This window comes from Stenotrophomonas sp. PAMC25021, assembly GCF_004795795.1.
Taxonomy (GTDB): domain Bacteria; phylum Pseudomonadota; class Gammaproteobacteria; order Xanthomonadales; family Xanthomonadaceae; genus Stenotrophomonas; species Stenotrophomonas muris.
Genome location: NZ_CP039255.1, coordinates 1294831 through 1352038, shown reverse-complemented (window position 1 = coordinate 1352038; position 57208 = coordinate 1294831). Strand labels below are relative to the sequence as shown.

Genomic DNA, 57208 nt, shown 5'->3' with positions numbered 1-57208 from the left:
ACGGAATCAACAGGATCATGATGAACAACTGGAACCACCAGAACTCACCGCGGCTGGCGCGGCCATTGAACTGTGCATAGCGGACAAGCGGAATCATCATCTTGTGCATCCGGGCACTCCCTGAAAGAAGTGCGCACTATTGGTGCTCCTGTGATGATGAGCCATCGGAATCGTTGCAATTGCGTGCAGCGTGCAACTGAACTGAGCGCTACCCCGCACTTCTCCTTGTTGGGTGCTTACGCTGCTCGCAACTGCACATCCACATACTCGGCCAGCCCACGGCAGGCCAGCAGCAGCCCTTCGCGCGCGCCGTCACCCATCTGCTGGCCGATATCCCCGTCCACGCGGACGCGTTCAGTGGCGTGCAGCAGTTCCAGCAGGAAACTCAGCCCCGCATTGGCGCGGTCGATGCGCGCCAATGCCAGCCGCTGACCAGGCGTACGGTTGTGGCCGGGCCACGGCTGGCCGTCGGCGGCATCGCCCTGGCGGATGTACTGCAGGCAGGCCTGCAGGGTGATGGCGCCAGGGCTGTTACCGGTCTGCAGCGCAACGAAGGTGTCTTCCAGCGTGCGGGCCAGGTCATCGGGCAGGCGCGTGGCGGCCTCGCCCAGGGTGGCGAACAGGTGCGGGTAAGGGGAAGCGGTCATGGCGGCGTCCTTGTGCAAGCGGCAAGGGGCCACCCTGCTTAACAGCGAGGGTGGCGGACGGTGCGTGGTTCCAATACCGGTGGCTAACGTCGTCAAACGCCGGCGGGCACGAGGCCCCCACGCACCGCCCGCCATAGGTGCGCGGACAGAATGCCTGCCGACGCCACCCAACAAGGAAAGGGCGACGCCGGCAGGCAAGCGTAAACGACATTAACCGAACGGGATTGGAAGCCCGTGCCACCCATTGTCGGTGGCGCTACATGATTTGCATGAAGCGCCAGTGCCGCCAATGAGAATTGTTGGAAATTTCGAAAGCGTTGCAATCGTGCGGCGCACGCCACAGCGTGGCGATCGCGACATTCGTGTAGAGCCGAGCCGACGCTCGGCTCATCACAATCTCATCGAGAAGCAGCCGAGCATGGCTCGGCTCTACAGAAAGTAGAACGCGCTTCTACCTCACCACTTGTACGACATGCTCAGGTTCGCCGTCGCTTCGCGGTACCCATGGTCACCGCGCATCACGCCGAAGCCACCCCAGGCACTCAGCCCGGAACGGAAGTCCACGCGCGCACCGGCATTCAACTCGTAGCGGTTGCGCGGCACGCTGGCCTTCAGGGCTTCATCGTCGAACGCCATGCCGTTGCTGGCGCCATCGCGGTACCAGTTGGCCACCACATACGGGCTGACCGACGCGCCGGCGGCACTGCGGCCTTCGCCCTGAAGGCGCAGGCCCACGCGGCCGGACAGACCGCTGTCGCCCAGGCTGCGCACCACCGTGCCGTTGGCTTCCTCGTGGCGATCGGTGTTGGCGTCGGTGTAGACCAGCTGCAGTTCCGGCTGCAGGCTCAGCGCGGTGCTGCCGATCTGGCCGATGCCGAAGCGGTAGCCGGCTTCCAGCGAGCTCTGCCAGATGTCCGAGTCGTAGCGTTCCTCGGCCAGGCCTTCGCCCTGCACGCGGTTGCGGAAGTGGCCGCGCTGCACGCTGGCATCCACATACAGTGCATCGTTGCTCCAATTGCCGTACACGCCCAGCGCGCCGCCGTTGAGCTTGCCGCGTGCGCTGTAGCCGGTCAGCTGTGAACGTGAAGTGGCGTCGGACTTGGCCAGCGTACCCATCACGCCCACGCGGCCCTGGCCGTTGTCGAACACGCCGATGTCCGCACCCAGCTGCAGGCGCGAGCGGTCCACGCGCAGTTCCAGCTGGTCTTCCACCGCCGACAGCTTGCTCTGTGTAGCGTCCACGCGGGCCCAGCCACGCACGCCATCAATGGCGGAGGTGTTGCCGCCCTGGCGGTCGCGCCAGCCATGGCGCAGCAGCTGGTCCATCGCGAATTGGTTGGCCAGGTACGCGCCGGCTTCCGGGCGCAACACCGGCGTGGGGTCGATCGGATCGACCGGATCGACCGGATCGACCGGATCCACCGGGTCCACCGGGTCCACCGGGTCCACCGGATCGACCGGCTTACACTCCGGCAGCGTCGGGTCGATCACACACGGATCCGGCGCCCCGGCAAGTTCCGAGCGCAGGTACCAGCCGCCGTTGGTCGCGTCCTTGAACAGGAAGTACTCGTACTGCCCACCCACCGCGCGGCCCTGCAGGTCGAACTGCGCATTGGACGCACCGCCCACACGGATCAGCTTGATGCCCTTGTCGGTCTTGGCGCCTGCGCCGCCGGCATTGAGCACACGCACGTTGGCCTGGCCGTTGGCGTCGCCCTTGATGATCAGCGTGTCGGTGGCCGAACTGTCGTCGCCCAGCTGGGTGTTGAACAGCAGGGTGCCACCGGCCCCGTCGAAGGTATCCACGGTGAGCGTGTTGAACGTACTGCCATTGCCCAGCGCCACCGTACCGGTGCTACCCAGCGCGAGATGACCGACAGTGCTGTCGCCGGACATCAGCCAGGTGCTGTCGCCGTCGATGCTGGCCGAGGTGACGTTGAAGAAGCGGCCGTCGATCTGTGCCTTGTTGCGCAGTTCCACGTTGATCATGCCGTTGGGGACCGTTGTCGTGTCCAGCACCACATCGCCAGCGATGCGCGAGTCATCGACAGTGAAATCGACTGTGGTGCGGCCAGCTGCGACAGCGGTCCGCCCTTTCAGTTGGATGAGAATTCCATCCCCTCCATGCAGTTGGCTGCCGTTGGCAACGGCGACATCGATGTGAGCATCACTGGCACGGCCATGGACCCAGATGGCTGCCGCGCTCTTGGCCGACAGGGTTGAACGGTCCAAATGCACCTCGAAGTTCTGTCCGTTTGCGACTGGCGAGATGACAACACCATGATTCTCGGCATCGATACGGGAGCGGTTGTGCAGCACGAGACTGCCATGGGTCATGAGTGCCCCCACGCCGTCCGAGAGAGGATTGCCACTGCTCGTGGGCAGGGCATCAACCCTGACGGTACTTGCGTCGAGCAGGATGCGCCCACTGCCAACGCTCATCCCGGAAAAACCCAGGCCTACGGACTGCCTGTCACCAGGTTGCTGGCCTGCACCGGGCGAGACCACAACGTGAGAGCCGGAAAGCGTAACCTGCGCTTGATCGTGTACTCGCAGGTTCCCCACAAAAGTACTGTCACGCGCGTCCAGCAGCGAATTTCCATCCAGCTTTACGGCATGTTCGGAGTAGTCGCCCGATGGCTTGCGCGAGACCGTCGAAGCAACCAGCGTTACGCGTGAGTCATCGGCCAGAATGGTCTGGGCCGCTCCTCCGTTCACGGTCAGCAGCGAGCCGTTCTTCAACGTCCACGCTTCGACCGGATCCCCAGCACCGACCTCCGCAGTCTGGCCATCGAGATCGCCGGCCAAAACGACCCCGGCGGGAAGGGACGCCAGCGCCAGCAACAGGCTGCGGAACAGCGGGCGCGGCGTCAGAGGATGGGATGCGGTGGCGGTGCGCTTCATGGGGGAATCCTTGTGTCGGAGAAGGGGGAGAGACGCGACACGACGCAACCGCATTCAGACGAAGTGCCGTATATCCTTCATCTCTGTGATGGTGGCGTGAAGGGTGGGCAATTGCGAAGTCATGTGTCTCTACTGGCGCCAGTCTCTGTGCGCAGCCCGGCCGAACCCATGCAAAAAGTTGTAAAGCACACTGAACACCGGTAGCGCCTTCAGCTTTCAGCCAGCACTGCGACAGCCTGTCGCAGGTGAGTTGCAAGTGATTCGATGGAGGCAGTGAACGGAGATGACGAGCATGGCGCCTCCTTTCAGGAGCAACCCCATGCACACACCCACCCCACGCCACCATGCGCTGGCCGCCGCCCTCGCCATTGCACTGCTTGCAAGCATTCCCGCCTCGGCCCAGCAGATCGTGGCCGACGGCGACGACCAGATGCCCGCCGAAGGCGATTACCACACCACTGAGCCGGTGCTGCCGGGCGACCCGTCGGGGCATGCCTTCTACGCAGTCAACGGCGGCCGCATTCTTCCGACAGGGCCGGTCAACCTCTCCACCGAAGGACGCGGAGCGCACGCTGCGCACGCCGAAGGTACCGGCAGCCTGATCTCGTTGCAGGGCGCATCGGTGAGCACCACCGGCATCTCCGCAGCAGGCGCGTCAGTTGCTACGGGCGCCCGGCTGGAGGCCGCCGATGTAGTGATCGAGACACGCGGCAACAGCGCCCACGGGGTACAGGTGCAGGGGGCGGATGCCGTGCTGAGAAACGTGCAGGTCCGCAGCACTGGCGGCGATGCGCTGCGGTTGATGGGGGGCACGCTGCAGGTTCAGGGCGCTCAGTTGCAGGTGAACCGCTACGGTACTTACGGTCTGTATGCGAATGCGGGCACAGCAACGCTGGATGGGGTCCACATCGACATGGCGGGTGACGCGGGCAATGGTGTCCTGGCGACCGGCACGGCCGAGGTCGTCCTGCAGGACGCGAGCATTGGACGCGTGGGTCATTCGGGTGTGGCCGCAACGGCGCATCGCGGCGCGCGCCTGGTGATGAAGGGTGTGGACATCGACATGCGCGGTGACGCCGCCGTCGGTCTGGCGATGGGAGGCAGCGTAAACGTTTCCGACAGCCGCATCAGCGTGCAGGGCGCCCATGGTCGTGCCGTCGATCAGTCAGGTGGTGCGCTGGACGTGCAGAGCAGCGAGCTGTCCGGCAATACGGGACTGAGGCTGATGGACAATGGCAGCGTGAACCTGCGTGACAGCAGTATCCGCAGCGAGCTGGTCGCATTGGATATCAATGGCCGAGGCAACGTCGTGACAGTGGAGCGCAGCTCGCTTGCAACGTCTGCAGGTACCGCCATCTGGATGCCGAACGATTCCACGCTGGTGCTGAGTGAGTCTTCAGTGGTGGCCCAGGGAGACGGTGGGCTCGGCCTTGATGCACGAGGCGGCAGCGCGCAGCTTTTCAGTACCAACCTGCGTACAGCGGGGCACTCTGCCCATGGTCTGTATGCGCAGGGCGGCGCGGGGCGGCAGCCCGGGATCGAGGCGGTCGATACCCAGGTGCTGACCGAAGGTGATGGGTCTGCTGCGGCGATTGCGCGCACCGGCGGGACCGTCACGCTGGTCGACAGCCGCTTGCAGACCGTCGGCCGATCCTCGCACGGTGTCATTGCCGGTGGTGCTGGGCAGATCGCTTTGAACAACACCCATGTACGCACCGAAGGCGAGGGCGCGTGGGCGGCGGTGATCAATGACAACGGTCGGATGCGTATCGACGGCGGCTCGCTGGTGAGCGTCCAGCATGGTGGCGTATGGCTGCGTAGCAGCCGCGACCCGGGCCTGACCCTGTCCAATGGTGCGGTGGTATCGGGCGGCAATGGCATCGCCTTGGCACTGGATGCCGCAGTGGCCGGGCGCTTCGATGTGGTGCTGGAGGGCCGCTCGCGGATGGACGGTGACATCGCCATCACCCCGGAGGACGAGGACGCTGGGCTGCCGCCACAGTCGGACGTGCATGTACGGCTGGCCGATGGTTCGCTGTGGCAGGGTTCGTCGGATCTGGTGCAGACGATGGCGATCGAGAACGGCAGCCAGTGGACGCTGACCGGTGATGCCACGGTGGGCGAGTTGCAGGTACTCAACAGTGGCGTGGCCTTGTCCGATGGCAGCGGCCGTTTCAATACGCTCACCGTGGACGGCGACCTGCACAGCGCAGGGGCGACGTTCCTGTTCCAGGGCACGCTGGCCGGCGATGACAGCGCGATGGACCGCCTGCACGTGCGCGGCGACAGCTCCGGCGACGCGCTGATCGCGGTGAAGAACATCGGTGGCGTAGGCGCACCTACCGTGGATGGCATCGCGCTGATCGAGATCGACGGTGCATCGCTGGCGAGTTACACGCTGAGCGGCCGCGCGGTGGGCGGATCGTACGAGTACTTCCTGTTCCAGGGCGGCCTGGCCGATCCTTCCGATGGCAACTGGTACCTGCGTTCGCAGTGGTTCGATATCTGCCAGGACAACCCGGCCGCACCGGGGTGCGTGGTCGATCCGGGCCCGGATCCGGATCCGGATCCAACCGATCCGACTGATCCGATCGATCCGATCGATCCGATCGATCCGGGCGATCCGGGCGATCCGGGCGATCCGATCCTGCCGCCACCGGTGCTGCGCCCGGAAGCGGGGGCATACCTGGCCAACCAGTCGGCGGCGATCAACCTGTTCGCGCACCGCATGCACGAGCGTAATGGCGCGCGTTCGATGGACGGCGAGCGCCAGGCCTGGGCACGCGTAGGCCGCAACCAGGCTGATTTCAGTGCGGTCGGTGGCCAGTTGTCGGTGGACGGCACTGCCTCAGTGCTGCAGATCGGCACTGACCTGCTGCAGCGTGGCAACGCGGTTGCCGGTGTGATGCTGGGCAGCGGCCGCGCCGACAGCAGCGCAGTGTCCGATCTGACCGGCTACAGCGCCAAGGGCCGGGTGCGTGGCAGCGCCGTGGGTGTGTACGGCACCTGGATGCAGGATGCAGACAGTACGCGGGGCGCATATGTGGATGCGGCCCTGCAGTACGGCCGCTTCGACAACCGGGTGCAGGGCATCGGCCTGGCGCCGGAGCACTACGACTCGCGCATGGCCACTGCGTCGCTGGAGGCCGGCTACACCTTCAAGATGTGGCAGGGCACCGCCAGCGCACTGTACGTGCAGCCGCAGCTGCAGCTGAGCCATGTCGATTTCCGCGCCGATCGGCACGTGGAGAGCAACGGTACGGTGGTCGACCACGCCGACGCCGGTGGCCTGAGCGGGCGCCTGGGCGTGCGTGTGTTCGGCCATGGCACGGCCGCCGGCAACATCGTGCAGCCCTACCTGGGGGTGAACTGGCTGCGTGGCAGCGGCACCAGCACGTTGCAGTTCAACGGCGACACGCTGGCTGCGGACGTGCCGCGCAACCGCTATGAAGTGCAGGCCGGGGCCGAGCTGAGGCTGGGCCAGCGTTGGGGTGCGTGGGGTGGCATGAGCGTGCAGCGCGGCGATCATGGCTACCGCAACGTAGGCGGCCAGCTGGGCCTGCGCATGGCCTGGTAAGCGCGCCTGCGGCGGGGTCGGATCCCATTGCCAAGGCAATGGGCTCTGACCCCCCAGTTGCTGCTGTGGAGCCGAGCCTATGCTCGGCTCACTGCGATCTGGACGAAGGGCAGCCGAGCATGGCTCGGCTCTACAACCGCGCCGATCCGGGACTGGACCTGAACGTTGTCCACGTCTGTCGCGATTGTCCATTGAATGACTGCGCAAACGGTGGCGATGCTGCCGCCCTGTCTTCTGCCGGTTGCCCGCGTGTCCTCTCCCGAACGTTCCCACAACGCCGCCATCGATGGCCTGCGTGCACTGGCGGTGCTGGCCGTCGTCCTTTTCCACACCAACGCGACGTGGCTGCCCGGCGGCTTCACCGGTGTGGACCTGTTCTTCGTGGTATCCGGCTTCGTGATCAGCCAGTCGCTGGCCTCGCGCGCCCAAGCATCGCTGGGTGCGATGCTGCTCGATTTCTACCGGCGTCGCGTGCTGCGCCTGTTGCCGGCGCTGCTGGTGATGCTGATGGCCACTTTCGTACTGTCGGCACTGTTCATTCCCCGCGCGTGGCGCAATGAGCAGTTCGACCAGACCGGCTGGGCCGCGCTGGTCGGTTTCAGCAACATCGTGCTGGCCGGCCAGCAGGACGATTACTTCTCGCCCGGCGCTGAACTCAATCCGTTCCTGCATACCTGGACGCTGGGTGTGGAAGAGCAGTTCTACCTGGTCTTCCCGCTGTTGTTCTTCGTGTGGCTGCGCGGGCGTGAGCGCTGGCCGGGGGCGCGTTGGCTGTTGCCGGCGCTCACCATGCTGTCGCTGGCGTGGGCGGGCTGGCAGGCGCGATCGGCGCCGGCGTCGGCGTTCTATCTGCTGCCGGCGCGGTTCTGGGAGCTGGCCGCAGGTGCGCTGCTCTACCAGTGGATGCATAAACGTACGCCACGCCAGGGCAGCGACGCGGCTGCCGCGGCGGGCCTGGCGCTGCTGGCCGCGGGTGTGCTGATCGCCCCGCAGCTGGCGATGCCGGTACCGGGCGTGCTGGCCACCGTGGCCGGTACCCTGCTGCTGTTGGCGGGCGTGTCGACAGCGGGGACATCGCGCATCGCCCGTGCGCTGGGCTGCGCACCGCTGGCCTACCTGGGTCGGCTGTCCTATTCGCTGTACCTGTGGCATTGGCCGCTGCTGGTACTGCTGCGCTGGACGTATGGCCTGCATGGCGTCGCGCCGTGGCTGTATCCGGTGCTGCTGCTGGCGGTGTCGGCCGCGTCCTACCACTTCATCGAGCGCCCGCTGCGCAGTGCGGCGCCGCTGCTGCGGCTGGCACCGGCCAAGGTGCTGGCGATGGCGTTTCCGCTGGTGGCGCTGTGCGGTGCCGGCGCCTGGGCCACGGTCGAGTACCACGAGCAGGTCTCGCTCAGCGTCACCCGCAACGGCTACGCATGGCAGGCGCGTCGCTACCCGGCGTGGCGCCCGCTGGAACCGGTGAGTGCGCCGGCGCTTGAAGGGCGGCGCCTGTTCGTGGCCGGCGACTCGCATGCGGCGGCGTATCGCACCATGACCAGCATGGTCGCGCGGCAGACCGGCATGGAGGTGCGCCAGCAGGATCGCGGCGGCTGCAGCTTCGTCAACCTGCTGCGGGCCAGCCCGGCCGACTGCCAGGACTTCATTGAAGACACGCTGTCGACCATCGAACGCGAGGCGCGCCCGGGTGACATCGTGCTGCTGACGGCCTTGCGCATGCCGGAACTGCGTGGGTTCGACTGGCAGCGGCAGGATGCACAGCAGATCTATCAACAGCTGCTGGCCGAGCGCACGCCCGCGCATGCACAGGCTGCACGCGACGAAGCCGAACGCGTGCTGGGGCGTTTGCAGAAGCTGGGCGTACAGGTGGTGATCGACGCACCGCTGCCGCTGTTCAAGGCCGGTGCGTACCGCTGTTCAGACTGGTTCAACCGCCGCAATCCGGCGTGTGCCGGCGGTCTGAGCATGCCGCGTGCGGATCTGGAAATGCTGCGGGCGCCGCAGATGGCACTGCTGGATGACCTGGCGGCACGTTACCCGTCAATGACCGTGTGGGATCCGCTGCCGCTGCTGTGTGGGCCGCAGGCCTGTTCGGCGGTGGAAGACGGCGAACCATTGTTCTTCGACAATGATCACCTGAGCGGGCATGGCAACCGCGTGCTGCTGCCCAGTTTCCGGCAGACCCTGATCGATATCGCAGCCGACAAGACGGTGTAGAGCCGAGCCCACGCTCGGCTTGCGCGCACAGCGCGGGCGTCATCGCGATCTGGTCGAAGAGCAGCCGAGCGTGGGCTCGGCTCTACAGGAGCGCGAAGGAGTGCGCGCAGTCTATGCCGGCGGCAGCACCTTGCCCGGGTTGAGGATGCCGTCCGGGTCCAGCGCGGCCTTGATCGCGCGCATCGTTGCCAGTGTTTCCGGGGTGAAGGCCTGCGCCATGAAATCGCGCTTGGCCAGGCCGATGCCGTGTTCGCCCGACAACGTGCCGCCCAATGCCAGCGTCAGCTCGAAGATCCTTGGCAGCGCGGCATGCGCGCGCGTGTTCTCGTCGGCATCGTCCGGGTGGTAGAGGATGTTGACGTGCAGGTTGCCGTTGCCGGCATGGCCGAAGGTGACGATGGTCAGCGTGTAGTCACGTGCCAGCGCCTGCACGCCGGCCACCAGCTCCGGAATGCGCGACACCGGGACCACTACATCTTCATTGATCTTGCCCGGCGCCACACTGCGCAGCGCAGGCGACAGCGCCTTGCGCGCCGCCCACAGCTGGTCGCGTGCGCGGCCTTCCATCGCCACGTCCAGTTCGATCATGCCGTCGCCTTCGGCGGCGCTGGCCAGGGCCTGCAGCAGATAGGGCAGGGTGTCGTGGTCACCATCGGCCTCGACCAGCAGCATCGCACCGGCCTCTGGCACGTCAGCACCATTGAGCCGCAGCAGCTCCAGGCTGCGCGCGTCCATGAATTCCAGGCGGGTGGGTACCACCGGCTGCGACATCAACCGCGACACGGCGGCCGCAGCAGCATCGGCATCGCGGTACAGCACGCGCAGCCCGGCCTGGCTGACCGGCAACGGGGTCAGCTTCAGCGTGGCTTCCACGATCAGTGCCAGCGTGCCTTCGCTGCCCACCAGCAGATGGGTGAGGTCGTAGCCGGTGGCGTCCTTGGTGTAGGCACCACCGCAGCGGATCAGCTCGCCGGTGCCGGTCACCGCCACCAGGCCCAGCACGTTGTCGCGGCTGGTGCCGTACTTCACCGCGCGCGGGCCGCCGGCATTGCAAGCGAGGTTGCCGCCGATGCTGCAGATCTCGGCGCTGGAAGGATCCGGCGCCCAGAACAGGCCATGCGGGGCCAGTGCCTGCTGCAGGGTGCCATTGAGCACGCCGGGCTGCACGACCGCGCAGCGATCACCGGCGCGGATCTCGATGATGCGGTCCATGCGGGTGAACGACAGCACGATGCTGCCCGGCTGCGGGACGGCCGCACCGGTAGTTCCGGTGCCGGCGCCGCGCGCGACCAGCGCCACGCCATGCGCGCGACAGGCATGTACCAGTGCCTGAACCTGTTCGACGTCGGCGGGCAGCGCCACGGCTGCCGGACGCTGGCGGCGCCATGAATTGTCCTGCGCGTTGGCCTCCAGCGCGCTGTCATCCATGCGCCAGCCCTCCGCGCCCAGCAGGGTGGACAGTTCGGCGACCAGGGCAGCAGGCAGGGCAGGACTCATGACGGATCTCGAGAGGCAGCAGGAGCGGGTTGGATCAGTTTCCAGGCGACAACGGCGCCGGCCAGTGGCAGCCACACCCAGCGCAGTTCGGAGAGCAGGGTAGCCACGCCGCGTGCGCTGAAGAACTGTGGGGCGAAGGGTGAAACGCGGATCGGTCGCCACGGTGCGAAGAAGCGGTGTTCGCTCCACGGCCAGGCCAGTGCGACGCCGAGGCCGCCGGAGGTCATCGCATCCAGCAGTGGATGGCTGGCGGCGCAGACGAAGACGAATACAGCGGCTTGTACGGTCGATGCCACCGTTGGCCCTGCCTTGGTAGGTGCCAACCTTGGTTGGCACGAAACCGCCGACCAAGGTCGGCGACTACCGGGGCTGTGCTGCTCCGACCAAGGTCGGCGACTACCGGGGCTGTGTGGTGCCGACCAAGGTCGGCCGCTACCAAAGAATGCGAACGCCGCCGCCAATGCCGCCAGCACGCCGGCAAACAGCAGCGAATGGCTGGCACCGCGATGGCCGAAGGCATCCGCATAGGGAATGTGCAGCGCAAAGGCCAGTACATCGGCATCGGGCAGCATCGCGGCGATCACGCCTGCAACCAGCAGGCGCGGCGGGATGCGGCCACGATCAGCGGCGCACCACAGCGCCAGCGGCACGGCGGCATGGGTGATGATCGAAGGCATCAGTCACGCACCATGGTAGTGCCGGCCAGGCTGCGCTCTGGCGGGGGCCAACCTTGGTTGGCACAGACGCGCCGACCAAGGTCGGCTTCTACCAAGGCGGACAGTACACATCAGCAATCATCCAGCCGGAATGCGTCACGCAGCCAATGCAGCTGCGGCGGTTCGCCACTGGCTTCCACCACGTCGAAGCGGCAGGGCGCATTGGCCAGCGCGGGGTGGTCCTGCAGGTACAGCTGCGCGGCATGCGCCAGGCGCCGGCATTTGCGCGCATCGACTGAAGCGGCACCGCCACCGTACTCTGATCGCGCGCGATAGCGCACCTCCACGAACACCACGATGCCGGCATCGTCCATCACCAGGTCCAGTTCACCGCCGCGATAACGCACGTTGCGCGCGCGCGGCTGCAGTCCGGCCTGTTGCAGATGCTGCTCGGCGGCGGCTTCCACCGCCGAGCCACGTTGGCTGCGCTCAGCGACCACCGACGATCGGCATCGGCCGGCCGCCATTGAAGGTCGACCATGCCGGCTGGCGCAGGATGTTCCCGTTGCTGTCCAGGAACAGGGTGCCGGTGGCACCGTCCAGGCCGCCTTCGTTGGACAGCTTGTCCAGATAGGCGGTGATCTTCCAGGCGTCGGCGCCGAAGGCGAACAGGCGGCCGGCCGCACCGCGTGCGCTCGGCAGGGTGCTGGCCACCTGGCTGGCCGAGGGCAGGCCGGACACGCTGCGCACGTTCCAGGCTTCATTCGGGTAGACGATGCCGTCCAGGGCCACGTCTTCTTCCACCTTGCCGCTGCCGACGGTCAGCTGCGAGGTGCCGACGCGGGTGGCGCCACCGGCACCGGCCAGCGCCAGCTGCGGCGCCAGCAGGCGGGCCTGCGGTGCACGCACGGCGAGGAACACCGCATCGACCTGGCCGGCATTGCGCACCTGCGCGCCGACATCGCCAACGGCATCGCTGACGTTGAAGGTGGCCACCACCTGCCCACCGCGCTGTGCGAAGCGCTGCGCGAAGGCGGCGGCGGAACGGCGGCCGGTGTCGTCATTGCTGCTGATCACCAGTGCGCGGTTGCGTTCGCGGCCACGCAGGTATTCGGCGGCGACGATGCCGTCGTCTTCCGGTGCCAGCGAGAAACCGGCGCTGCCGGCCGGCGGTGCGTCCTTGCCACGGTTCAGGGCCAGCACCGGCACCTGCAGCTGCTGGCGGCCGTACACGGCGTCCACTTCGTCGCGGCCCAGCGGTCCGACCACGAAGTCGGCACCGGAGGCGACCGCCTTGTCATAGGCGGCGAGGGCACCGGCCGGGGTGCCGGCGGTGTCGAAGAAGTTGATGTCCGGGCGGCGGCGGCTTTCACCGTAGTAGGCGCTCAACAGGCCATCGCGCACCGGCTGCGCGGCGGTGGCCAGGCGGCCGCTGAGCGGCAGCAGCACGGCCAGCTTGGCCGGCGGGCGGTAACCGTCGCTCATCGCCGGCGGGCGCTTGCTGGTGTCGAACTGGGCCGCGCCATCGCGGTCGAACGGGCGCGGCAGCGGCAGGCCGCGCGCGATCAGCGCACGGCCGGCGAAGTTGTACAGCGGGTCGTTGGCCGGCAGCGCGGCGGCACGGCTGCGCAGGGTGGCGTCGTCGAGGGTGCCGAGCAGGCCGGCGATGGCGGCCTGGTTCTCGCTGCGCGCGCTGCCGGTCAGGCCGGCATGGGCACGGGCGCGCTCGTTGGCGGCACCGAAGGCATCGCCGGTGCCCTGCAGGGCCTGGGCGCGGGCCAGCAGCCAGCGGGTGCGCAGGCCGACCGCAACGCTGTCGGCATGATCCTTCAGCAGGGCCAGCGCCTGCGCCGGCTGCTTGTCGGCCAGCGCCAGCTCGGCACCGGTCAGCTGGTAGCGCTGCAGGCTGGCGCCGGACAGCTGGCGGGCGGTGAGCTGGCCCAGCAGGCTGCGCGCGCGGGCACTGTCACCGGCCAGATGCCAGGCCCAGGCCGCATCGGCCAGTGCGTTGCTGCGGGCACCGCCACGCAGCGTGGCGGCCAGGCCTTCCAGCTGCAGTGCGGCGTCGCGCGGCTTGCCCTGTTCGATCAGCGCCAGCGCCTGGCCCTGGGCCGGCGAATCGGGGGTGCTGGTCAGGCTGGTGGTGGCACAACCGGCCAGCAGCATCAGCGACAACGACAGGGCGGAGAACCGTGCGGCGGGCTTGTTCATGATCGGGTCCATGCGATGAGGGCAGCGGCCTTGGCCGGGTACACGCTACGATTCTACCCTTGCCCCGTGAGTACCGCTGAAATGAGTGTCCCAACCCTGTACGTCGTCGCCACCCCGATCGGCAACCTGGCCGATCTGAGCCCGCGCGCGCAGGAGGTGCTGCGTTCGGTGGCGGCCATCTGTGCCGAGGACACCCGCCGCAGTGGCCAGCTGCTGTCCCATTTCGGCATCCAGCAACCACTGGTGGCCCTGCACGAACACAATGAAGAGGCCCTGGCGCAGCGCCTGGTCTCGCGCCTGCAGGCCGGCGAGTCGCTGGCGCTGGTCAGCGATGCCGGTACCCCGCTGGTCAGTGACCCCGGGTTCCGCCTGGTGCGTGCCGCGCGCGCGGCGGGCATCAAGGTCAGCCCGGTACCCGGTGCCTGTGCCGCCATCGCCGCGCTGAGCGTGGCCGGCCTGCCCAGCGACCGTTTCAGTTTCGAGGGCTTCCTGCCGGCCAAGGCCAGCGGCCGCCGCGACCGCCTGCAGGCGCTGGCCGGCGAAGTGCGCACGATGGTGTTCTACGAATCCTCGCACCGCATCGCCGAATCGCTGGCCGACATGGCGGCGATCTTCGGTGGCGAACGCCCGGCGGTGCTGGCCCGCGAGCTGACCAAGCTGTTCGAGACCGTGCTCGATGGTGACCTGGCGGGCCTGCTGGCGAAGGTCGAGGCCGACGACAACCAGCGCAAGGGCGAGTTCGTGGTGATGGTGCAGGGCGCGGGTGATGACGAACAAGCGCAGCTGGCACATGGCCGCCGCGTCTACGCGAAGCTGAGCGAGCACCTGCCACCGTCCACCGCCGCCAAACTGGCCGCGGAACTGACCGGCGCGCCGCGCAAGGCGTTGTACGGTAGTTGATGGATTGCTGCAGCCACGCATGGCGTGGCGCTACTGCAGTAGATCCACGCCATGCGTGGATGGATGAACCGGACGCCGCGATCAGCACGGCAGGAAGGACCTGCGTACGCTAGAATATGCGCTGGCGGAGCCGGCCAGACAGTCGCGTCATCCCTTCGGGGGTGCCGAGGAAAGTCCGGGCTCCATAGGGCAAGGTGCCAGGTAACGCCTGGGCGGCGCAAGCCGACGGAAAGTGCAACAGAAAGATACCGCCTACGTCTTCTTCGGAAGGCCGGTAAGGGTGAAATGGTGCGGTAAGAGCGCACCGCGAGTCTGGCAACAGACCGGCACGGCAAACCCCACCTGGAGCAAGACCAAATAGGGATCCTTTGGCGCGGCCCGCGTTGGATCCGGGTAGGTTGCTTGAGCGTTGCGGTGACGTAACGCCTAGAGGAATGACTGTCCACGACAGAACCCGGCTTATCGGCCGGCTCCGCCTCCTTCTTCTTCCACGCATGGCGTGGAGCTACCGTGATTGCGGGGTCGGATCCCTTTCCGGAGGAAAGGGATCCGACCCCATGCTGTCCTCAGCCCGGCGTGCGGTACTGCCCGGCGGAAATGAACTGCGAGAAGCGCTCGCACCACACCACCACCGTGGTGTAGTCGTCCACGTCCACGTTCGCGGGCACATCCACCAGGAAGCGGTTGAAGGTCTTCACCTCGCCGATGCGCTGGGCCTGCGCCTTGATCTTCAGGAAGTCGGCCTTGTTGTCGACGAAGTCGCGGACCAGGTAGACCTTGTAGTTCGGGCCCGGTCCCATCTTGCCGTCGAAGGCAACCTGGGTGGCGCTGACGCTGACCTTGCCTTCGGCCCAGTGCACCGCGTCGCTGCCTTTGAGGTCGCGACGGAAGGTGGTGCGATAGGTGGCGTCGTTCATCGCGGCCTGCACCTGCGTGACCGGCGGGTCATCGGGGGCGATCAGGATCGGCAGCAGATAGATGCCCAGGCCGAAGCCCAGGCCGAGAGCAAGCAGGTGGGTGGCGAACAGGATGAGAATGCGACGCATGGGGCCTCCTTGGGGTTGCGGTCGATGGCGCGGCGAGGTGCCGGGCGCGATCACCCTGGGAGGTCAGGGGCGACATTTATAGACACAGTGCCGATTGCGAAAAGGGCACAGTCGGATGGCTGTGATGCTGAAACCCCTGTGGCACGGACGGATCGTGGTCGCGGCTGGAAGCTGAATGACGTTTCAGGCCCGCTGCGATGACGACTGCCGTCGCGTGGATCGCGACAGCACGCTGCGGGTAGTGCCGGCCGCTGGCCGGCGACTTCATGCTGCATCCGAAGATCCAGAGGTTGCCGGCCAGCGGCCGGCACTACCCCCCCCCGCCAAGAGCATCCGGCCAAGGGCCGTCATGACCGGGTCAGAAAATGACGTGGCTCTGGCCGCTGGGAGCGCCCTGCGGGCCGAAGCGGCGTTCGTGGATCTCGCCATGGCCGTCGGCGTCGATCAGCAGCACGGTGCTGGCGCGGGTGCCGTAGTCATCGCCACGGATGAAGGCCGGGCTCAGCCAGCGCTCGCGTTCCAGGCCGATGCCGGTGTCGGGCAGGTCGCTGTCGGCAGGGCGGTGTTCGTCGGCCAGGGCATTCCAGAGTGGGGTCAGGTCCGGGGTCAGATCCCTTTCGCTGTGCGAAAGGGATCTGACCCCGTCTTTCTGAAGCCAGGCTTCAAGGGCCGCCATCAGCCGCCGGGTCTTCGGCCAGGGCGCGTCCAGCGCGCCGTTGGACATGCCGTGCACGCCCGGGCCGAGGGTCTGCCGTTCGGCGGGATGGTTGCCGAGGTACTCCAGGCTGTCGCTATCGGCCAGCAACAGATTGAACGGGGCATAGGCGCCAGCCACGGTCGCCAATCGGTCGATATGCACGGCGGCCGGGTCGCGGCCGCGCAGGAAGTCGGCCACCAGCGCGCCCCGCGACGGGCCGGTCTGGGCCGCCAGCGGGTCGCGGACGTTGGTGACCACCGCCATCCGGCCCGAGGCGCCAACCCCGGCCCAGCCACCGCCGGAGCGCAGATCGCGCCCGCCGATGACGGACGTCTCATCCTGCCAGGGGGCCAGCGCCGCCGTCGGGCGGGCGTGGAACTCATCACGGTTGCCGGTCATCACCAGCCGCCAGCGCGGGTGGTGCATCCAGCCAAGAGCGAGCAGGCACATGGCCTCATTGTGCACGGTTTGCGCAGTCCGGCGCCGTTTCCGGCCCGTTCCGGATGAATGCGCGGCCGATGTTTCACGCCCTCTCCACGCCCCTGAACTTCCGTTCAACCTCAAAAATTGAGACGGATCAGCAACTTGTGGATAAGCCTTGAACAATTCTCTAAAGGTTGTTGCAAGCCATTGATGCGGCTGGCGATTTCCCCGCTGAAAAGTTGTTGACAACCCTCGGCCCGCTGCTAAGGTGGGCATCAGAGGGAAATCCGGGTGTTTTGTGGGTTTTCGTGGTTCAATGTTTCACCGGGCGAAGGACAAGGTGCAGGCGTCGTGTTCCAGGGCGAGACGGCCATCACAGTTGACGACAAAGGGCGCATGGCGGTTCCCACCGCTTACCGCGACCTCGTCGCGCGCGCCAGCAACAACCGTCTCGTGCTGACCTACAACCCGTTCGAAGCCGGCTGCCTGTGGCTGTATGCAGAGTCGGAATGGGAGCGGGTCCGCGACGATGTGATGTCCAAGCCCAACACCCAGCGCGTCGTGCGCCTGTTGCAGCAGAAGCTGGTCGGCTCGGCCGCCCATCTGGAACTGGACGGCAACGGTCGCATCAGCATCCCCGCCAGCCACCGCGGTGCGGTGGGCATTGAGAAGAAGGCGGTATTGCTCGGTATGGGCGACAAGTTCGAATTGTGGAGCGAGCAGGCGCATCGGGCCCTGATCCAGCAGACGTTGTCTGACGAGGATCTGGGTGATGGGTTGCTCGACCTGAAGTTGTGAGCCGGGGTGCCCGGATGCGCCCAGAAGCGCAGGCCGGTCACCTTCCGGTGTCGCAGTCGCCGGCGGTGCACCTGCCGGTCCTGTACACCCAGGTCCTTGAAGGCCTGAGGGTGATCGAAAACGGACGTTATCTGGATGGCACGTTCGGTCGTGGCGGTCATGCGCGTGGCGTGCTCACCCAGCTCGGTCCCGAGGGGCGCCTGCTGGTCATGGACAAGGATCCGGAAGCCATCGCCGTTGCCGAGCGCGATTTCGCGCCGGACCCGCGCGTGTCCATTTTCCGGGGCAGCTTCGCCCAGCTGCTGCAGTGGAACGCGACGGCCGAAGGCCTGGACGGCGTGCTGTTCGACCTCGGCGTGTCGTCGCCGCAGCTGGACGTGGCCGAACGTGGCTTCAGCTTCGGCAAGGACGGCCCGCTGGACATGCGCATGGATCCGGACAGCGGTGAAAGCGCCGCGCAGTGGATCAACCGCGTCGAAGAGCGCGAGATCGCTGATGTGCTGTGGACCTACGGCGAAGAGCGCCAGAGCCGGCGCATCGCCCGCGCCATCGTGGCCCGCCGCGAGAAGCAGCCGTTCTCCCGCACCGCCGAACTGGCCGAGCTGATCGCCTCGGTGATGCCGCGTGGGAAGGACAAGATCCACCCGGCCACGCGCAGCTTCCAGGCCATCCGCATCCACATCAACCGCGAGCTGGCCGATCTGGAAGCCGGGCTCGATGCGGCGGTGGAACGGCTCAAGCCCGGTGGCCGCCTGGCGGTGATCAGCTTCCACTCGCTGGAAGACCGCATCGTCAAGCAGTACATGAACCGCCTGGCCAAGGCGCCGCCGGCCAACCGCCGGCTGCCCGAGGCGGTTGCGTTCGTGCCGACGCTGGACCTGATCGGCGGCGCCATCAAGGCCACGGACGAAGAGCTGGCCGCCAACCCGCGTGCCCGCAGCGCCGTGCTGCGCGTGGCACAGAAGCGGGGGGGCGATGCATGAGCCGGCTGCTGCTGATCATCCTGCTGGCCTGCACCGTCGCCTCGGCGATCGGCGTGGTGTTCGTGCGCCACCGCCACCGACAGACCTTCATCGAGCTGTCGCGTGCCGAGCGCAAGCGCGATGACATCAACCTTGAGTTCGGCCGCCTGCAGCTGGAACAGGCCACCCTGGCCGAAGCCAACCGCGTGGACCGCATTGCCCGCGAGAAGCTGGGCATGAAGTTCCCCGAGGCCGCTGACATCGTGGTGGTGCGCCCATGAGCAAGACCGGCCGCAACCGCCCGCGCAACGCCTTCAACCTGCGCCAGCGCCTGCGCTGGGTCGCGCTGGCGCTTGGCCTGTGCTCGGTGTCGCTGGTGGGTCGCGCGGCCTACGTGCAGATCATCAACAGCGATTTCTACCAGCGCCAGGGCGAGGCCCGCTACCTGCGCGAGCTGCCGATCAAGACCTCGCGCGGCATGATCACCGACCGCAACGGCGAGCCGCTGGCGGTGTCCACCCCGGTCGCCTCGATCTGGGTCAACCCGCAGGACCTGCTGCGTTCGCCCGAGCGCATCCCGGAGCTGGCCCAGGCGGTCGGCATGTCGGTGGATGAGCTGAGCAGCCGCCTGTCGCAGAAGTCGGACAAGGAATTCATGTACCTGCGCCGCCGGATCAATCCGGACGAGGCAGAGAAGGTGGTCGCGCTGAAGATTCCGGGCGTGGCCGCGCAGCGCGAGTTCCGCCGCTTCTACCCACAGGGCGAAGCGATGGCGCACGTGCTGGGCTTCACCAACATCGACGACCGCGGCCAGGAAGGCCTGGAACTGGCGTTCGACGAATGGCTGCGCGGCAAGGCCGGTGCCAAGCGGGTGATCCGCAACCGCAAGGGCGAGACCGTCGAAAGCGATCTGCTGCGCGCCGCCGAGCCGGGCAAGGACCTGACCCTCAGCATCGACCGCCGCATCCAGTACCTGGCCTTCAAGGAACTGCGCAACGCGCTGGTGGCCAACAAGGCGGCCGGTGGTTCGATGGTGATCATGGACGTGACCACCGGCGAGATCCTGGCCATGGTCAACCTGCCGACCTACAACCCGAACTCGCTGACCGGCGCGATCCCCGATACGCGCCGCAACCGCGCGGTGACCGACCTGGTCGAGCCGGGTTCGACGATGAAGCCGCTGACCATCGCCACCGCGCTGCAGGCCGGTGCGGTGACCAAGGACACCATCATCGACACCAACCCGGGCTACATGACCCTGGGCCGCTTCACCATCCGCGACGTGCCGCGCAACAACGGTGTGCTCAACGTGACCGGCGTGATCACCCGCAGTTCGAACGTGGGTGCGGCCAAGGTTGCGGCGAAGATGCCGGACCAGACCTTCTACGACGGCGTGCGCCGCTTCGGCTATGGCTCGGCGCCGCACAGCGGTTTCCCGGGTGAATCGGCCGGCGTGGTGATGCGTCCGGCACGCTGGTCGGGTACCACCAAGACCACCATGTCCTATGGCTACGGCCTGTCGGTCACGCCGCTGCAGATTGCCACCGCGTACTCGGCGCTGGCCAACGGCGGGCGCCTGATCGCGCCGACCTTCGTCAAGGGCCAGCGCAATGAAGGCCAGCAGATCATCGACGAGAACGTCGCCCGGCAGGTGGTGGCGATGATGGAAACGGTAGTCACCCAGGGCGGCGCCAAGCAGGCGGCGGTGCTGGGTTACCGCGTGGCCGGCAAGACCGGCACCGCGCGCAAGGCCGGCCCGGGCGGTTATGAGCGCGGCCATTACAACGCGCTGTTCGCCGGCGTGGTGCCGGCCACCAACCCGCGTTTCGCCACCGTCATCGTCATCAACGACCCGCAGGCCGGCAAGTTCTACGGCGGCCTGGTGTCGGCGCCGGTCTACCACAACGTGATGGAAGGCACCCTGCGCCTGATGGACGTGCCGCTGGACGACCTGCAGTCGTGGCTGGCCGCACAGCAGTCGGGCAAGGTCGGCCATTCGGCGTCGATCCTGCCTGCGCCGCCGGCCGAGACCGCGCTGCCGGTCGATGCCGCCGCTGAATTCGACGCTGCGCTGCCAAGCGCGCAAGCCCAGACGCCGCCCGCTACGGGAGGCACGCAATGAGTCCTTCGATGTTGCTTTCGCAGTTGCTTCCGGACGTGGCCCTGGCGGGTCATGATCCCGTTCTGACCGGCCTGGTGCTGGACAGCCGTGCCGTGCGCCCCGGTAACGCCTTCGTCGCCATCGCCGGTTTCGGCGCGCATGGCCTGGGCTTTGTCGAGCAGGCGCGCGCTGCCGGTGCCAGTGCCATCCTGTTCGAACCGCCGGCACCGGCCGATCTGCCGGCCCCGGCCGATGCGATCGCCGTGCCGGGCCTGCGCGCGCGCATGGGCGCGATGGCCGACCAGTTCCATGGCGCGCCATCGCGGGCGATGGCGATGGTCGGCGTGACCGGCACCAACGGCAAGACCTCCACCGTGCAGCTGCTGGCCCAGGCCTGGCATCTGCTCGGAACGCCCAGTGGCAGTATCGGCACGCTGGGCGCCGGACTTTATGGTGCGGTCGAGCCGACCGGCTTCACCACGCCGCTGGTGCTGCAGATGCATGCGTTGCTGGCCCAGCTGCGCGACGCCGGTGCGCGCGCGGTGGCGATGGAAGTCAGCTCGCATGCGCTGGACCAGGGCCGCGTGGACGCCGTGCACTACGACGTGGCGGTGTTCACCAACCTCACCCGCGACCATCTGGACTACCACGGTGACATGGCCAGCTACGGCGCGGCCAAGGCGCGGCTGTTCCATCGCCCGGGCCTGAAGGCCGCGGTGATCAATCTGGACGATGCCTTCGGCCGGCAGCTGTTCGCGGGCCTGCCGGCCGGCGTGCAGGCGATCGGGCTGAGCTCGCGTGGTGCCACCGACGCCAGCGTGCGCGCCGAGGCGCTGCAGCTTGACGGTCGTGGCATCGCCTTCGAGCTGGTCATCGACGGCCAGCGCGCGGCGGTGCAGTCGCCGCTGCTGGGCCGCTTCAACGTGGACAACCTGCTGGCCGTGGCCGGTACCCTGCACGCGCAGGGCCAGCCGCTGCCGCGTATCGCCGAAGTGCTGTCGGCGCTGCAGCCGATCCGCGGCCGCATGAACCGCTTGGGCGGTGAAGACGGCCTGCCGACGGTGGTGGTCGACTACGCGCACACCCCGGATGCGCTGGAACAGGCGCTGGACAGCCTCCACGGGCACCTGCAGGGCACGCTGTTCTGCGTGTTCGGCTGCGGCGGCGAGCGCGACACCGGCAAGCGCCCGCAGATGGCGGCGATCGCCGAGCGCCTGGCCAACCAGGTCATCGTCACCGACGACAACCCGCGCGGCGAAGATGGCGATGTGATCGTGGCTGACATCCTGGCCGGCTTCCAGAACGCCGATGCCGTGACCGTGCAGCGCAGCCGCGCGCGTGCGATCGGCCTGGCGGTGAAGCGTGCCGGTGCCGGCGACATCATCCTGATCGCCGGCAAGGGCCACGAGCCGTACCAGGAAGTGAATGGCGTGCGCCATGACTTCGACGACACCGAAGTGGCCGCCGCTGCACTGGCGGCCAAGGCCGGTGTGCTCAGCGCGCAGGCCGGGGAGGGCGCCGCATGAAGCGCACCCTGCTTTCGCTGATCGCACATTGGGCCGGCGGCGAGATCCACGGCGACGACGTGGCCATCGATGCGGTCAGCAATGACACCCGCAATCTCGGTCCGGGCAGTCTGTATGTGGCGCTGCGCGGCGAGCGTTTCGACGGCCATGACTTCGCGGCCGACGCGCAGGCGCGCGGTGCCAGTGCGCTGCTGGTCGAGCGCCTGCTGCCGGTCGAACTGCCGCAGGTGCTGGTGGCCGACAGCGAACTGGCGCTGGCGAAGATCGCCACCGGCATGCAGCGTGACCGTGGCACCGAGGTGTTCGCGATCACCGGCAGCAATGGCAAGACCAGCGTGAAGAGCCTGCTGCTGTCGATCCTGCAGCAGGTGGCCCAGCACGCGCACAAGGTGGTCTACGCCAACCCGGGCAACCGCAACAACGAGATCGGCCTGCCGCTGGCGGTGATCGATGCGCCGGAAGATGCCGACTACGCCGTCTACGAGATGGGCGCCGGCAAGCCGGGCGACATCGCCTACCTGACCGAGATCGCCCGCCCGCGTTATGCGCTGGTCAACAACATCGCCCCGGCGCACCTGGAACGTATGGGCAGCCTGCTCGGCGTGGCGGAGACCAAGGGCGCGATCTACGCCGCGCTGCCGGCCGATGGCGTGGCGGTGATCAACGCCGACGATGCCTATGGGCGCTGGTTCGAACAGCATTTCATCAGCACCCCGGCGCGTTGCCGCGTGCTGCGCTATGGCCTGGAACACTCGGCGGACGTGACCGCGCGCGATATCCGCGCCGGTGCGCAGGGCAGCCAGTTCACTCTGGTCGCACCGGCCGGCGAAGCGCGCGTGGTGCTGGGCCTGCCGGGTCGCCACAACGTCAGCAATGCGCTGGCCGCCGCCAGCCTGGCGCTGGCCGCCGGTGTCGATCTGGCGCTGATTGCCGCCGGCCTGGCCGAAGCGCAGCCGGTGCCGGGTCGCCAGATCGCCCATCAGCTGCGCAATGGCGCGGTGCTGGTGGATGACAGCTACAACGCCAACCCCGGGTCGCTGGCCGCGGCCATCGATGCCCTGGCCGCGGCGCCGGAAGAGGGCTGGCTGGTGCTGGGCGACATGCGCGAGCTGGGCCCGGACGCGGAAGCGCTGCATGCGCAGGCCGGCATCCGCGCACGTGCTGCCGGCCTGAAGCGCCTGTATGCACTGGGCCCGCTCAGCGCCGCTGCCGCCTCCGCCTTCGGCGAAGGCGGCCGCCATTTCGCCACCCACGACGCGCTGTCGCAGGCGCTGAAGGACGAGCTGCACGCCGGCGTGCGCTGCCTGGTCAAGGGTTCCCGTGGCAGCGCCATGGACACGATTGTCAAAGCGCTGCTGGCGCAAGGAGAGGAATCCCCGCATGTTGTATGAACTGGCTCGATGGTTGCAGCAGTTGGAGAGCCTGTTCGGGCTGTTCAACTACCAGACGTTCCGCGCCATCCTTGCCGCGCTGACGGCCCTGTTCCTGTCGCTGTGGCTGGGCCCGGCGATGATCCGCAAGCTTGCCCAGTTCAAGGGCGGCCAGCCGATCCGCAAGGACGGTCCGCAGACCCATTTCTCCAAGGCCGGCACGCCGACCATGGGCGGTTCGCTGATCCTGCTCACCATCACCCTGTCGGTGCTGATGTGGGCCGACCTGCGCAACCGCTACGTGTGGCTGGTGCTGGCGGTGATGCTGTGCTTCGGCGCCATCGGCTGGTATGACGACTGGATCAAGATCGTCCGCCGTGACCCGAACGGCCTGAAGTCGCGCTGGAAGTACCTGCTGCAGTCGATCTTCGGCCTGGCCGCGGGCCTGTTCCTGTTCTACACGGCCGACGTGCCGGCGGCGCTGACGTTCTACATCCCGATGTTCAAGTCGGTCGCGCTGCCGCTGGCCGGCATCGGCTTCGTGGCCATCGCCTACTTCTGGATCGTCGGTTTCTCCAACGCGGTGAACCTGACCGACGGCCTGGACGGCCTGGCGATCATGCCCACCGTGCTGGTGGCCTGCGCGCTGGGCGTGTTCGCCTATGCCTCGGGCAACGTGGTGTTCGCCAACTACCTGCAGATCCCGCAGATCCCGGGCGCCGGCGAGCTGGTCATCATCTGTGCGGCCATCGCCGGCGCGGGCCTGGGCTTCCTCTGGTTCAACACCTACCCGGCCATGGTCTTCATGGGCGACATCGGCGCACTGGCACTGGGTGCGGTGCTGGGCACGATCGCGGTGATCACCCGCCAGGAGCTGGTGCTGGTGATCATGGGCGGCGTGTTCGTCATCGAAACGCTGTCGGTGATGATCCAGGTCGCCTCGTTCAAGCTGACCGGCAAGCGCGTGTTCCGCATGGCGCCGATCCACCACCATTTCGAACTGAAGGGCTGGCCGGAGCCGCGCGTGATCGTGCGTTTCTGGATCATCTCCGTCGTGCTCGTGTTGATCGGCCTGGCCACGTTGAAGGTGCGCTGAGATGAACGACCTGTCCCGCCAGGCAACACGCCTTGAAGCCATCGAAGGCAGCTACGACAAGTGGCTGCTGGGCGCGATCATCGCGCTCACCGGTGTCGGCGTGGTGATGGTGGCCTCCAGCTCGATCGCGCTGATGAGCAGCCCGTTCTATTACCTCAACCGCCACCTGATCTTCCTGGCGGTGGGTATCGTGCTGGCGGTCATTGCCGCCCGCACCGAGCTGAAGTCGATCGAGCAGTACAACCAGATGCTGCTGCTGGGCTGCTTCGTACTGCTGCTGGCGGTGTTCGCACCGGGACTGGGCAGCACGGTCAACGGTGCGCGCCGCTGGATCAACCTGGGCATTTCCAAGTTCCAGACGGTCGAAGCGGTGAAAGTGCTCTACATCGTCTGGCTGTCGAGCTACCTGGTACGTTTCCGCGACGAGGTCAATGCGACCTGGCCGGCAATGCTCAAGCCGCTGGGCGTGGCCGGTGCGCTGGTGGTGCTGCTGCTGCTGCAGCCGGACTTCGGTTCCTCGACCCTGCTGCTGGCGATCACCGCCGGCATGCTGGTGCTGGGCGGGGTGAACATGCCGCGCATGTCGATGCCGGTGATCATCGGCCTGGTCGGCATGAGCGCGCTGGCGATCATCGAGCCGTACCGCATGCGCCGCATCACCTCCTTCCTGGACCCGTGGGCCGACCAGCAGGGCGACGGCTACCAGCTGTCCAACGCGCTGATGGCGGTGGGCCGTGGTGAATGGACCGGCGTCGGCCTGGGCAACTCCGTGCAGAAGCTGTACTACCTGCCCGAAGCGCACACCGACTTCATCTTCTCGGTCACCGCCGAGGAATTCGGTTTCCTGGGTACCTGCGTGATCGTGGCGCTGTATGCGCTGCTGGTCGGCCGCACCTTCTGGCTGGGCATGCGCTGCGTGGAAATGAAGCGCCACTTCTCCGGCTACATCGCCTTCGGCATCGGCCTGTGGATCAGCATGCAGACCTTCGTCTCGATCGGCGTGAACCTGGGCATCCTGCCGACCAAGGGCCTGACCCTGCCGCTGATCTCCTCCGGCGGTTCGTCGGTGCTGATGACCTGCGTGGCGATGGGCCTGCTGCTGCGCGTGTCGTATGAACTCAAGCGCGCCGAGCGCCGCCAGGCCGTGCGCATCGGTGGCGCCGAAGACGCCGCGGCCGAACCGATGGACAAGCCCGCCGCAGCGGTGGACGCCAGCGTGCCGATGCGTGCCGAGCCGGTCGCACCCGCGTCCGCTGCAGCGAGCGCCGCACGTGGCACCAGCCGCCTGCAGTCGCGCATCGAACCGACCTTCGGGAGGCTGTCATGAGTGCAGCCACCGAGAGTGGGCGCCCGGTGATGATCCTGGCCGGAGGCACCGGCGGTCACATCTTCCCCGGCCTGGCCGTGGCCCGCGTGCTGCGCCAGCGCGGCGTGCCGGTGACCTGGATGGGCGCCGACGGTGCGATGGAAACCCGCCTGGTGCCGCAGCACGACATCGCCATCGATACGCTGGCCATCACTGGCCTGCGCGGCAAGGGCAAGCTGGCCCTGCTGGCGGCGCCGTGGCGGCTGATGCGCGCGCTGCGCGCGGCCGGGCTCATCATCCGCCAGCGCCAGCCGCGCGCGGTGGTCGCCTTCGGTGGCTTTGCCTCCGGCCCCGGTGGCATGGCCACGCGCCTGCATGGCCTACCGCTGATCGTGCATGAGCAGAACCGTGCGCCGGGCCTGACCAACCGCATCCTGTCGCGTTATGCGCGTCGCCTGCTGACCGGTTTCCCGGGCACCTTCGCCAAGGGCGAGGAGTTCGTCGGTAACCCGGTGCGCGCGGAAATCGCTGCCATCGCGCCGCCGGAACAGCGCTTCGCCGACCGGCAGGGCCCGCTGCGGGTGCTGGTGGTGGGCGGCAGCCAGGGCGCGCGTGCCCTCAATACCGGCGTGCCGCAGGCGATTGCCGCGCTGGGCGCCGGCCTGCCGGTGCAGGTGCGCCACCAGAGCGGCGAGAAGATGCATGCCGAAGCGGTGGAGGCTTACGCCAAGGCCGGTGTGCAGGCGGAAATCACGCCGTTCATCGCCGACATGGCCGAAGCCTTCGCCTGGGCTGACCTGGTTGTCTGCCGCGCCGGCGCGTCCACGCTGGCCGAGCTGTGCGCGGTCGGTGTCGGCAGCGTGCTGGTGCCATTTCCCGCTGCCGTCGACGATCACCAGACCCGCAACGCGGAGTACCTGGTCGAGCGCGGCGCGGCGGTGTTGCTGAAGCAGGACGGAACGCTGGCCGACGGCATTGCCGCAACGCTGCGCGATCTGTCCGAAAATCCCGCCCGCCGCATGCAGATGGCGCAAGCCGCGCGTGCCCTGGCCAAGGTCGATGCCGCCGAGCGCATCGCCGATATCATTCTCGAGGAAGCTGTATGAAGAAGGCATGCCACCGCGCCTGCCCTGCGCGAGGCCGCGCATGATCCGTCGCCTGCACGACACCAACGACCTGGTGCGCGCGTTCCCGCGCGTGCATTTCGTCGGCATCGGCGGCACCGGCATGAGCGGTATCGCCGAAGTGATGCTGACGCTGGGCTATGAAGTGTCCGGCTCGGACAACGCCGACAACGTGGCGACCCGCCGCCTGGCCAGCCTGGGTGCGCGCATCATGCGCGGCCACTCCGCGGCCAACGTGCTGGGCACCGACTGCGTGGTGGTCTCCAGTGCCATCCGCGAAGACAACCCGGAACTGATGGAAGCACGCAGCCAGCGCATTCCGATCATGCCGCGTGCGGCGATGCTGGCCGAGCTGATGCGCTTCCGCCGCGGCATCGCCGTGGCCGGTACCCATGGCAAGACCACCACCACCAGCCTGACCGCTGCGGTGCTGAGCGAAGGTGGCCTGGACCCGACGTTCGTGATCGGTGGCCAGCTGCTGGCCGCCGGTGCCAACGCCAAGCTGGGTGGCGGGCAGTGGCTGGTGGCCGAGGCCGATGAAAGCGATGGCAGCTTCCTGCGCCTGAACCCGCTGATGTCGATCATCACGAACATCGATGCCGACCACCTGGAAAACTACGGCAACGATTTCGCCCGCGTGCAGGCGGCGTTTGCCGAGTTCCTGCAGCGCCTGCCGTTCTACGGCCTGGCGGTACTGTGCATCGATGATCCGGAAGTCGCCGCGCTGGCCGCCAGGACCCCGCGCCACGTGATGAGCTACGGCATGAGCCCGCAGGCCGACGTGCGCGCCGAGAACGTGGTGCAGGAAGGGTCGCGCATGCGCTTCACCCTGCGCCTGCCGCAGGGCACCAGCCAGGAAGTGGTGCTGGCGCTGCCGGGCAGGCACAACGTGCTCAACGCGCTGGCCGCCGCTGCGGTGGGCTGGCAGCTGGGCGTGGCCCCGGACGCGATCGCACGCGCGCTGGAGGGCTTCGCCGGTGTCGGCCGTCGCTTCAACGATCTGGGCGAGGTGACCACCGCCAGTGGCGCCAAGGTCCGCATCATCGACGACTATGGCCATCACCCGAGCGAGCTGGAGGCAGTGTTCGCCGCCGCTCGTGGTGGCTGGGCCGACAAGCGCCTGGTGGTGGCCTTCCAGCCGCACCGCTACAGCCGTACCCGCGACCAGTTCGACAAGTTCGCCGCCGTGCTGTCGAGCGTTGATGCGCTGGTGCTGAGCGAGGTCTACCCGGCCGGTGAAGAACCGATTGCCGGCGCCGACTCGCACGCGCTGGCCCGTGCCATCCGCGCGCGTGGCCGCAGTGAGCCGGTGGTGGTGGGCAAGGCCGCCGAGCTGGCCAGCGTGCTGCCGGACGTGCTGCAGGACGGTGACCTGCTGCTGATGATGGGCGCCGGCGACATCGGTGCCGTGGCCACCCATATCGCGGTGGAAGGTTTCAAGGGGGAGGGCCAGGCGTGAGCACGCTGACCTTCCCGCCGCTGCGCGTGACCGACCCGGCCGAGTTCGGCCGCGTCGCCGTGCTGCTGGGCGGCAGTTCCAGCGAACGCGAGGTGTCGCTGGATTCGGGCCGCAACGTGCTCGAAGCCCTGCAGTCGCGTGGCGTCGATGCGTTCGCGGTGGACGGCATTCCGGCGCTCGCCAGCGCGCTCGCCGCCGGTGGCATCGATCGCGTCTTCAACATCCTGCACGGCCACAACGGTGGCGGTGAGGACGGCATCGTGCAGGGCCTGATGGACGCCTTCGGCGTGCCGTACACCGGCTCGAACGTGCTGGGTTCGGCGCTGAGCATGGACAAGATCCGCACCAAGCAGGTGTGGCTGTCGCTGGGCCTGCCAACCCCGCAGTACCGCAAGGTCACTGCCGAGGACGTGCACGCCAATGCCGCCGAACTCGGCCTGCCGGTGGTGGTGAAGCCGGCCAACGAAGGCTCCAGCGTGGGCATCAGCCGGGTCACCGATGACGCCGGGCTGGATGAAGCGGTGGCCCTGGCTGCGCGCTACGACGGCCAGCTGCTAATGGAGCAGATGGTGGTCGGCGACGAATTGACCGTGGCCATCCTTGGCGACGTCGCACTGCCGTCGATCCGCATCGTGCCCAAGGGCCAGTGGTACGACTACAACGCCAAGTACATCGCCGAGGACACCCAGTACCTGTGTCCGGGCCTGGACGGTGGCGACGAAGAGGACATCCGGCGCATCGCGCTGGCCGCGTTCCGTGCCGCCGGGTGCCGTGGCTGGGGCCGCGTGGACGTGATGCGCGATCGCGACAGCGGCCGTTTCTTCCTGCTGGAAGTGAACACCGCGCCGGGCATGACCAGCCATTCGCTGGTGCCCAAGGCGGCCCGCCAGGCCGGCATCGGTTTCGAGGAACTGGTGTGGCGCGTGCTGGAACAGACCTTGGAGGCCTCGCACGCATGAACGCGGTGCTGCGCATCTTCGTCTGGCTGTTGGCGCTGTCGGTGGTTGCACTGCCGGTGGTGGCCGTAGTCAATGGCTGGGTCGGCGCCGAGCGCTGGCCGCTGGCGAAGCTGCGCGTGCATGGTGAGTTCAAGCGGGTGCCGGCCGAACAGCTGCAGCAGGTGCTGCTGCCGTATGCGCGCGCCGGTTTCTTCGCGGTCAAGCTGCAGGACGCGCAGGACGCCCTGGAAAAGCTGCCGTGGGTGGAAAGCGCGCAGGTCCGCAAGCAGTGGCCGGACGTGCTGGAAGTGACCCTGGTCGAGCACAAGCCGTTCGCCCGCTGGGGTACCGACCGCCTGGTGTCCGAGCAGGGCAAGCTGTTCCCCACGCCGAAGAAGCTGTCCGACCTGGCGCTGCCGGAGCTGGATGGCCCGGACAGCCAGACCGCGGAAGTGATGAAGCTGTACAGCGACTCGCGTGCATTGTTCGCACCGGCCGGCGTCGATGTGCGCCGGGTGACGATGGACGCACGCGGCAGCTGGTCGCTGGTGCTGAGCAACGGCACCGAAGTGGTGGTCGGCCGCGACGACGCGCGCTCGCGCATGCAGCGCTTCGTCAAGGTACTGCCGCAGCTCAACCGTCAGGACGCGCCGATCGAGCGCGCCGACCTCCGTTACACCAATGGTTTCACGCTGAGCTGGGGTACCCCGGCCACGCCGGCGAAAACGCCGGCGACCCCGGCCAGAAGCACGCAGGAAAGGACATGAATCGCAAGGGTGACAAATCGCTGATCGTTGGCCTGGACATCGGCACCTCCAAGGTGGTGGCGCTGGTGGGCGAGTATTCGCCGGGCAACCCGATCGAAGTGATCGGCATCGGCTCGCACGAATCGCGCGGGCTGAAGCGCGGCGTGGTGGTGGACATCGAATCGACCGTGCAGTCGATCCAGCGCGCGGTGGAAGAAGCCGAGCTGATGGCCGGCTGCGAGATCCGTTCGGTGTACGCCTCGATTTCCGGCAACCACGTGCAGTGCAAGAACTCGCCGGGCATCGTGCCGATCCGCGACGGTGAAGTGACCTGGGGCGACCTGGATCGCGTGCTCGACGCGGCCAAGGCGGTGGCGATCCCGGCCGACCAGAAGATCCTCCACGCGATCCCGCGCGAGTACGTGCTGGACGATTCGCAGGAAGGCATCCGCAACCCGGTCGGCATGACCGGCGTGCGCCTGGAAGTGCATGCGCACCTGGTGGTGTGCGCGCAGTCGGCGGCGGCCAACATCAGCAAGTGCGTGCAGCGCTGCGGCCTGCAGGTGGACGACCTGGTGCTGTCCTCGCTGGCCTCCAGCGTGGCGGTGCTGACCGCCGACGAGCGCGAGCTGGGCGTGGTGCTGGTCGACATGGGCGCCGGCACCACCGACATCGCGGTGTTCGTGCAGGGTGCGATCTGCCACACCGCCTCGCTGCCGATCGCCGGCGACCACGTGACCAACGACATCGCGCACATGCTGCGCACGCCGACCCCGGAAGCCGAGCAGATCAAGGTGCGCTATGCCTGCGCCCTGGCCCAGCTGGCCACGGCCGAGGAGAGCATCCAGGTGCCGTCGGTGGGCGACCGCCCGCCGCGCCGCATGCCGCGCCATTCGCTGGCGCAGGCCGTGCAGGGCCGCTACGAGGAAATCTTCGAGATGGTGCAGGCCGAACTGCGCCGCTCCGGCTTCGAGGAGCTGGTGCGCGCCGGCATGGTGCTGACCGGTGGCGCGTCGAAGATGGAAGGCGTGGTCGAACTGGCCGAGGAAATGCTGCAGATGCCGGTGCGCGTGGGCATCCCGCAGCACGTCACCGGCTTGGGCGAAGTGGTCGGCAACCCGGTACACGCCACCGGCGTGGGCCTGCTGCTGATGGGCAGCCAGATCGAGCACCCGCGGCGGCCGTCGCTGCCCACCGGGCGCGCCGGAAGCATGTTCAAGAAACTCAAGACCTGGTTCCGCGGCGAGTTCTGACGCGGAACCCGTAAACCCGGGCCTCGCCCGGGCGCAACACCCGCAGTACCCGCATCACAACGCAATACCGGCTACACACAACCCACACAGCCGCAACGTCGGCATGCAGCAGGACGGCAGGATGCCCGAATGCCCATGCCAGCCAAAGCGGATACAACGAGGACACGGACATGGCGCATTTTGAACTGATCGAAAAGATGGCACCCAATGCGGTGATCAAGGTGGTTGGCGTGGGCGGCGGCGGCGGCAATGCCGTGGCGCACATGGTCAACTCGGCGGTGGATGGCGTGGAATTCATCACTGCCAACACCGACTCGCAGGCCATCAAGAATTGTGGTGCCAAGCTGCAGCTGCAGCTGGGTACCAACGTGACCAAGGGCCTGGGCGCAGGCGCGAACCCGGAAGTCGGCCGCCAGGCCGCGCTGGAAGACCGTGAGCGCATCATGGACGCGCTGCAGGGCGCCGACATGGTGTTCATCACCGCCGGCATGGGCGGCGGCACCGGTACCGGCGCTGCGCCGGTGGTGGCACAGCTGGCCAAGGAAATGGGCATCCTGACCGTGGCCGTGGTCACCAAGCCGTTCCCGTTCGAAGGCCGTCGCCGCATGCAGGTGGCGCTGAAGGGCATCGAGGAACTGAGCCAGCACTGCGACTCGCTGATCACCATCCCGAACGAGAAGCTGATCACCGTGCTGGGTCGCAACGCGACCATGATCCAGGCCTTCCGCGCTGCCAACGACGTGCTGCAGGGCGCCGTGCAGGGCATCGCCGACCTGATCGTGCGTCCGGGCCTGATCAACGTCGACTTCGCCGACGTGCGCACCGTCATGTCCGAAATGGGCCTGGCGATGATGGGTACCGGCACCGCCCGTGGCGATGACCGCGCCCAGGCCGCTGCCGAATCGGCGATCCAGAACCCGCTGCTGGACGATGTGAACCTGGCTGGTGCCAACGGCATCCTGGTCAACATCACCGCCGGCGCCGATTTCACCATGGCCGAGTTCGACGAGATCGGCCGCACCATCGATGGCTTCGCTTCCGAAGATGCCACCGTGGTGGTCGGCACCGTGCTCGATCCGGACATGCAGGACGAAGTGCGCGTGACCGTGGTGGCCACCGGCCTGAACCGCGTCTCGGCCAGCAAGACCCAGCGTCCGGGCGAGCGTGCGCCGATCAAGCTGGTCCGCAACGCCACCACCGGCCAGCCGGAGTTCGGCGAGTTCGACAACGGCGGCGATGCCGTCTCCAAGGCGGTGGGTGGCATGGGCCTGGGCCTGCGTCGCGCCAGCAGCGATACCGCAGCGGCCTCCGCCCCTTCGGCCCCGGCCGCTTCGGCCCCGGCGGCGGCGGAACTGCCGAACGATTACCTGGACATCCCGGCGTTCCTGCGCCGCCAGGCGGACTAAGCGGGGCGGCCCGGGGTTGTCCTCCCCGGGTTGCGCCACCATGTCCTGAAAACGCGGGCGCCGGGCCAGGATGGGCCCGGCCGCCCTGCTTCACGCGCTTTCCAGCGGCGTGCCGGTGGATCCTGCCGGTGGCTGCAACTGGCGTTTCAGCCGGGGTAGGGGAGTGCGCGTGTTAATCTAATGTGTCACTTCCGGTCCATCCCCCATGATCCAGCAACGCACCCTCAAGAACACGATCCGCGCCACCGGCGTTGGCCTGCACAGTGGTGACAAGGTCTACATGACCCTGCGCCCGGCACCGGTCAACCATGGCATCGTGTTCCGCCGCGTGGACCTGGACCCGGTCGTGGAGGTGCCGGCCAAGGCCGAACTGGTCACCGAAGTGACCCTGTGCACCGGCCTGACCTGCAACGACGCAAAGATCCAGACCGTCGAACACCTGATGTCGGCGCTGGCCGGCCTGGGTGTGGACAACATCATCGTCGAACTGTCCTCGGCCGAGCTGCCGATCATGGACGGTTCGGCCGGCCCGTTCGTGTTCCTGCTGCAGTCGGCGGGCATCATCGAACAGGATGCGCCCAAGCGCTTCATCCGCGTGCTCAAGACCGTGGAGGTGACCGAGGGCGACAAGGTGGCCCGTTTCACCCCGTACGAGGGCTACAAGCTGGGCTTCACCATCCAGTTCGACCACCCGATGATCCCGGCCAAGCAGTCGCGGCAGGAAATCGAGTTCTCGACGCTGGCCTACACCAAGGAAATCTCCCGCGCGCGCACCTTCGGTTTCATGCGCGACCTGGAATACATGCGCGAGCGCAACCTGGGCCTGGGCGGTTCGATGGACAACGCCATCGTGCTGGACGAGTTCCGCGTGCTCAACGAAGACGGCCTGCGCTACGCCGACGAGTTCGTGCGCCACAAGATCCTTGACGCCATTGGCGACCTCTACCTGGCCGGTGGCCAGGTGCTGGGCGCCTACGAGGGCTTCAAGTCCGGCCACGCGCTCAACAACAAGCTGGTGCGGGCCCTGATGGCCGACGCCAGCGCCTGGGAATGGGTCAGCTTCGACTCGCCGACCACCCCGGATCCGGTGGAATATGCCACCCCGGCCTACGCCTGATTCCGTAGATCGTTGAATTTCAAGATAAAAACGCCGCCTTCCAGGGCGGCGTCGTTGTTTCCGGCGCTTGCGACGCATTCAGCGTGCTTGAAAGGCGTCAAGGCCGGTTCAAGGTCACGGTTTTGTGAACCTGTTGGATCGGAAGCCTGAATTTAACGAAGTTTTAACTTCAATCTAACGACAGGCCTCCGGATGGCCGCTAGGATGCGACCCGGCCCCCGAAATGTTTCACGCCGTGGTGACACGCGCGACGGGGAGCGGAGCCGGATGCTCCGTTGCCATCAGGATCGCTTCTTCGGCTTCGAGGGAACGTCCTGCAGGCAAGCCAAGGCGTCGCGTAGCCCTTTGTGCGTGGCGGCTGAAACTGCGTGGGGGCCATTCCGGTTGTCGATCGCTGGGGAGCGTGAGGGAGTGGTGGACGCAGTCTTGATGGTCACCCTGGTGGCCTTCAGCCCGATGGAACGGGCCGCGTCGAGCAACTGGGCTTCGGCAAGCCGCAACTTGGCATGCCAGACCGGGGACTCGACGAGAAAAACGAGGTGTTCCCCGTCCACATTGGCCAGCCGGCAGCGGCTGCGCAGAGGTGGCGGCAACTGGGGGCGCAACTGCCGGTCCAGCGCGTCGAGCCACAAGGCCCGACGCAGCGGGTTCCCGCTTTTGTCCGCCATTACCGCATCCAGCGCCGGTTTCGGCACTGACGCGGGGCGAACGCTGGATTTCGGCTCAGACATGAAAACTCACTGATGGCATTCAAAAAGATCGTAATCAAAACGCGTGAAGGACAGGCCAAGGCGTCGCCGATCACGCGTTTGCGGTTCTATTTCGAGGACCGCCCCCGCGCCCTGCTGGGCAGCGTGCTCGGGGTAGGCTGCATTATCGGCCTTGCCGGCGGCATTGGCGCCAGTGCGCTGAATGATTCGCGCCTGCAGGCCAAGGTCGAGCGCCAGGATGCGGAGCTGGCCAAGGTCAAGCGCGATGCGCAGACCCAGGTCAACGCGCTGGCTGCCCGCCTCGGCGAGCTGCAGGCGCAGGCCACCCGCCTGAACGCGCTTGGCGAACGGCTGACCCAGATGGGCAAGCTGGAAGATGGCGAATTCGACTTCAACGAGACCCCCGGCCTCGGTGATGGCGACGCCGGCGGCCCGACCAGCGACATCCCGGTCAAGGACGTCAACGCCGACTTACAGGTGCTGGAGCAGCGCTTCGCTGCTTCAGGCCGCCAGTTGTCGGTGATGGAATCGCTGATGTTCGACCACCAGCTGCAGCAGAACGCCGTGCCGTCGCGCATGCCGATCCGCAACAGCTACGTGACCTCCGGCTTCGGCACCCGTGCCGACCCGTTCGGCCGCGGCGCCGCCACCCACAAGGGCATGGACTTCCACGCCAAGGTCGGTGACCCGGTGATGGCCGTGGCCGAAGGCGTGGTCAGCTTCGCTGGTGTGAAGGGCGGCTATGGCAACGTCGTCGATGTCGACCACGGTAACGGCTATGTCACCCGCTACGCGCACAATTCGCGCCTGGTGGTGAAGGCCGGTGACCTGGTCCGCGCCGGCCAGGAAGTGGCCAAGGCCGGTTCCACCGGCCGTTCGACCGGTGCCCACGTGCACTTCGAGGTGTGGGAGAACGGCAACGTGGTCAACCCGCGCAAGTTCCTCGGCGACGGCGGCAACACGCCGGTCGGCCGCGTCAGCCGCGGCTGATGCCCGGGTCGGATTCCTTCCGCGCCGCGGAAGGGCTCTGACCCGATTCGGTTGAGGGCTGGGGTCAGAGCCCTTTCGCCATGGCGAAAGGGGTCCGACCCCGCATCCGTGTTTCTTTGCCGAATCCGGGGCGATTGCGACCGGATTGGCGCTTGAAACCTCAGCCGCCCGTCCCAAGCTACAATGGGTGTTGCCATCGACAGGGCGCCAGGCGCCCTGTTTCGTTTGCGGCGGACGGATCCCAAGGGGGAGGCCGGGCGTCGTGTCCATCCAACCCGGTTCCTTCAATGATCAACAGCCTGCTTACCCGCGTATTTGGCAGTCGTAACGAACGACAGCTGCGCCAGCTCAACCGCATCGTCGCCAAGATCAATGCGCTGGAGCCGGAGATCGAGAAGCTTTCCGACGAGCAGCTTCAGGCCAAGACGCCGGAGTTCAAGCAGCGCATCGCCGGCGGTGAAGCCCTGGACAAGGTGCTGCCGGAAGCGTTCGCGGTCTGCCGCGAAGCCGGCCGCCGCGTGCTGGGCATGCGCCACTACGACGTGCAGCTGATCGGCGGCATGGTGCTTCACCTGGGCAAGATCGCAGAAATGCGCACCGGTGAAGGCAAGACCCTGGTGGCGACCCTGCCGGTGTACCTCAACGCGCTGGAAGGCAAGGGCGTGCACGTGGTCACCGTGAACGACTACCTGGCCCGCCGCGACGCCGCGCAGATGGGCAAGCTGTACAACTGGCTGGGCCTGAGCGTGGGCGTGGTGTACCCGGGCATGCCGCACAGCGAAAAGCGCGAAGCCTACGCGGCCGACATCACCTACGGCACCAACAACGAATTCGGCTTCGATTACCTGCGCGACAACATGGCGCTGTCCAAGGCCGACCGTTACCAGCGCGGCCTGCACTACGCCATCGTCGACGAAGTCGACTCCATCCTGATCGACGAAGCGCGTACCCCGCTGATCATCTCCGGTCCGGCCGATGATTCCCCGGAGCTGTACATCCGCGTCAACCGCGTCGTGCCGCACCTGGTCAAGCAGGAAGCGGAAGACGGCGAAGGCGATTTCTGGGTCGACGAGAAGGGCAAGCAGGTGCATCTGTCCGAAGCGGGCATGGAGCACGCCGAGCAGCTGCTGGTTGAAGCCGGCATCCTCGACGGCGAGACCGAAGGCCTGTACGCGGCGCAGAACCTGACCGTGGTCCACCACCTCAATGCCGCCCTGCGCGCGCACGCGATCTACCAGCGTGACGTGGACTACATCGTGCGCGACGGCGAAGTGGTCATCGTCGATGAGTTCACCGGCCGTACCCTGGCCGGCCGCCGCTGGTCCGACGGCCTGCACCAGGCGGTGGAAGCGAAGGAAGGCGTGCCGGTCCAGCGCGAGAACCAGACGCTGGCGAGCATCACCTTCCAGAACCTGTTCCGCATGTACAAGAAGCTGTCCGGCATGACCGGTACGGCCGACACTGAAGCATTCGAGTTCCAGAGCATCTATGGCCTGGAAGTGGTGGTGATCCCGACCAACCGCCCGACCATCCGCAAGGACAGTCCGGACCAGGTGTTCCTCAACCGCAAGGGCAAGTTCAATGCGGTGCTGGCCGACATCGAAGAGTGCGCCAAGCGCGGCCAGCCGGTGCTGGTGGGTACCACCTCGATCGAAACCTCGGAAATGCTGTCCGAGCACCTGAGCAAGGCCGGCGTGAAGCACGAAGTGCTCAACGCCAAGCAGCATGACCGCGAAGCGACCATCGTCGCCAACGCTGGCCGCCCGGGCGCAGTGACCATCGCCACCAACATGGCCGGCCGCGGTACCGACATCGTGCTGGGTGGTTCGCTGGAAGCCGAGATCCACGCCCTGGGCGAGGACGCGACCGACGAGCAGAAGGCAGCGGTCAAGGCCGAATGGCAGAAGCGCCACGAGGCAGTGAAGGCGGCCGGCGGCCTGCACATCGTCGGCACCGAGCGCCACGAATCGCGTCGTATCGACAACCAGCTGCGCGGCCGTTCGGGCCGCCAGGGTGACCCGGGTTCGTCCCGCTTCTACCTGTCGCTGGAAGACAACCTGATGCGCATCTTCGCCTCCGACTGGGTGCAGAAGGCCATGCGCATGATGGGCATGAAGGAAGACGACGTCATCGAGGACCGCCTGGTCAGCCGCCAGATCGAAAAGGCGCAGCGCAAGGTCGAGGCCCACAACTTCGACATCCGCAAGAACCTGCTGGACTTCGACGACGTCAACAACGACCAGCGCAAGGTGATCTACGCCCAGCGCGACGAGCTGCTGGATGCCGAGTCGGTGAAGGCGAATGTCGATGGCATCCGCGACGACGTGATCTTCGACATCGTGGCGCGCTTCGTGCCGCCGAACTCGATCGACGAGCAGTGGGACCTGCGCGGCCTGGAAGCGACCCTGGAGTCGGACTTCGGCCTGCAGATGTCGCTGACCGACCTGGTCAAGGAACACGAAGAGCTGGACGCCGAGGCCATCGCCACCAAGGTCCAGGAGCGCGTCAACCAGCACTTCGCCGAGAAGGAAGCCGGCCTGGGCGAAGAAACCATGCGCGCGCTGGAGAAGCACGTGATGCTGACCGTGCTGGACCAGAGCTGGAAGGAGCACCTGGCGCGCATGGATTACCTGCGCCAGGGCATCTACCTGCGTGGTTACGCGCAGAAGCAGCCGAAGCAGGAATACAAGAAGGAAGCCTTCGAGCTGTTCTCGGACATGCTGGAGAACGTCAAGCGCGAAGTGGTGACCCTGCTGGCCCGCGTGCGCATCCGCAGCGACGAGGAAGTGCAGGCGCTGGAAGCGGCCGAGCGCCAGCAGGCGCAGGCGCGCCTGAGCCAGTCGCAGTTCCAGCACCAGGATGCCGGCGGTTACAGCGCCGACGAGGAAGCCGCGCAGGTCGAAGCCGCCCAGCAGGGCGTGGCCACGCTGCAGCGCGACGAGCCGAAGATCGGCCGCAATGATCCGTGCCCGTGCGGCAGTGGCAAGAAGTACAAGCACTGCCACGGCCAGCTGAGCTGACCCCGGAAGGCCCCGCGCAAGCGGGGCCTTCTGCTTTGGCGCGGGCGATCCGGCGCGGATTCGTGATTGCGCTGGCCGCCCTGTTCTGGGCATGCTGGCCCCATGGTTTCTCCCACCCGATCGATCCATGTCGTGGCCGCCGTCATCACCGACGCCCGTGGCCGCGTGCTGCTCAACCGCCGTACCGAGAACCGCGACATGGCTGGCCTGTGGGAGTTCCCCGGCGGCAAGCGCGAATCCGGCGAGACCTCCGAACAGGCGCTGGTGCGTGAACTGCGCGAAGAGCTGGGCATCGAGGCCGATGTCGGGCCCTGGCTGATGGATGTGCCGCAGCGCTATCCGGACAAGCACCTGACCCTGGAAGTGCGCCACGTGCGCAGCTGGAAGGGCACACCGCGCGGGCGCGAGGGCCAGGCGATCACCTGGGTGGCGCAGGACAAGCTGGGCCGCTATTCCATGCCGCCGGCCGACCTGCCGGTGGTGGCCGCACTGCGCCAACCGGATCGCTACCTCATCACGCCGGCGCCGGCCGAAGATGCCGGCGGCGTGCAGCACTGGCATGAACGGCTGCAGCAGGCAGTGGCGGCGGGCCAGCAGCGCATCCAGCTGCGCCTGCCGCCGGAGCATCCGCAACGGCAGGCGATGATCGAACAGGCCGTGCGCGCGCATCGTCGCGGCGTGCAGTGGCTGCTCAACCGCGATGTCGCGTTGGCCCGCACACTGGGCGTGGGCGTGCACCTGGGCAGCGAGCAGTTGCTGGCCCTGCAGGAGCGGCCCTTGCCGGAAGGACAGCTGGTCGCCGCGTCCTGCCACGACCTGGAGCAGCTGCAGGCGGCGCAGCAGCTGGGCTGCGACTTCGCGGTGCTCGGCCCGGTGCAGGCCACGGCCAGCCATCCCGGGGCAGTGCCGCTGGGCTGGGAGGCCTTCGCTGCGCTGCGCGCGCAGGTATCGCTGCCGATCTACGCGTTGGGCGGCATGGCCGCCGGCCATATCGCCGAAGCGCGTCGGCATGGCGGGCAGGGCATCGCTGCGATTCGTGGGCTGTGGCCGGCGTGAGCCGGCATGCGGGGTCAGATCCCTGCGCAGCAGGGCTCTGACCCCATCGCGGCAATCCGGGGTCGGAGCCCTTTCCGCTGGAAAGGGATCCGACCCCTCCCGATCACAACGTGATCCAGAAGCATCCGTATTGCCGCCGCAATCCCAGCACCGTGGACGCTCGCGACGCGCTGCCGGGCAGCGTCTGCTCCAGGCGCAGGCCGACCGGATGCCGTGGCGCTGGCGGCTCAGGGGCGGATTCCTGCGCCGCAGGGCTCTGACCCTCTTCCTGCGAGGACGCCAGCCCCTGTGGCGGATACACCGGCACCACGTCCACCAGTGGCCGCCGTGCCAAGGATTCCAACTGGCCGAGGATGCGCTGCGCGCCGGCATCGGAGACCGCACCCCACAGGTACAGCGAGGACAGCCGGTTCACATCGTTGCTGACGATGCCGGTGCGCAGTGCCTCCACCAGCTCGCTCAGGCGTCGTGGGCAGCGCGCACCCAGGGTGTCGCGTGGCAGGGTGCTGCCGGTGGGCGCGGGCGGTGGCAATCGCGACCGGGCGCCAACGCTGTCGCAGGGGCGGTCGGTATACACGCTCTGCCCCTGCGCATCGGTGCAGCGGTTCAAGCGCGGGGACTGCGCATGGACAATGCTCGATACCGAACACAACGACAGCAGCAACAGCAGGAAGGAAAACCGGTTCATCGGCGCAGGGTAGCGCCGATCGCGGTGGCATGGCGTGCTTTCAGCCGTGCAGCAGCTTCAACACCGACGTGGTCGGCTTGGCCAGGTTCAAGGTGTAGAAGTGCAGGCCCGGCGCGCCGCCCTCGATCAGGCGCTGGCACAGTTTGGCCACCACTTCGGTACCGAACGCCCGCACCGATTCGGCGTCATCGCCATAGGCCTGCATCTTGCGGCTGATCCAGCGCGGGATCTCCGCACCGCATTGCTCGGAGAAGCGGCGCAGCTGGCTGAAGTTGGCGATCGGCATGATGCCGGGCGTAATCGGCACCTGCACGCCGAGCCGGCGCACGGCATCGACGAAGTGGAAGTACGCATCCGGGTTGTAGAAATACTGGGTGATCGCCGCGTCGGCGCCGGCATCGATCTTGGCCTTGAAGTGCTTCAGGTCGGCCAGTGCATCGGAGGCCTGTGGATGGGTCTCCGGATAGGCACCGACTTCGATGCGGAAGGCGGTGCCGTGTTCGGCGCGGATGAAGTCGATCAGCTCGGCGGCGTAGCGCATGTCACCGGGGAAGCCCATGCCGGAGGGCAGGTCGCCACGCAGCGCGACCAGGCGATGGCAGCCGATGGCGCGGTACAGCTTGAGCAGTTCGCGGATTTCCTGGCGGGTGCCGCCGACACAGGACAGGTGCGGTGCAGCCTCGAAGCCGTGGTGCTGGTTGAGGTGGCGCACGGTCTCGGAGGTATAGCTCAGGGTCGAGCCACCGGCGCCGAAGGTACAGGACACGTACTCGGGGCCGTAGTCCTTCAGCCTGGCCGCGGCGCGGTCCAGCTGGCTGCGCTGTTCGTCGGTCTTGGGCGGATAGAACTCGAAGCTGATGGCGGTCATGGCACGGGCGGCAGCGGCGGGTGCGGGTCAGTATATCGCTTCATCAAGATGGATGTTAGTTGGCTGCATGGACTGGCACCGTCCGCCGCCGGCGACCGTTTGCCCGGGTCTGCGGCCGTTGCTCCGGAATCGCAACCTGGCTGCCGTAGCCGGGCGCACGCTGCTCCCATCCCGGCACCCCCCACCTGATGAAGGAGCACACGATGAAGATCTTCCTGGCCCTCTGGTACGCGATGAAGGCCCTGGCCCGGCTGGCGATGATCGGCATGGCGATGGCCGTGCTCGGCTCCGGTTCCGCGCATGCCGCCACCGGCTCGACCGCTGGCAAGGTACAGGTCGAGGTGGTCGGCATGGGGCGACCGCTGCTGATGATCCCCGGCCTCAACAGCAGCGCCGAGGCCTGGCGCGAGACCTGCCTGGCCCTGAAGGACGTGCAGTGCCACCTGGTGCAGTTGCCGGGCTTTGCTGGCGCGGCAGCGGCCGACCCGCGCCCGGCCGGCTTCCTGCCGGCGATGCGCGGGCAGCTGCTGGCCTACCTGCATGACCAGCACCTGGGGCCGGTGGTGGTGGTCGGCCACAGCCTCGGTGGCGTGCTGGGCCTGCAGATGGCGCAGGCCGAGCCGAAGGCGATCAGCGCACTGGTGGTGGTCGATGCCCTGCCGTTCCTGCCGGCGGCGCGCGACCCGAGTGCCACCGCTGACAGCGTGCGGCCGATGGCCGACCAGCTGCGCAAGGGCATGCTGGCCGCCGATGCCGTGCAATGGCAGGCGCAGTTGAAGGCGGGCCTGCCGGGCATGACCCGCGATCCGCGGCGCCAGGCCGAGCTGGGCCGCTGGGGCGAAGCCAGCGACCGCCAGACCACGGCCGATGCGATGCATGCGGTGATGACCACCGACCTGCGCGACAGCATCGCTTCGATCACCGCGCCGACGCTGGTGCTCGGCAGCTGGGCCGGCTACCAGCCGATGGGCGGCACCGAGGACGGCACGCGTGCGGTGTTCCAGGCCCAGTACGCGAAACTGCAGGGCGTGCAGATCGCGATGAGCGCGCAGGGTTTCCACTTCCTGATGTGGGATGATCCGCGCTGGTTGCAGGAACAGGTGCAGCGTTTCCTCGCCGCGCATCCCTGACCCTTGTCCGCCCTCCTGCCACCGCCGAGAGCCCGCATGGACGCCACCACGCCTTCCCGCCGTTTCTGGACGCTCAATGCACTGGCATGGGCCGGCTATGCGCTGTACGGGCTGTGGGTCGGCATGCGGATCGGTGGCGGCATCGTGTTCAGTGGCATCGTGCTGATCACCGTCAGCGTCGCGGTCTCACTCTGGCTGTGCAGCGGCGCATTGCGTTCGGTTGCACTGCGCCAGCGCTGGTGGGAGGGCAGCCTGGGCAGCCTGGTGCTGAAACTGGCTGCCGGCGTGGTGCTCGGGGCCAGCGTCGCACAGGCGGTAACGGCGGCGCTGCTGCTGCCGGCGCTGGCGCTGGGTTGGGTGCAGCTGCCTGGCGGCCATGCGGATTACCAGTGGTCTTCGGTGCTGCTGTATTGGATGAACACCGCGTTGTTCCTGCTGGTGTGGACCGGTTTGTGGGCGGGCCTGCACGGCCTGCGGCGGGCACGCTACAGCGAGCTGGCACGCCTGCGCGCCGAAGCCGAACGCAGTGCGCTGGAACGTGACGCACTGCGTGCGCGGCTCAATCCGCATTTCATGTTCAATGCGCTGAACAACCTGCGTGCGCTGATCCTGGAAGACCCGGAACGGGCCCGTGACATGGTCACCCGCCTGTCGCGCACGCTGCGCCAGGCGCTCGCCCACAACCGCAGCGAGCAGGTCACGCTGGCCGAGGAACTGGCGGTGGTCGATGATTACCTGGCCATCGAGGCGGTCCATTTCGAACAGCGCCTGCAGGTGCGGCAGCAGATCGATGCCGATGCCACGCAGGCGCAGCTGCCGGCGATGGCGTTGCAGTTGCTGGTGGAGAACGCGATCAAGCACGGTATCGCCAGCCGTCCCGGCGGCGGCGAGGTGCAGATCCGCGCCACGCTGGACAATGACGTGCTGCGGTTGCAGGTGGACAATCCACTTCCAACCGGCAGCGAACCCACCCATGGCCATGGCGTCGGCCTGGCCTACCTGCGTGCGCAGCTGGGCATGCGTGGCCGATTCGTGCTGCAACCGGCCGGTGACCGCATGCAGGCCCTGCTGGAGATTCCGCAATGACTGGCATGCTGCGCGTGTTGATCGTCGATGACGCACGGCTGGCCCGGCAGGAGCTGCGCACGCTGCTGTCGGCGCTGCCGTGGGTGCAGTGCGTGGGCGAGGCCGACGACGTGCCCGCCGCACGCGAGGCGATCACCACGCTGGCACCGGACCTGGTGCTGCTGGATGTGCAGATGCCCTCCGGCAGTGGTTTCGACGTGCTGGACGGCCTGGACACGGTGCCGGCCGTGGTCTTCGTCACCGCCTACGACACCTATGCGGTGCGTGCGTTCCAGGCCAACGCGCTGGACTACCTGGTGAAGCCGGTGGAGGCGCCGCGGCTGCTGGAAGCGCTCGAGCGGGCGCGGCAGTGCGAGGCGGTTGCGGCCGACGTGCCGGAATCGCGCGGCACGCTGGGCGCGCACGACCAGGTGTTCGTGCGCGAGGGTGAACGCTGCTGGTTCGTGGCAGTCTCCGAGATCCGTCGGCTGGTGGTGGATGGCAACTACACGCGGCTGTGGTTCCGCGACCAGAACGCACTGCTGACCCGCAGCCTGAGCGCGCTGGAAGCACGTCTGCCGCCGGATCTTTTCTTCCGCGCCAACCGCAACACACTGGTCAACCTGCGCCGTATCCGTGGGGTGTCGCCCAGCATCGGCGACGGCTATGACCTGACGCTGGATGATGGCAGCGAGGTGGAGGTATCGCGGCGGCAGGCACGCGAGCTGCGCGAGCGGATGGCGTTGTAGGTGCTGCCAGCGGTTACCCTGTGCAGCGGATTCCCAGATCACGCCGCGCCATGTCCATCGTCCTCACCGATTTCGCCCGTCCCCGCCTGTTCCCGCGCGTGCCACGCGGCAATACCATCCAGGACTGCACTGCCGAGCAGTTCGAGGCACACCTCAATGCGCACGCGCCGCTGAAGGTGCTCGACGGCTACGCCCCGTTCTGCAAGTTGTTCGTCTACGAGAACTGGACCAGCACGCGCTGCCTGACGGTGCCGGTCACCGAGGCCAACCGCCACCAGCTGCGCAGCGGCTACGAAGCGCGCAACCGCGAGGAACTGCCGGTACTGGTGCGCTGGTTCGAGGGCGTGGAGTCGCCGCGCGCGAACTACCTGGTGGTGATCCTGTACAACGCCGAGCAGCTGGCCAGGGAAGGCTCACCGATCGAAGCCGACTGGGGCATCGTCGGCTGCATCTACACCGCCGAACCGGAAGAAGTGCCGATGGCGCCGATCACCATGATGCGCAATGCGCTGGGCGTGGAGGAGGGCGGTTCCGGCGTGCCATTGGACAAGGAGGCCTACCGGCGCTCGGTGGAGTTCTGGGAGAACAACGCCAACTGGCGGCCGGGGTCGGATCCCCGCATCGCAGGGCTCTGACCCGATCATTCGAGCCCCCGGTCGAAGCCTTTCCCTGAGGAGGGGATCCGATCCCAGGCGCGCGCTATGATCGGGCCAGGCAAACCCAAGGAGGGCGGGGCATGGCGGTCTGGGCAAGGATGATCCTGATGTTGCTGGCGGGCACGCTGCCCGCCACCCCGGTACTGGCCGCGAAGCCCTCTGCCGGGATGGCCTGCGAACCCATGGCACGCCTTCCCGGGCTGCGCGATGCGGGCGTGACCGCGCTGTCGATGCAGCCGCAGGACGGCCGCTGCGTGATTGAAGTGGCGGCGGCCAATGGCAACGCGCTGCGTCGGCAGCAACGAATGCTGGAGGCGCTGGTGCAGCATGCCTGCGCCGCGCCGGCGCACGTGACCGTGAATGAGGTGCAGGTATCCCTGCAGCTGCGCCTGCCGACGTCCTGCGCGGCACGCAGCAACCGGGATCTGTTCGCGGGTGAAGGTATTCCCTGGCTGCCTCCACGCGGCGTGTCGCCGCGCTATCCGGTGGAGGCCATGCGGCAGGGGCTGTCCGGCCGCAGCATGCTGAAGGCGTTGGTCGATGCGCGGGGGCGCGTTGCGGCCGTGATCGTGGAGACCTCCAGCGGTCATGCGTTGCTGGATGACGCTGCAGCGGAGGAGCTGCAGGGCTGGCGTTTCAGCCTTGCCGATGCGAAGGGTACGGTGCCGGCGTTGACCCTCGTGCGCATGCCGATGCGGTATGAATTCGTGGAGTGAGCGTCATCCACGCATGGCATGGATCTGGACGTACCGCAGCGGAGCCACGCCGTGCGTGGCTGCATCACTGTCAGAGGCGCTTCCACTCCCACCACGGGTAGTGGTATTCACGCTCGGTGGCGCTCCACGGCTGCGTGCAGGACGTGCACGTCACCCGGTAGCACTCACCCCAGCCATCCTCGGCCTCGCCTCGTCCGAGCAGCAGCACGTGGCCCTGTTCCAGCAGCGGTGCAGGGTTGAAGAACACATAGGAAGGGTAGAGTGCGCACAGGCACCCCTCACGCGCCCGCCAGTAGCGCAGCCGTTCCAGGGCCGCCTTCAGGTGCGCCTGGTTGCTGATCAGCATGCCGCCAAGGGCGATGCCCTCGCAGCTGCGTTCGATCGTATCCACATGTGCGACCAACGCGTCCAACGACGCGGTGCTGAACAGCCGTGCCACCGTGCGTGCGGCATCGGTGATGCGCGTGGCATCGCGCGACAGCAGGTCCTGCAGCAGCACGTCGGCCTGTGCATCGTCGAGCCGGGGTACCGGCGCTGCAGACCACGGCCAGCGCATCAGCGTGACTTGCCGATGGCAGCGTAGTGGCCGGCGGTGAGGCGCAGAAGATCGGCCGGTGCCAGTTCTACCTCGAGGCCACGGCGCCCGGCGCTGACATGCAGCGCGGGCAGCGCTTCGGCACTGGTGTCCAGGAACGTGCGCAGGCGCTTCTTCTGCCCCAGCGGGCTGATGCCACCGACCAGGTAGCCGGTGGCGCGCTGTGCGGCATCGGCGGCGGCCATCTCGCACTTCTTGCAGCCGGCGGCTTCGGCCAGCGCCTTCAGGTCGAGCTGGCCGGCGACCGGCACGATCGCCACCAGCAGTTCGTGTGCTTCCGTGCTGGCCAGCAGGGTCTTGAACACCTGGGCCGGGTCGAGGCCGAGCTTGTCGACGGCTTCGCCGCCATACGATTCGGCGTGGGCGTCGTGCACGTAGCTGCGCACGGTGTGGGCGATCTTCTCGCGCTTGAGCAGGTTGATGGCCGGGGTCATGGGCGCATCCTAGCGCGAGGTAGGGATATTGCCTTGACCGAAACTCGCGCATCAACGCAGGACGGGCCCCCGAAGGCGCCCGTCCCGGCTGTGATCGTCGGCATCCCGCGTCAGCGCGACATCGACTGCTGCGTCTGAATCTGTTCCTGGGTCTGTCGCTGCGACAGTTCGTTGTCCAGCGCCTGGCTATGCCGCGTGCTGTCCTGCAGCGTGTGGTTCGCCGCCTGCGACAGATCGACGTAAGTGCGGTGCATGGCGGGATCGCCAAGCTGGCCCTGCACGGCGAACACGCCCTGGTTGTCCGGCCGCGCCAGCACGGTATCGACCTGGCTCATGCCGGCCAGCTTGGACTCGTAAGCCACCAGGCCTGCGGCGTTCTCGAGCTGGCTGCGGTCATTGAACAGTGGCGCCAGGCCACCCTGGCGGCGTTGTTCTTCCAGCGTTTCCAGCTTTTCCACGACCTGCTGGTAACGCGGGTTGTCGGCGTGGCCGGGGGTGGCCATGGTCGGTTCGGCGGCCTGCTGTTGCTGTTGCGCGATGGCCTTGTCGAGCGCACCCAGGGTGGTGGCACCGACCTTGCCATCGACGGTGAGCTGGTGCTCACGCTGGAACTGCTTGACCGCTTCCAGGGTGCCGGGCCCGAAATCGCCATCGGCTACCAGTGGCTTGCCGTCCTTGCCCAGATAGCCCAGGTCGGCCAGCTTCTGCTGCATCGCCTTTACCTCATCGCCCCTGGCGCCGCTGACCAGTACGCCGTTGCCGCCGGGCGCGCCGGGCGACCCGTGCGAGGGGGCATGGGTGGGGGTGATGCCCAGCTGGGTCATGGCCCGGTCGAAGCGCTCATCGCGGCTGGTCACCGCGGCCGGCGACTGGATGCCGTACTTGGTGGCATCGACGAAGTTCTGCACGTCGCCGCGGGTCGGCGGATTGCCGGCCTGGACCGTACCGCCCTGCAGCTTTTCCGCGTTGCCGGCCAGATAGCTGATGAACTGCGGGCCCATGCCGCCGAACTGGTTGTCATAGTCGGCCATGGCCAGCTGCAGTTCGGGGTTCGCCGCGATGGCATCGGCGGCGGCCGGGTTGGTGGCACGCACCTTGGCGATGGCTTCATCGACGCGCTCGATGGCGCTGTCCAGCTTGTCGTTGGTGAGCTGGTCCATCTTCGCCTGCGGAATGGCCTGCAACTTGGCGTCAAGCGCCGCCAGCTGCCGGGTGCTCAACCCGCCCTGCTGGGACAGCAGTTCGATGTCAGCGGCGGTGAAGCCGTTGTCGCGCAGGAAACGCCTGGCCTGTGGATTGCCGCCGACATCGAACTGCACCAGTCCGAACGAGTAGGTGCTTGCGCCTTTCTGCGCGTATGAGAAGTGGTCCAGGTGGCGGGTGTTGCCGCCCAGCTCCGTGTTGAGGAACAGCGTGGACAGCTGTTCGCGGGTAAGGGTGGAATCCTTTGCCATGGTCATCGTCCTTCAATGTGGGAAAAAGCGCCGGGCGCACCCAGCGGATGTCAGCCGGCGCAGTGCTGCTGCGTGAAGCCGAGCAGCTGGCGGACGGCCTGGGTGCCGTAGGCGGCCGATGCCGGTACGAGGGCGAACTGGCCGACCATCTGGTTGCTGCACAACTGCACGTTGCGCTTGCCGGCGGTGGTTTCCTGGATGCAGTTGGCCGCCAGCACGGCGTTGGGGCCACCGCCCACGTTGGTGGCGGCCGTACAGCCCAGCAGGCGGCCTTCCTGGCCGTTTTCTCCCAGCAGCGTGTTGAAGTTCGCCAACTGGCTGTTGGGGTCGCGCAGCACCAGCAGGTCCACGCACTGCTGCTGGCCGTCGGGCACTTCGCAGGCGTCCTGGTCGACCAGGCCGTCGCGCGTGGCCGAGAGCACCTTGAGGCGATCGGCAAATACCTGTTGCAGGCAGTGCGCGTCACCGCACAGGTCGCGCGTATGCTGGATCCAGCGCTGCTGCTCGGCCTGCAGCTTGTCCTTGCCGGCGGCATCGAGGCTGTCGCGTGCGGAGGCTTCAGCCTTGGCCAGCTCGGCTTCCTGCTGCAACAGGGCGGGGTCGTTGCAGATCAGGGTCTGTACCTGTGATGCCCCCTCGGCGCAGGCAGCGCTGCTGCCCGTGGCCGCTGCCGGGGGGCTGGTTGCCTTGCCGTCGGTGCTTGCCTGGCCGGTGTTCGCCGCCGGCGCGCTGGCACCGGCATCGCTGCCAGACGGGCTGCAGGCGGCCAGCAGGGCCACCCAGCACAGGATCATCAGGGGCTTCATCGCCCGGGTCACTCGGTCATTGTTGCGCGGCATGTCCTGTCCTTTGCTGTCAGCGTCCCGGCGCATGGACTGCAGTTGGCAGTCCATGGGGGCATAGAGACTAGCAAGCGGCTTCTTAGGGCACTGTGACAGGGCGCGCGGATCTGCTGCGGGGCGACGCAACGCAGAACGGGCGCCCGAAGGCGCCCGTTCTGTCTGCATCTGTTGCCGGGGTCAGAGCGCTTTCCTGCGGAAAGGGATCCGACCCCGCCTGCGCCGGTAGTGCCGGCCGCTGGCCGGCACCGCGCACGATCAGTAGCGGTAGTGGTCCGGCTTGAACGGGCCTTCCACCGGCACGCCGATGTAGTCGGCCTGTTCCTGACTCAGGGTGGTCAGCTTCACGCCGATCTTTTCCAGGTGCAGGCGAGCCACTTCTTCGTCCAGCTTCTTCGGCAGCAGGTACACCTTCTTCTCGTAGCTGTCCTTGTTCGCCCACAGGTCGATCTGTGCCAGGGTCTGGTTGGCGAAGCTGTTGGACATCACGAAGCTCGGGTGGCCGGTGGCGCAGCCCAGGTTCACCAGGCGGCCTTCGGCCAGCAGGAAGATCGCATTGCCGTTCGGGAAGATGTACTTGTCGACCTGCGGCTTGATGTTGACGTGCTTGATGCCGGCGAAGGACACCAGTGCGTCGACCTGGATCTCGTTGTCGAAGTGGCCGATGTTGCAGACAATGGCCTGGTCCTTCATCGCGCTCAGGTGCTCGATGCGGATGATGTCCCTGTTGCCGGTGGTGGTGACGTACAGGTCGGCACGGCCCAGGGTCGATTCGATGGTGTTGACTTCATAGCCTTCCATCGCCGCCTGCAGGGCGCAGATCGGGTCGATCTCGGTGACGATCACGCGCGCGCCGTAGGCACGCAGCGACGCGGCGCAGCCCTTGCCGACATCGCCGTAGCCGCAGACCACGGCTACCTTGCCGGCCAGCATCACGTCCATCGCGCGCTTCAGGCCGTCGGCCAGCGACTCGCGGCAGCCATACAGGTTGTCGAACTTGCTCTTGGTGACCGAGTCGTTGACGTTGATCGCCGGGATCAGCAGGGTGCCGGCCTGGGCCAGCTGGTACAGGCGGTGCACGCCGGTGGTGGTCTCTTCGGAGACGCCCTTCCAGTCCTTGACCACGCGGCCCCAGTAACCCGGGCGCTCCTTGGCAACGCGCTTGAGCAGGTTCTTGATGACCTGTTCTTCGTGCGAGGCGGACGCGGTGTTGACCCAGTCGCTGCCGTTTTCCAGTTCGTAGCCCTTGTGGATCAGCAGGGTCACGTCACCGCCGTCGTCCACCACCAGTTCCGGGCCGGTCAGGGTGCCGTCGGCCAGGGTGAAGGTCAGCGCGTCCAGGGTGCAGTCCCAGTACTCTTCCAGGGTCTCGCCCTTCCAGGCGAACACCGGGGTGCCGGTGGCGGCGATGGCGGCAGCCGCGTGGTCCTGGGTCGAGAAGATGTTGCACGAGGCCCAGCGCACGTCGGCGCCGATGTCCTTCAGGGTCTCGATCAGCACCGCTGTCTGGATGGTCATGTGCAGCGAGCCGGTCACGCGCACGCCCTTCAGCGGCAGCTCGGCCTGGTACTTGCGGCGGATCGACATCAGGCCCGGCATTTCGTGCTCGGCGATGTCCAGTTCCTTGCGGCCCCAGTCGGCCAGCGTGATGTCGCGGATCTTGTAATCACCTTCGGTGGAGAAGGTCTTGGCAACAGCGTTCATTCGTGTGCTCCGGTTGTGGGCGAGCGGGTGCTCGCATCTAGCCGGGCGCCGTTGTTACAAAGCCACCTTACCGAGCCTGGCCGGGCCTCATCGGATCCGGTCGCAGCGCCCCTCGGCAGGGGAGAACCCCCATTATATCGCGGCCCCGGCATGACATCCGGATGACCCAACCATCGGCAGATGGGGGCGCGTGCACGGCCTGTTAAGGTCGGTGCTTTCACGCATCACGCAGGTAGAACGATGAGCATGCACGCGCGCCGTACGCGGCGCTGGACCGGCCTGGTCCTGTCGATGGGACTGCTGGCCGTGGCCCCGCTGGCCTGGGCGCTGGCCCCACAGCCCGCTGCAGCACAGGCGCAGGGTGCCAATGGCTACGAACTGCCCTCGGCGGCGCTGCAGGCGGTGGTCGACGCACCGCGCGCGCCGTCGCTGCACCTGTCGCCTCGCCGCGACATGGCCGCGTTGATGCAGATGCCGTCGCTGCCGTCGATCCGGGTGGTGGCGCAGCCGGAACTGAAGCTGGCCGGCCTGCGCATCAACCCGCGCACGTTCTCCGACAGCCGTTTCAGCTTCGGCGAGAAGCTGTGGCTGATGAACGTGGCCGATGGCAAGGAACGGCAGATCAGCGGCCTGCCGGCCACGCTGTCGATCGCCAGCCTGATGTGGTCTCCGGATCAGAAGTGGCTCGCTTTCAACCAGGTCGACGCCACCAGCGGCGCCAACGAACTGTGGCTGGTGGACGTGGCCGCCGGCAGCGCCCGCCGCCTGGTTGCCGGCTTGAACACGGTGATCGGCAGCGGTTACCAGTGGCTGCCGGACAGCCGCGGGCTGGTGGTGTTCACCCGCCCGGCCAACCTCGGTGCGGCCCCGGCCACCGACGGCATCCCGACCGGCCCGGCCGTGCAGCAGACCCGCCGGGGCGATGGCGTGGTGTCGATCCGTACCTACCAGGACCTGCTGAAGAACGAGGCTGACGCGCGCCAGTTCGACTACTACGCCACCACACAGCCGGTGGAAGTCAGCCTGGATGGCAGCACCCGCCCGATCGGCGCGGCCGGCATCTTCATGGGCTTCTCCGTGTCGCCGGATGGCCGCTTCGTGCTGCGCCAGCCGGTGCAGCGCCCGTATTCCTACGTGGTGCCGGTGAGCAGTTTCCCGCGCCGCATTGAAGTGATCGACCGTGCCAGCGGCAAGCTGGTGCATACCGTGGCCGTGCGTCCACTGGTGGAAGGCCTGCCGACCGGCAACGACGCCGAAGTGACCGGCGTGCGTGACATCGGCTGGCGTGGTGATGCCGACGCGACCCTGGTCTGGGCTGAAGCGCAGGATGGTGGCGACCCGAACAGGGATGCCAAGGTGCGCGATGCGGTGCTGATGCAGGCCGCGCCGTTCGACACGCCGCCGGTGACGCTGGCCCAGCTGGGCAGCCGCCTGGCCGGTATCAGCTGGGGCCGTGGCGACCTGGCCCTGCTGACCCAATCGTGGTGGAAGACCCGCAGGACCAAGACCTGGCTGATCGCCCCGGACAATGCCAGCGCCGAACCGCGCCTGCTGTGGGATCGCGATGCGCAGGACCGCTACGCCGATCCGGGCCGGCCGCTGCGGGCCAGCGACGAGCGCGGCCGTTCGCTGCTGCAGACCAGCGCCGATGGCGGCAGCCTGTACCTGGCCGGCGCCGGTGCTTCGCCGGAAGGCGACCGTCCGTTCGTGGACCGCTTCGACATCGCCACGGGCAAGGCAACGCGCCTGTTCCACTCGCAGGCGCCGAGCTATGCGCTGCCGGTGGCATTGCTAGACAAGCAGGGCAGTTCGCTGCTGCTGAGCCGCGAGAGCCCGGACGAGCCGGCCAACTTCTACGTGCAGTCGCTGGTCGATGCTGGGAGCGCACCGCGCGCGCTGACCCATTTCGCGCATCCGCTGCCGCAGCTGAAGGGTGTGCAGAAGGAGCAGATCCGCTACAAGCGCAAGGACGGCGTCGACCTGACCGCGACCCTGCTGCTGCCGCCGGGATACGACCCGAAGCGCGACGGCCCGCGCCCGCTGCTGATGTGGGCCTACCCGGGCGAGTTCAAGAGCGCGGCCGCGGCCAGCCAGGTGACCGATTCGCCGTATCGCTTCAATGCGGTCAGCTACTGGGGTCCGCAGGCGTTCCTGGCCAAGGGTTACGTGGTGCTGGCCAGCCCGTCGATGCCGATCATCGGCGAGGGCGACAAGGAGCCGAACGACACCTACATCGAACAGCTGGTGGCCAATGCGCAGGCGGCCGTGGATGAAGTGGTGCGGCGTGGCGTGACCGACCGCGATCACATCGCCATTGGTGGCCATTCGTACGGTGCGTTCATGACGGCCAACCTGCTGGCACACACCCGCCTGTTCAAGGCGGGCATTGCGCGCAGCGGCGCCTACAACCGCACGCTCACGCCGTTCGGCTTCCAGGCCGAGGAGCGCAACTACTGGCAGGCGCAGGACGTCTACCAGAAGATGGCGCCGTTCAATTACGCCGACAGGATCAAGGATCCGATCCTGTTCATCCACGGCGTGGACGACAACAACTCCGGCACGTTCCCGATCCAGAGCGAGCGCATGTTCGCGGCGGTGAAGGGCCTGGGTGGCACCGCGCGGCTGGTGATGCTGCCCAACGAATCGCATGCCTACCGCGCACGCGAATCGATCATGACCATGCTGGCCGAGAGCGAGCGCTGGCTGGAGCAGACCATCGGCCCGGCCGAGCAGGGCACGGCGAAGAAGAAGCGCTGATACGTGCATGAGGGTGGCCGCTGCAACAGCGGCCGCCTGTGCGGCTGCGCCGCCGCCCGAGCATGGGCTCGGGCGCTACACGGTGTCACGCGCCATGACGCTTGTAGAGCCGAGCCCATGCTCGGCTGCGTCCGCCATGGATACGTGCAGATGAAACCATTCTTGCATCGCAGCACGACGCCCGATCTGGGATAGGCTTGGGGTCTGGATCCGTTGACCGAGGCCTGTGCGTCGCCGATGAACGAGTACCGCAGCAGCATCGAGTTTGCTTCCCCCGATCTTCCGCTTCGCGATGACGTGCGCCGGCTCGGCGCACTGGTCGGTGACCTGCTGGTCGAACAGGTTTCGGCCGCTTTTCTCGACGATGTCGAGGACGTGCGCACCCGCGCCATTGCCCGCCGCGAGAACCAGGCGCCCCTGTCGGAGCTGGCCGAAGGGCTGGCCGGGCGCACGCCGCAGCAGGCCGAGACCATGGTGCGGGCCTTCAGCACCTACTTCCAGGTGGTCAACATCGCCGAGCGCGTGCATCGCATCCGCCGCCGCCGTGATTACCAGCGTGCCGGTACCGCCGGGGCGCAGCCCGACGGCCTGCAGGATGCGCTGCAGCATCTGAAGGCGCAGGGCGTGGGCCTGGATGAGCTGGCGCAGTGGCTGCCGCGCATCGACATCGAACCGGTGTTCACCGCGCACCCGACCGAAGCGGTGCGCCGCGCGCTGCTGGAGAAAGAGCAGCTGATGGTGGCCAGCCTGGTCGACAACCTCGACGGCCAGCGCACGCCGGGGGAAGCGGCCGCCGATGCTGCGCGCTTCCGCATGGCGCTGACCGCTTCGTGGCAAACCACCGATTCCTCGCCGGTGCGGCCTACCGTCGATGACGAGCGCGAGCACGTCGGCTTCTATCTGGTGCAGGTGCTGTACCGGGTGATCCCGGTGCTGTACGAATCGCTGCAGCAGGCGCTGCGCGATACCTACGGCGAAGAACTGCCGCTGCCGCGCCTGCTGCGCTTCGGTACGTGGGTGGGCGGCGACATGGACGGCAACCCGAACGTGGATGCCCACACCATCCGCACTACGCTGGACGCGCAGCGGCAGGCCGTGCTGGGTCGCTACCAGAAGGAACTGCTGCAGCTGGCCAGCCTGCTCAGCCAGTCCACCGAGCGGGTGGGCGTGAGCGAGGCGCTGCAGGCGCGCGTGGCGCACTACCAGCAGCTGCTGCCGCAGGTGCAGTCGCGCCCGCGCCATGCCGACATGCCGTACCGCCTGCTCAACGACCGCATGCGCGCACGCCTGCAGGCCACGTTGGATGACGGCGAAGGCGCCTACGCCGGTCCGGACGAACTGATCGACGACCTGCAGCTGATCCTCGACAGCCTGCGCGCCAACCGCGGCGAACATGCCGGTGGCTTCGCCGTGCAGCGCCTGCTGTGGCGGGTGAAGACCTTCGGCTTCCACCTGGCGCGGTTGGACGTGCGCCAGGAATCGAGCGTGCACGCGCGCGCGCTGGCCACGGTGCTGGGCGGCGACGCAGCGTGGGACGGCCTGGATGCAGTGGGCCGCGCGCGCCTGCTGGCGCCGCATGCCAGTGGTGACGCGCCGTTGCCGAAGGGCGACGACGAAGGCAACCGGCGACTGGACGCCGTGTTCGCCGCGCTGGCCGATGCCCGTGCGCGGCATGGTGGCGATGCACTGGGCAGCTACATCATCTCGATGGCACATGACCGCAGCGACGTGCTGGCGGTGCTGGCGCTGGCGCGCCGTGGCGGCCTGGTGGAAGAGAACGGATCAGTATCGCTGGATATCGCGCCGCTGTTCGAGACGGTGGAGGACCTCAAGCGCGGCACCGTGACCCTGCGTGATCTGCTGGCCGACCCGATCTATCGCGCGCACCTGCAAGCACGCGATGACGTGCAGATGGTGATGCTGGGCTATTCGGACAGCAGCAAGGACGGTGGCATCGCCGCATCGCGCTGGGGCCTGCAGCGTGCACAGGTGGAACTGCTGGAGGTGGCGGCCGAGGCCGGCATCCGCCTGACCTTCTTCCATGGCCGTGGCGGCTCGATCAGCCGCGGTGGCGGCAAGACCACGCACGCGGTGGACGCATCGCCGCGCGGCAGCATCGATGGCCGCCTGCGGGTGACCGAGCAGGGCGAGGTGATCCATCGCAAGTACGGCATCCGTGCGCTGGCCCTGCGCTCGCTGGAGCAGGCCACCGGTGCGGTGCTGCGTGCCAGCCTGCGCCCGCGTGCCGCCGAGCCGCGCGAGGATGAGTGGCGACCGGTGATGGACGCGGTGGCATCGGCCAGCAGCGAGGTGTATCGCGCGTTCGTTGGCCAGGCCGGTTTCATGGACTACTTCCGCACCGCCACGCCGATCGACGTGATCGAACGCATGACGCTGGGCTCGCGGCCATCGCGCCGGCTCGGCCAGGACGCCGCGCTGGGCAACCTGCGTGCGATTCCCTGGGTGTTCGCCTGGAGCCAGGCGCGCGCGGTGATTCCCGGTTGGTACGGCGTGGGCAGTGGCCTGCAGGCGGCGGTTGCTGCCGGCCACGAACAGACCCTGCGCGAGATGGCGCGGGACTGGCCGTTCTTCCGCACCTTCCTGGACGACATCGCGATGGTGCTGTCCAAGGGCGATATCACCATCGCCGAGCAGTTTTCGCTGTTGTCGGGTGAACTGCACGGGCACTTCTTCCCGCAGGTGCAGCGCGAACTGGAACTCACCCGGCACTGGCTGCTGGCGCTGATGGACCAGCGGACGCTGCTCGACCACGATGCGCGGCTGGCGCTGTCGATCCGCCTGCGCAATCCCTACGTCGATCCGATCAGCGTGCTGCAGGTGGACCTGTTGCAGCGCTGGCGGGCCAGCGGGCGCGAGGATGACGGGTTGCTGCGCGCGCTGGTGGCCTGCGTGAACGGTGTTGCGCAGGGCGTGCAGAACACCGGTTGATCCGCATCCGCCGGGCATGGCCCGGCGAATTCGCAATGGTAGTGCCGGCCGCTGGCCGGCAACCTCATGATGTCCGGCAGCACGCGCGAGGTTGCCGGCCAGCGGCCGGCACTACCTCATTCCTCCGGTGACGGCGGATTCGATGCCAGCAGTTCCAGATGGCGCTGTTCCATTTCCTGGCGCAGCTGGCGGCGGATCTGCGCGGCGGCCTGGCGGCGCTTCTCGTCGGACGTCGCCGGCTGCAGGGGCGGGACGGGCGTCGGCCGGCCTTCCTCATCCACGGCCACCATGGTGAAGAAGCAGCTGTTGGCGTGGCGCACGCTGCGCTTGAGGATGTCCTCGGCCACCACCTTGATGCCGATCTCCATCGACGAGGTGCCGGTATGGTTCACCGAGGCCAGGAAGGTGACCAGCTCGCCCACCGCGATCGGCTGGCGGAACATCACCTGGTCCACCGACAGGGTGACCACGTAGCTGCCGGCGTAACGGCTGGCGCAGGCGTAGGCAACCTGGTCGAGCAGGCGCAGGATGGCGCCGCCGTGGACCTTGCCGGAGAAATTGGCCATCTCCGGCGACATCAGCACGGTCATGGACAGCTGGTGGGTTTTCAGTTCGGTCGACATGCGGCGATTGTATCGGCGTGGCGTAGCTCTTGTAGAGCCGAGCCCATGCTCGGCTGCTCTTGTCGCAGGAAAAAGAAAGCCGAGCATGGGCTCGGCTCTACAGAAAGCAGAAGGGCCGCGTGAGCGGCCCTTCGTGTTTCTTACTTCAGCTTCGCATCGGCGCGCAGGGCGGCGGCGCGGTCGGTCTTCTCCCAGGAGAAGGCCGTGGCGTTGACGGTCTCGCCTTCG

General features: G+C 67.5%; 46 protein-coding genes, 1 other RNA gene, 1 pseudogene and 1 riboswitch (2 of these 49 running past the window's edge). Of the genes and pseudogenes, 29 read left to right on the top strand and 19 right to left on the bottom strand.

Annotation, left to right across the window (positions count from 1 at the left end; genetic code table 11):
- The 3 genes from E5790_RS06530 to E5790_RS06520 form a co-directional block, all read right to left on the bottom strand.
- On the bottom strand, positions 1–109 hold the 5' end (the start) of the coding sequence (locus E5790_RS06530) for a DUF805 domain-containing protein (protein WP_111205753.1). 263 nt of this gene lie to the left of the window's left edge; the window shows 109 of its 372 coding nt (coding positions 1–109); its start codon is at positions 107–109; its stop codon lies off the left edge, out of view.
- A 127-nt stretch (positions 110–236) separates the two neighbouring features.
- Positions 237–647, bottom strand: a complete 411-nt coding sequence (locus E5790_RS06525) for a hypothetical protein (protein ID WP_111205754.1) — start codon at positions 645–647, stop codon at positions 237–239.
- Between the two features lie 456 nt (positions 648–1103).
- The gene (locus E5790_RS06520) at positions 1104–2879 is read right to left on the bottom strand and encodes an autotransporter outer membrane beta-barrel domain-containing protein (RefSeq protein ID WP_229653738.1); all 1776 of its coding nucleotides are present in this window, start codon (positions 2877–2879) and stop codon (positions 1104–1106) included.
- A gap of 991 nt (positions 2880–3870) precedes the next feature.
- Between E5790_RS06520 and E5790_RS06515 the strand changes: the two genes are divergently transcribed.
- Both E5790_RS06515 and E5790_RS06510 read left to right on the top strand, forming a co-directional pair.
- On the top strand, positions 3871–7128 hold the full coding sequence (locus E5790_RS06515; RefSeq protein WP_111205756.1) for an autotransporter outer membrane beta-barrel domain-containing protein: 3258 nt from the start codon (positions 3871–3873) through the stop codon (positions 7126–7128).
- Positions 7129–7344: 216 nt separating this feature from the next.
- On the top strand, positions 7345–9345 hold the full coding sequence (locus E5790_RS06510) for an acyltransferase family protein (protein ID WP_321186128.1): 2001 nt from the start codon (positions 7345–7347) through the stop codon (positions 9343–9345).
- A 111-nt stretch (positions 9346–9456) separates the two neighbouring features.
- Here the strand turns inward: E5790_RS06510 and E5790_RS06505 are convergent, their stop codons facing one another.
- From E5790_RS06505 to E5790_RS06490, 4 genes are all read right to left on the bottom strand, one after another.
- Entirely contained in the window at positions 9457–10842 is a 1386-nt protein-coding gene (locus E5790_RS06505; protein WP_111205758.1) for an FAD-linked oxidase C-terminal domain-containing protein, read from the bottom strand.
- The gene (locus E5790_RS06500; protein WP_111205759.1) at positions 10839–11519 is read right to left on the bottom strand and encodes a metal-dependent hydrolase; all 681 of its coding nucleotides are present in this window, start codon (positions 11517–11519) and stop codon (positions 10839–10841) included. The genes E5790_RS06505 and E5790_RS06500 overlap by 4 nt, the downstream gene beginning before the upstream one ends.
- Positions 11520–11629: 110 nt before the next feature.
- Positions 11630–11998, bottom strand: coding sequence for a YraN family protein (locus E5790_RS06495; RefSeq protein WP_041864068.1), 369 nt, complete (start codon positions 11996–11998; stop codon positions 11630–11632).
- Positions 11988–13709, bottom strand: coding sequence for a penicillin-binding protein activator (locus E5790_RS06490; RefSeq protein WP_032956659.1), 1722 nt, complete (start codon positions 13707–13709; stop codon positions 11988–11990). Before E5790_RS06490 ends, E5790_RS06495 begins: the two co-directional genes overlap by 11 nt.
- Positions 13710–13790: 81 nt before the next feature.
- On the opposite strand from E5790_RS06490, the gene rsmI reads away from it, so the two are divergent.
- Both rsmI and rnpB read left to right on the top strand, forming a co-directional pair.
- Positions 13791–14609 (top strand): 16S rRNA (cytidine(1402)-2'-O)-methyltransferase, encoded by an 819-nt coding sequence (gene rsmI / locus E5790_RS06485; RefSeq protein ID WP_014645933.1) that lies wholly within the window; start codon positions 13791–13793, stop codon positions 14607–14609.
- A 126-nt stretch (positions 14610–14735) separates the two neighbouring features.
- Positions 14736–15087, top strand: an RNA gene (gene rnpB / locus E5790_RS06480) — RNase P RNA component class A.
- Positions 15088–15175: 88 nt separating this feature from the next.
- Here rnpB and E5790_RS06475 read toward each other — a convergent pair.
- Positions 15176–15655, bottom strand: a complete 480-nt coding sequence (locus tag E5790_RS06475) for a DM13 domain-containing protein (RefSeq protein ID WP_111205760.1) — start codon at positions 15653–15655, stop codon at positions 15176–15178.
- Between the two features lie 358 nt (positions 15656–16013).
- Entirely contained in the window at positions 16014–16802 is a 789-nt protein-coding gene (locus E5790_RS06465; RefSeq protein ID WP_111205762.1) for an NRDE family protein, read from the bottom strand.
- 369 nt (positions 16803–17171) lie between these two features.
- Between E5790_RS06465 and E5790_RS06460 the strand changes: the two genes are divergently transcribed.
- The 15 genes and pseudogenes from E5790_RS06460 (at position 17172) to lpxC (ending at position 33977) form a co-directional block, all read left to right on the top strand.
- Complete coding sequence (locus E5790_RS06460) at positions 17172–17573, top strand: division/cell wall cluster transcriptional repressor MraZ (protein WP_008266948.1); 402 nt, start codon at positions 17172–17174, stop codon at positions 17571–17573.
- Positions 17574–17587: 14 nt separating this feature from the next.
- Positions 17588–18556 carry a 16S rRNA (cytosine(1402)-N(4))-methyltransferase RsmH gene (gene rsmH, locus E5790_RS06455; protein ID WP_032956667.1) on the top strand — a complete coding sequence of 323 codons (969 nt, stop codon included), beginning with the start codon at positions 17588–17590 and terminating at the stop codon, positions 18554–18556.
- The gene (gene ftsL / locus E5790_RS06450; protein WP_005415286.1) at positions 18553–18816 is read left to right on the top strand and encodes a cell division protein FtsL; all 264 of its coding nucleotides are present in this window, start codon (positions 18553–18555) and stop codon (positions 18814–18816) included. Before rsmH ends, ftsL begins: the two co-directional genes overlap by 4 nt.
- On the top strand, positions 18813–20657 hold the full coding sequence (locus tag E5790_RS06445) for a penicillin-binding transpeptidase domain-containing protein (RefSeq protein WP_014645937.1): 1845 nt from the start codon (positions 18813–18815) through the stop codon (positions 20655–20657). Before ftsL ends, E5790_RS06445 begins: the two co-directional genes overlap by 4 nt.
- Positions 20654–22162 carry a UDP-N-acetylmuramoyl-L-alanyl-D-glutamate--2,6-diaminopimelate ligase gene (locus E5790_RS06440; protein WP_111205763.1) on the top strand — a complete coding sequence of 503 codons (1509 nt, stop codon included), beginning with the start codon at positions 20654–20656 and terminating at the stop codon, positions 22160–22162. The genes E5790_RS06445 and E5790_RS06440 overlap by 4 nt, the downstream gene beginning before the upstream one ends.
- Positions 22159–23553, top strand: a complete 1395-nt coding sequence (gene murF, locus E5790_RS06435; RefSeq protein ID WP_111205764.1) for a UDP-N-acetylmuramoyl-tripeptide--D-alanyl-D-alanine ligase — start codon at positions 22159–22161, stop codon at positions 23551–23553. The genes E5790_RS06440 and murF overlap by 4 nt, the downstream gene beginning before the upstream one ends.
- Positions 23543–24628, top strand: coding sequence for a phospho-N-acetylmuramoyl-pentapeptide-transferase (gene mraY / locus E5790_RS06430; protein ID WP_004154219.1), 1086 nt, complete (start codon positions 23543–23545; stop codon positions 24626–24628). Before murF ends, mraY begins: the two co-directional genes overlap by 11 nt.
- Position 24629: 1 nt before the next feature.
- The gene (gene ftsW / locus E5790_RS06425; protein ID WP_014645940.1) at positions 24630–25955 is read left to right on the top strand and encodes a putative lipid II flippase FtsW; all 1326 of its coding nucleotides are present in this window, start codon (positions 24630–24632) and stop codon (positions 25953–25955) included.
- Positions 25952–27040: an undecaprenyldiphospho-muramoylpentapeptide beta-N-acetylglucosaminyltransferase gene (gene murG / locus E5790_RS06420; RefSeq protein WP_053495602.1), complete on the top strand. Its 1089-nt coding sequence runs from the start codon at positions 25952–25954 to the stop codon at positions 27038–27040. Before ftsW ends, murG begins: the two co-directional genes overlap by 4 nt.
- A gap of 40 nt (positions 27041–27080) precedes the next feature.
- Positions 27081–28517, top strand: a complete 1437-nt coding sequence (gene murC / locus E5790_RS06415) for a UDP-N-acetylmuramate--L-alanine ligase (RefSeq protein ID WP_014645942.1) — start codon at positions 27081–27083, stop codon at positions 28515–28517.
- The gene (locus E5790_RS06410) at positions 28514–29476 is read left to right on the top strand and encodes a D-alanine--D-alanine ligase (protein WP_014645943.1); all 963 of its coding nucleotides are present in this window, start codon (positions 28514–28516) and stop codon (positions 29474–29476) included. Before murC ends, E5790_RS06410 begins: the two co-directional genes overlap by 4 nt.
- Positions 29473–30147: pseudogene (locus tag E5790_RS06405) on the top strand (cell division protein FtsQ/DivIB); the annotation flags it as partial. The gene E5790_RS06410 and the pseudogene E5790_RS06405, both read left to right, overlap by 4 nt.
- Before the next feature lie 71 nt (positions 30148–30218).
- Complete coding sequence (ftsA, locus tag E5790_RS06400) at positions 30219–31454, top strand: cell division protein FtsA (protein ID WP_005408083.1); 1236 nt, start codon at positions 30219–30221, stop codon at positions 31452–31454.
- Positions 31455–31624: 170 nt separating this feature from the next.
- The gene (ftsZ, locus tag E5790_RS06395; RefSeq protein WP_005415297.1) at positions 31625–32860 is read left to right on the top strand and encodes a cell division protein FtsZ; all 1236 of its coding nucleotides are present in this window, start codon (positions 31625–31627) and stop codon (positions 32858–32860) included.
- 205 nt (positions 32861–33065) lie between these two features.
- Positions 33066–33977 carry a UDP-3-O-acyl-N-acetylglucosamine deacetylase gene (gene lpxC, locus E5790_RS06390; RefSeq protein WP_049440195.1) on the top strand — a complete coding sequence of 304 codons (912 nt, stop codon included), beginning with the start codon at positions 33066–33068 and terminating at the stop codon, positions 33975–33977.
- Positions 33978–34258: 281 nt separating this feature from the next.
- Here lpxC and E5790_RS06385 read toward each other — a convergent pair whose 3' ends face one another.
- Positions 34259–34708, bottom strand: coding sequence for a DUF721 domain-containing protein (locus tag E5790_RS06385; protein ID WP_032956682.1), 450 nt, complete (start codon positions 34706–34708; stop codon positions 34259–34261).
- A gap of 12 nt (positions 34709–34720) precedes the next feature.
- On the opposite strand from E5790_RS06385, the gene E5790_RS06380 reads away from it, so the two are divergent.
- The 3 genes from E5790_RS06380 to E5790_RS06370 all read left to right on the top strand — a co-directional run bounded on the left by E5790_RS06380 (position 34721) and on the right by E5790_RS06370 (position 39753).
- Positions 34721–35677, top strand: a complete 957-nt coding sequence (locus tag E5790_RS06380) for a M23 family metallopeptidase (protein WP_014645946.1) — start codon at positions 34721–34723, stop codon at positions 35675–35677.
- Positions 35678–35964: 287 nt separating this feature from the next.
- Positions 35965–38697: a preprotein translocase subunit SecA gene (secA, locus tag E5790_RS06375; RefSeq protein WP_111205765.1), complete on the top strand. Its 2733-nt coding sequence runs from the start codon at positions 35965–35967 to the stop codon at positions 38695–38697.
- A gap of 102 nt (positions 38698–38799) precedes the next feature.
- Positions 38800–39753, top strand: a complete 954-nt coding sequence (locus tag E5790_RS06370; protein WP_049406070.1) for a Nudix family hydrolase — start codon at positions 38800–38802, stop codon at positions 39751–39753.
- A gap of 103 nt (positions 39754–39856) precedes the next feature.
- On the opposite strand, the gene E5790_RS06365 is transcribed toward E5790_RS06370, so the two are convergent.
- Both E5790_RS06365 and metF read right to left on the bottom strand, forming a co-directional pair.
- Positions 39857–40441: a DUF4124 domain-containing protein gene (locus E5790_RS06365; RefSeq protein WP_049440193.1), complete on the bottom strand. Its 585-nt coding sequence runs from the start codon at positions 40439–40441 to the stop codon at positions 39857–39859.
- A 40-nt stretch (positions 40442–40481) separates the two neighbouring features.
- On the bottom strand, positions 40482–41309 hold the full coding sequence (gene metF, locus E5790_RS06360) for a methylenetetrahydrofolate reductase [NAD(P)H] (protein WP_032956691.1): 828 nt from the start codon (positions 41307–41309) through the stop codon (positions 40482–40484).
- 203 nt (positions 41310–41512) lie between these two features.
- Here metF and E5790_RS06355 point away from each other — a divergent pair, with 203 nt between their 5' ends.
- The 5 genes from E5790_RS06355 (at position 41513) to E5790_RS06335 (ending at position 45625) form a co-directional block, all read left to right on the top strand.
- Positions 41513–42439, top strand: coding sequence for an alpha/beta hydrolase (locus E5790_RS06355; RefSeq protein WP_111205766.1), 927 nt, complete (start codon positions 41513–41515; stop codon positions 42437–42439).
- A 36-nt stretch (positions 42440–42475) separates the two neighbouring features.
- Positions 42476–43525, top strand: a complete 1050-nt coding sequence (locus E5790_RS06350) for a histidine kinase (RefSeq protein ID WP_014645952.1) — start codon at positions 42476–42478, stop codon at positions 43523–43525.
- The gene (locus E5790_RS06345; protein ID WP_014645953.1) at positions 43522–44253 is read left to right on the top strand and encodes a LytTR family DNA-binding domain-containing protein; all 732 of its coding nucleotides are present in this window, start codon (positions 43522–43524) and stop codon (positions 44251–44253) included. Before E5790_RS06350 ends, E5790_RS06345 begins: the two co-directional genes overlap by 4 nt.
- Before the next feature lie 50 nt (positions 44254–44303).
- Positions 44304–44888: a DUF3228 family protein gene (locus E5790_RS06340; protein WP_014645954.1), complete on the top strand. Its 585-nt coding sequence runs from the start codon at positions 44304–44306 to the stop codon at positions 44886–44888.
- A gap of 101 nt (positions 44889–44989) precedes the next feature.
- Positions 44990–45625 (top strand): energy transducer TonB, encoded by a 636-nt coding sequence (locus tag E5790_RS06335; RefSeq protein ID WP_111205767.1) that lies wholly within the window; start codon positions 44990–44992, stop codon positions 45623–45625.
- Between the two features lie 70 nt (positions 45626–45695).
- Here the strand turns inward: E5790_RS06335 and E5790_RS06330 are convergent, their stop codons facing one another.
- The 5 genes from E5790_RS06330 to ahcY form a co-directional block, all read right to left on the bottom strand.
- Positions 45696–46181 (bottom strand): hypothetical protein, encoded by a 486-nt coding sequence (locus tag E5790_RS06330; RefSeq protein ID WP_032956702.1) that lies wholly within the window; start codon positions 46179–46181, stop codon positions 45696–45698.
- Positions 46181–46654 (bottom strand): Cys-tRNA(Pro) deacylase, encoded by a 474-nt coding sequence (gene ybaK, locus E5790_RS06325; RefSeq protein ID WP_053494932.1) that lies wholly within the window; start codon positions 46652–46654, stop codon positions 46181–46183. Before ybaK ends, E5790_RS06330 begins: the two co-directional genes overlap by 1 nt.
- Before the next feature lie 110 nt (positions 46655–46764).
- Positions 46765–48108, bottom strand: coding sequence for a peptidoglycan-binding domain-containing protein (locus E5790_RS06320; RefSeq protein WP_014645958.1), 1344 nt, complete (start codon positions 48106–48108; stop codon positions 46765–46767).
- Positions 48109–48158: 50 nt separating this feature from the next.
- Positions 48159–48947 carry a lysozyme inhibitor LprI family protein gene (locus tag E5790_RS06315; RefSeq protein ID WP_136191711.1) on the bottom strand — a complete coding sequence of 263 codons (789 nt, stop codon included), beginning with the start codon at positions 48945–48947 and terminating at the stop codon, positions 48159–48161.
- Positions 48948–49205: 258 nt separating this feature from the next.
- Positions 49206–50651, bottom strand: coding sequence for an adenosylhomocysteinase (gene ahcY / locus E5790_RS06310; RefSeq protein WP_014645960.1), 1446 nt, complete (start codon positions 50649–50651; stop codon positions 49206–49208).
- A gap of 36 nt (positions 50652–50687) precedes the next feature.
- Positions 50688–50771, bottom strand: a riboswitch (S-adenosyl-L-homocysteine riboswitch).
- A gap of 120 nt (positions 50772–50891) precedes the next feature.
- On the opposite strand from ahcY, the gene E5790_RS06305 reads away from it, so the two are divergent.
- A complete protein-coding gene (locus E5790_RS06305; RefSeq protein WP_136191710.1) occupies positions 50892–53408 on the top strand; it encodes a prolyl oligopeptidase family serine peptidase in 2517 nt (838 codons plus the stop codon).
- 237 nt (positions 53409–53645) lie between these two features.
- Positions 53646–56357: a phosphoenolpyruvate carboxylase gene (ppc, locus tag E5790_RS06300; RefSeq protein WP_111205770.1), complete on the top strand. Its 2712-nt coding sequence runs from the start codon at positions 53646–53648 to the stop codon at positions 56355–56357.
- A 116-nt stretch (positions 56358–56473) separates the two neighbouring features.
- On the opposite strand, the gene E5790_RS06295 is transcribed toward ppc, so the two are convergent.
- Positions 56474–56980 carry an acyl-CoA thioesterase gene (locus E5790_RS06295; RefSeq protein WP_010481883.1) on the bottom strand — a complete coding sequence of 169 codons (507 nt, stop codon included), beginning with the start codon at positions 56978–56980 and terminating at the stop codon, positions 56474–56476.
- A gap of 140 nt (positions 56981–57120) precedes the next feature.
- On the bottom strand, positions 57121–57208 hold the 3' portion of the coding sequence (metK, locus tag E5790_RS06290; protein WP_010481882.1) for a methionine adenosyltransferase. 1124 nt of this gene lie beyond the right edge of the window; only the last 88 of its 1212 coding nucleotides appear in the window; its start codon lies beyond the right edge, outside the window; its stop codon occupies positions 57121–57123.

What these genes read in the sequence shown, in the direction of transcription:
- E5790_RS06330 (WP_032956702.1), bottom strand. Translation starts at nt 46,181, where the DNA reads ATGCGCTGGCCGTGGTCTGCAGCGCCGGTACCCCGGCTCGACGATGCA.
- E5790_RS06515 (WP_111205756.1), top strand. Translation starts at nt 3,871, where the DNA reads ATGCACACACCCACCCCACGCCACCATGCGCTGGCCGCCGCCCTCGCC.
- metF (WP_032956691.1), bottom strand. Translation starts at nt 41,309, where the DNA reads ATGACCGCCATCAGCTTCGAGTTCTATCCGCCCAAGACCGACGAACAG.
- E5790_RS06500 (WP_111205759.1), bottom strand. Translation starts at nt 11,519, where the DNA reads ATGCCTTCGATCATCACCCATGCCGCCGTGCCGCTGGCGCTGTGGTGC.
- rsmI (WP_014645933.1), top strand. Translation starts at nt 13,791, where the DNA reads ATGAGTGTCCCAACCCTGTACGTCGTCGCCACCCCGATCGGCAACCTG.
- E5790_RS06335 (WP_111205767.1), top strand. Translation starts at nt 44,990, where the DNA reads ATGGCGGTCTGGGCAAGGATGATCCTGATGTTGCTGGCGGGCACGCTG.
- E5790_RS06505 (WP_111205758.1), bottom strand. Translation starts at nt 10,842, where the DNA reads ATGAGTCCTGCCCTGCCTGCTGCCCTGGTCGCCGAACTGTCCACCCTG.
- mraY (WP_004154219.1), top strand. Translation starts at nt 23,543, where the DNA reads ATGTTGTATGAACTGGCTCGATGGTTGCAGCAGTTGGAGAGCCTGTTC.
- ftsL (WP_005415286.1), top strand. Translation starts at nt 18,553, where the DNA reads ATGAGCCGGCTGCTGCTGATCATCCTGCTGGCCTGCACCGTCGCCTCG.
- ppc (WP_111205770.1), top strand. Translation starts at nt 53,646, where the DNA reads ATGAACGAGTACCGCAGCAGCATCGAGTTTGCTTCCCCCGATCTTCCG.
- ftsW (WP_014645940.1), top strand. Translation starts at nt 24,630, where the DNA reads ATGAACGACCTGTCCCGCCAGGCAACACGCCTTGAAGCCATCGAAGGC.
- E5790_RS06315 (WP_136191711.1), bottom strand. Translation starts at nt 48,947, where the DNA reads ATGCCGCGCAACAATGACCGAGTGACCCGGGCGATGAAGCCCCTGATG.
- E5790_RS06460 (WP_008266948.1), top strand. Translation starts at nt 17,172, where the DNA reads ATGGCGGTTCCCACCGCTTACCGCGACCTCGTCGCGCGCGCCAGCAAC.
- E5790_RS06355 (WP_111205766.1), top strand. Translation starts at nt 41,513, where the DNA reads ATGAAGATCTTCCTGGCCCTCTGGTACGCGATGAAGGCCCTGGCCCGG.
- E5790_RS06350 (WP_014645952.1), top strand. Translation starts at nt 42,476, where the DNA reads ATGGACGCCACCACGCCTTCCCGCCGTTTCTGGACGCTCAATGCACTG.
- E5790_RS06440 (WP_111205763.1), top strand. Translation starts at nt 20,654, where the DNA reads ATGAGTCCTTCGATGTTGCTTTCGCAGTTGCTTCCGGACGTGGCCCTG.
- ftsA (WP_005408083.1), top strand. Translation starts at nt 30,219, where the DNA reads ATGAATCGCAAGGGTGACAAATCGCTGATCGTTGGCCTGGACATCGGC.
- E5790_RS06490 (WP_032956659.1), bottom strand. Translation starts at nt 13,709, where the DNA reads ATGAACAAGCCCGCCGCACGGTTCTCCGCCCTGTCGTTGTCGCTGATG.
- E5790_RS06365 (WP_049440193.1), bottom strand. Translation starts at nt 40,441, where the DNA reads ATGAACCGGTTTTCCTTCCTGCTGTTGCTGCTGTCGTTGTGTTCGGTA.
- ftsZ (WP_005415297.1), top strand. Translation starts at nt 31,625, where the DNA reads ATGGCGCATTTTGAACTGATCGAAAAGATGGCACCCAATGCGGTGATC.
- ahcY (WP_014645960.1), bottom strand. Translation starts at nt 50,651, where the DNA reads ATGAACGCTGTTGCCAAGACCTTCTCCACCGAAGGTGATTACAAGATC.
- E5790_RS06370 (WP_049406070.1), top strand. Translation starts at nt 38,800, where the DNA reads ATGGTTTCTCCCACCCGATCGATCCATGTCGTGGCCGCCGTCATCACC.
- E5790_RS06445 (WP_014645937.1), top strand. Translation starts at nt 18,813, where the DNA reads ATGAGCAAGACCGGCCGCAACCGCCCGCGCAACGCCTTCAACCTGCGC.
- murF (WP_111205764.1), top strand. Translation starts at nt 22,159, where the DNA reads ATGAAGCGCACCCTGCTTTCGCTGATCGCACATTGGGCCGGCGGCGAG.
- E5790_RS06385 (WP_032956682.1), bottom strand. Translation starts at nt 34,708, where the DNA reads ATGTCTGAGCCGAAATCCAGCGTTCGCCCCGCGTCAGTGCCGAAACCG.
- ybaK (WP_053494932.1), bottom strand. Translation starts at nt 46,654, where the DNA reads ATGACCCCGGCCATCAACCTGCTCAAGCGCGAGAAGATCGCCCACACC.
- lpxC (WP_049440195.1), top strand. Translation starts at nt 33,066, where the DNA reads ATGATCCAGCAACGCACCCTCAAGAACACGATCCGCGCCACCGGCGTT.
- murC (WP_014645942.1), top strand. Translation starts at nt 27,081, where the DNA reads ATGATCCGTCGCCTGCACGACACCAACGACCTGGTGCGCGCGTTCCCG.
- E5790_RS06475 (WP_111205760.1), bottom strand. Translation starts at nt 15,655, where the DNA reads ATGCGTCGCATTCTCATCCTGTTCGCCACCCACCTGCTTGCTCTCGGC.
- E5790_RS06380 (WP_014645946.1), top strand. Translation starts at nt 34,721, where the DNA reads ATGGCATTCAAAAAGATCGTAATCAAAACGCGTGAAGGACAGGCCAAG.
- E5790_RS06525 (WP_111205754.1), bottom strand. Translation starts at nt 647, where the DNA reads ATGACCGCTTCCCCTTACCCGCACCTGTTCGCCACCCTGGGCGAGGCC.
- E5790_RS06295 (WP_010481883.1), bottom strand. Translation starts at nt 56,980, where the DNA reads ATGTCGACCGAACTGAAAACCCACCAGCTGTCCATGACCGTGCTGATG.
- E5790_RS06510 (WP_321186128.1), top strand. Translation starts at nt 7,345, where the DNA reads ATGCTGCCGCCCTGTCTTCTGCCGGTTGCCCGCGTGTCCTCTCCCGAA.
- E5790_RS06340 (WP_014645954.1), top strand. Translation starts at nt 44,304, where the DNA reads ATGTCCATCGTCCTCACCGATTTCGCCCGTCCCCGCCTGTTCCCGCGC.
- rsmH (WP_032956667.1), top strand. Translation starts at nt 17,588, where the DNA reads ATGCGCCCAGAAGCGCAGGCCGGTCACCTTCCGGTGTCGCAGTCGCCG.
- E5790_RS06465 (WP_111205762.1), bottom strand. Translation starts at nt 16,802, where the DNA reads ATGTGCCTGCTCGCTCTTGGCTGGATGCACCACCCGCGCTGGCGGCTG.
- E5790_RS06305 (WP_136191710.1), top strand. Translation starts at nt 50,892, where the DNA reads ATGAGCATGCACGCGCGCCGTACGCGGCGCTGGACCGGCCTGGTCCTG.
- E5790_RS06345 (WP_014645953.1), top strand. Translation starts at nt 43,522, where the DNA reads ATGACTGGCATGCTGCGCGTGTTGATCGTCGATGACGCACGGCTGGCC.
- E5790_RS06320 (WP_014645958.1), bottom strand. Translation starts at nt 48,108, where the DNA reads ATGGCAAAGGATTCCACCCTTACCCGCGAACAGCTGTCCACGCTGTTC.
- secA (WP_111205765.1), top strand. Translation starts at nt 35,965, where the DNA reads ATGATCAACAGCCTGCTTACCCGCGTATTTGGCAGTCGTAACGAACGA.
- murG (WP_053495602.1), top strand. Translation starts at nt 25,952, where the DNA reads ATGAGTGCAGCCACCGAGAGTGGGCGCCCGGTGATGATCCTGGCCGGA.